Origin of the sequence: Saccharothrix espanaensis DSM 44229 (genome assembly GCF_000328705.1) — a bacterium.
Taxonomy (GTDB): Bacteria; Actinomycetota; Actinomycetes; order Mycobacteriales; family Pseudonocardiaceae; genus Actinosynnema; species Actinosynnema espanaense.
The window spans coordinates 6655897-6712585 of record NC_019673.1; the positions used below are offsets into that span (position 1 = coordinate 6655897).

The 56689-nt window shown below is 73.7% G+C and carries 53 protein-coding genes, 1 tRNA gene, 1 pseudogene and 2 riboswitches (1 of these 57 cut by a window edge); of the genes and pseudogenes, 24 read left to right on the plus strand and 31 right to left on the minus strand.

Going from position 1 to position 56689, the window contains the following annotated elements; genetic code table 11:
• Window positions 1-913, plus strand: partial view of a lysyl oxidase family protein gene (locus BN6_RS28665; RefSeq protein WP_015103324.1) — the 3' portion only. Its footprint begins 23 nt before the window's first position; the window shows 913 of its 936 coding nt (coding positions 24-936); the start codon falls outside the window, past its left edge; its stop codon occupies window positions 911-913.
• A gap of 406 nt (window positions 914-1319) precedes the next feature.
• Window positions 1320-1934, plus strand: a complete 615-nt coding sequence (locus BN6_RS28670; protein WP_063641843.1) for a DUF4232 domain-containing protein — start codon at window positions 1320-1322, stop codon at window positions 1932-1934.
• Window positions 1935-1942: 8 nt separating this feature from the next.
• On the opposite strand, the gene BN6_RS28675 is transcribed toward BN6_RS28670, so the two are convergent.
• Together BN6_RS28675 and BN6_RS28680 are read right to left on the minus strand one after the other, a co-directional pair.
• Entirely contained in the window at window positions 1943-2731 is a 789-nt protein-coding gene (locus BN6_RS28675) for a hypothetical protein (protein WP_015103326.1), read from the minus strand.
• A 155-nt stretch (window positions 2732-2886) separates the two neighbouring features.
• Complete coding sequence (locus BN6_RS28680) at window positions 2887-3150, minus strand: hypothetical protein (RefSeq protein WP_015103327.1); 264 nt, start codon at window positions 3148-3150, stop codon at window positions 2887-2889.
• A 302-nt stretch (window positions 3151-3452) separates the two neighbouring features.
• A riboswitch (ZMP/ZTP riboswitch) is annotated at window positions 3453-3534 on the plus strand.
• A gap of 28 nt (window positions 3535-3562) precedes the next feature.
• Between BN6_RS28680 and BN6_RS28685 the strand changes: the two genes are divergently transcribed.
• Window positions 3563-4402 carry a bifunctional 5,10-methylenetetrahydrofolate dehydrogenase/5,10-methenyltetrahydrofolate cyclohydrolase gene (locus tag BN6_RS28685; protein WP_015103328.1) on the plus strand — a complete coding sequence of 280 codons (840 nt, stop codon included), beginning with the start codon at window positions 3563-3565 and terminating at the stop codon, window positions 4400-4402.
• An 81-nt stretch (window positions 4403-4483) separates the two neighbouring features.
• Here BN6_RS28685 and BN6_RS28690 read toward each other — a convergent pair whose 3' ends face one another.
• A complete protein-coding gene (locus tag BN6_RS28690; protein WP_015103329.1) occupies window positions 4484-6163 on the minus strand; it encodes a TlrC/CarA/OleB/SrmB family ABC-F type ribosomal protection protein in 1680 nt (559 codons plus the stop codon).
• 155 nt (window positions 6164-6318) lie between these two features.
• Here BN6_RS28690 and BN6_RS47025 point away from each other — a divergent pair, with 155 nt between their 5' ends.
• Window positions 6319-6546, plus strand: coding sequence for a hypothetical protein (locus tag BN6_RS47025; RefSeq protein ID WP_158509455.1), 228 nt, complete (start codon window positions 6319-6321; stop codon window positions 6544-6546).
• A 667-nt stretch (window positions 6547-7213) separates the two neighbouring features.
• Window positions 7214-7579, plus strand: a pseudogene (locus BN6_RS44355) (transglycosylase SLT domain-containing protein); the annotation flags it as partial.
• A 214-nt stretch (window positions 7580-7793) separates the two neighbouring features.
• Here the strand turns inward: BN6_RS44355 and BN6_RS45080 are convergent.
• From BN6_RS45080 to BN6_RS28710, 3 genes are all read right to left on the minus strand, one after another.
• Window positions 7794-8024 (minus strand): hypothetical protein, encoded by a 231-nt coding sequence (locus tag BN6_RS45080; RefSeq protein ID WP_015103332.1) that lies wholly within the window; start codon window positions 8022-8024, stop codon window positions 7794-7796.
• A 356-nt stretch (window positions 8025-8380) separates the two neighbouring features.
• Entirely contained in the window at window positions 8381-11299 is a 2919-nt protein-coding gene (locus BN6_RS28705) for an AfsR/SARP family transcriptional regulator (protein ID WP_015103333.1), read from the minus strand.
• A 980-nt stretch (window positions 11300-12279) separates the two neighbouring features.
• Window positions 12280-12849, minus strand: a complete 570-nt coding sequence (locus tag BN6_RS28710; RefSeq protein WP_015103335.1) for a hypothetical protein — start codon at window positions 12847-12849, stop codon at window positions 12280-12282.
• Between the two features lie 126 nt (window positions 12850-12975).
• Between BN6_RS28710 and BN6_RS28715 the strand changes: the two genes are divergently transcribed.
• From BN6_RS28715 to BN6_RS28725, 3 genes are all read left to right on the plus strand, one after another.
• A complete protein-coding gene (locus tag BN6_RS28715; protein ID WP_015103336.1) occupies window positions 12976-14112 on the plus strand; it encodes a sensor histidine kinase in 1137 nt (378 codons plus the stop codon).
• Window positions 14109-14765 carry a response regulator gene (locus BN6_RS28720; protein ID WP_041314399.1) on the plus strand — a complete coding sequence of 219 codons (657 nt, stop codon included), beginning with the start codon at window positions 14109-14111 and terminating at the stop codon, window positions 14763-14765. Before BN6_RS28715 ends, BN6_RS28720 begins: the two co-directional genes overlap by 4 nt.
• Window positions 14766-14858: 93 nt before the next feature.
• Window positions 14859-16235 (plus strand): alpha/beta hydrolase family protein, encoded by a 1377-nt coding sequence (locus tag BN6_RS28725; protein WP_015103338.1) that lies wholly within the window; start codon window positions 14859-14861, stop codon window positions 16233-16235.
• A gap of 130 nt (window positions 16236-16365) precedes the next feature.
• On the opposite strand, the gene BN6_RS28730 is transcribed toward BN6_RS28725, so the two are convergent.
• Together BN6_RS28730 and BN6_RS28735 are read right to left on the minus strand one after the other, a co-directional pair.
• Entirely contained in the window at window positions 16366-17040 is a 675-nt protein-coding gene (locus BN6_RS28730) for a response regulator (protein ID WP_015103339.1), read from the minus strand.
• Window positions 17037-19598 carry a sensor histidine kinase gene (locus tag BN6_RS28735; protein ID WP_041318467.1) on the minus strand — a complete coding sequence of 854 codons (2562 nt, stop codon included), beginning with the start codon at window positions 19596-19598 and terminating at the stop codon, window positions 17037-17039. Before BN6_RS28735 ends, BN6_RS28730 begins: the two co-directional genes overlap by 4 nt.
• 213 nt (window positions 19599-19811) lie before the next feature.
• Between BN6_RS28735 and BN6_RS28740 the strand changes: the two genes are divergently transcribed.
• Window positions 19812-20798, plus strand: a complete 987-nt coding sequence (locus BN6_RS28740) for a hypothetical protein (RefSeq protein WP_148303063.1) — start codon at window positions 19812-19814, stop codon at window positions 20796-20798.
• On the opposite strand, the gene BN6_RS28745 is transcribed toward BN6_RS28740, so the two are convergent.
• The 6 genes from BN6_RS28745 to BN6_RS47510 all read right to left on the minus strand — a co-directional run bounded on the left by BN6_RS28745 (window position 20791) and on the right by BN6_RS47510 (window position 25006).
• Entirely contained in the window at window positions 20791-21480 is a 690-nt protein-coding gene (locus tag BN6_RS28745; RefSeq protein WP_015103342.1) for a GNAT family N-acetyltransferase, read from the minus strand. The two genes, BN6_RS28740 and BN6_RS28745, sit on opposite strands and share 8 nt — an antisense overlap.
• Window positions 21481-21587: 107 nt before the next feature.
• On the minus strand, window positions 21588-22319 hold the full coding sequence (locus BN6_RS28750; protein WP_015103343.1) for a GAF and ANTAR domain-containing protein: 732 nt from the start codon (window positions 22317-22319) through the stop codon (window positions 21588-21590).
• On the minus strand, window positions 22316-23146 hold the full coding sequence (locus tag BN6_RS28755) for a GAF and ANTAR domain-containing protein (protein ID WP_051075780.1): 831 nt from the start codon (window positions 23144-23146) through the stop codon (window positions 22316-22318). Before BN6_RS28755 ends, BN6_RS28750 begins: the two co-directional genes overlap by 4 nt.
• A 151-nt stretch (window positions 23147-23297) precedes the next feature.
• Window positions 23298-24284: a hypothetical protein gene (locus BN6_RS28760; RefSeq protein ID WP_051075781.1), complete on the minus strand. Its 987-nt coding sequence runs from the start codon at window positions 24282-24284 to the stop codon at window positions 23298-23300.
• 215 nt (window positions 24285-24499) lie between these two features.
• Window positions 24500-24670: a hypothetical protein gene (locus BN6_RS47030; protein WP_158509456.1), complete on the minus strand. Its 171-nt coding sequence runs from the start codon at window positions 24668-24670 to the stop codon at window positions 24500-24502.
• A gap of 171 nt (window positions 24671-24841) precedes the next feature.
• A complete protein-coding gene (locus BN6_RS47510) occupies window positions 24842-25006 on the minus strand; it encodes an RGCVC family protein (protein WP_085983534.1) in 165 nt (54 codons plus the stop codon).
• Window positions 25007-25219: 213 nt separating this feature from the next.
• On the opposite strand from BN6_RS47510, the gene BN6_RS42570 reads away from it, so the two are divergent.
• Together BN6_RS42570 and BN6_RS28770 are read left to right on the plus strand one after the other, a co-directional pair.
• On the plus strand, window positions 25220-25732 hold the full coding sequence (locus BN6_RS42570; protein WP_051075782.1) for a DUF5994 family protein: 513 nt from the start codon (window positions 25220-25222) through the stop codon (window positions 25730-25732).
• Between the two features lie 506 nt (window positions 25733-26238).
• The gene (locus tag BN6_RS28770) at window positions 26239-27105 is read left to right on the plus strand and encodes a maleylpyruvate isomerase family mycothiol-dependent enzyme (RefSeq protein ID WP_041314405.1); all 867 of its coding nucleotides are present in this window, start codon (window positions 26239-26241) and stop codon (window positions 27103-27105) included.
• Between the two features lie 29 nt (window positions 27106-27134).
• On the opposite strand, the gene BN6_RS28775 is transcribed toward BN6_RS28770, so the two are convergent.
• Window positions 27135-27208 (minus strand) — tRNA-Arg (locus BN6_RS28775).
• Between the two features lie 558 nt (window positions 27209-27766).
• Between BN6_RS28775 and BN6_RS28780 the strand changes: the two genes are divergently transcribed.
• Entirely contained in the window at window positions 27767-29476 is a 1710-nt protein-coding gene (locus BN6_RS28780) for a PHP domain-containing protein (RefSeq protein WP_015103348.1), read from the plus strand.
• A gap of 63 nt (window positions 29477-29539) precedes the next feature.
• Here BN6_RS28780 and BN6_RS28785 read toward each other — a convergent pair whose 3' ends face one another.
• From BN6_RS28785 to BN6_RS28795, 3 genes are all read right to left on the minus strand, one after another.
• A complete protein-coding gene (locus BN6_RS28785) occupies window positions 29540-31132 on the minus strand; it encodes a pentapeptide repeat-containing protein (RefSeq protein WP_015103349.1) in 1593 nt (530 codons plus the stop codon).
• Between the two features lie 551 nt (window positions 31133-31683).
• A complete protein-coding gene (locus BN6_RS28790; RefSeq protein ID WP_015103350.1) occupies window positions 31684-33237 on the minus strand; it encodes an MDR family MFS transporter in 1554 nt (517 codons plus the stop codon).
• A complete protein-coding gene (locus BN6_RS28795) occupies window positions 33234-33698 on the minus strand; it encodes a MarR family winged helix-turn-helix transcriptional regulator (protein ID WP_041314408.1) in 465 nt (154 codons plus the stop codon). Before BN6_RS28795 ends, BN6_RS28790 begins: the two co-directional genes overlap by 4 nt.
• A gap of 99 nt (window positions 33699-33797) precedes the next feature.
• Here BN6_RS28795 and BN6_RS28800 point away from each other — a divergent pair, with 99 nt between their 5' ends.
• A complete protein-coding gene (locus tag BN6_RS28800) occupies window positions 33798-34349 on the plus strand; it encodes a TetR/AcrR family transcriptional regulator (RefSeq protein WP_041314411.1) in 552 nt (183 codons plus the stop codon).
• Between the two features lie 94 nt (window positions 34350-34443).
• Window positions 34444-35718 (plus strand): cytochrome P450, encoded by a 1275-nt coding sequence (locus BN6_RS28805; protein WP_015103353.1) that lies wholly within the window; start codon window positions 34444-34446, stop codon window positions 35716-35718.
• A 13-nt stretch (window positions 35719-35731) separates the two neighbouring features.
• Here BN6_RS28805 and BN6_RS28810 read toward each other — a convergent pair whose 3' ends face one another.
• From BN6_RS28810 to BN6_RS28825, 4 genes are all read right to left on the minus strand, one after another.
• Window positions 35732-36340 carry a TetR/AcrR family transcriptional regulator gene (locus BN6_RS28810; protein WP_041314414.1) on the minus strand — a complete coding sequence of 203 codons (609 nt, stop codon included), beginning with the start codon at window positions 36338-36340 and terminating at the stop codon, window positions 35732-35734.
• Window positions 36341-36401: 61 nt separating this feature from the next.
• Window positions 36402-36986: a suppressor of fused domain protein gene (locus tag BN6_RS28815; protein ID WP_015103355.1), complete on the minus strand. Its 585-nt coding sequence runs from the start codon at window positions 36984-36986 to the stop codon at window positions 36402-36404.
• A gap of 69 nt (window positions 36987-37055) precedes the next feature.
• Window positions 37056-38615 (minus strand): MDR family MFS transporter, encoded by a 1560-nt coding sequence (locus tag BN6_RS28820; RefSeq protein WP_015103356.1) that lies wholly within the window; start codon window positions 38613-38615, stop codon window positions 37056-37058.
• Between the two features lie 29 nt (window positions 38616-38644).
• The gene (locus BN6_RS28825) at window positions 38645-39205 is read right to left on the minus strand and encodes a TetR/AcrR family transcriptional regulator (protein WP_231904774.1); all 561 of its coding nucleotides are present in this window, start codon (window positions 39203-39205) and stop codon (window positions 38645-38647) included.
• Between the two features lie 175 nt (window positions 39206-39380).
• On the opposite strand from BN6_RS28825, the gene BN6_RS28830 reads away from it, so the two are divergent.
• Entirely contained in the window at window positions 39381-40184 is an 804-nt protein-coding gene (locus BN6_RS28830; protein WP_015103358.1) for a class I SAM-dependent methyltransferase, read from the plus strand.
• A gap of 18 nt (window positions 40185-40202) precedes the next feature.
• On the opposite strand, the gene BN6_RS28835 is transcribed toward BN6_RS28830, so the two are convergent.
• The 3 genes from BN6_RS28835 to BN6_RS28845 form a co-directional block, all read right to left on the minus strand.
• Window positions 40203-41399: a hypothetical protein gene (locus BN6_RS28835; RefSeq protein WP_015103359.1), complete on the minus strand. Its 1197-nt coding sequence runs from the start codon at window positions 41397-41399 to the stop codon at window positions 40203-40205.
• 42 nt (window positions 41400-41441) lie between these two features.
• A complete protein-coding gene (locus tag BN6_RS28840; protein ID WP_015103360.1) occupies window positions 41442-42578 on the minus strand; it encodes a hypothetical protein in 1137 nt (378 codons plus the stop codon).
• A gap of 215 nt (window positions 42579-42793) precedes the next feature.
• Entirely contained in the window at window positions 42794-43237 is a 444-nt protein-coding gene (locus tag BN6_RS28845) for a MarR family winged helix-turn-helix transcriptional regulator (RefSeq protein ID WP_015103361.1), read from the minus strand.
• A 126-nt stretch (window positions 43238-43363) separates the two neighbouring features.
• Here BN6_RS28845 and BN6_RS28850 point away from each other — a divergent pair, with 126 nt between their 5' ends.
• Window positions 43364-44755: an MFS transporter gene (locus tag BN6_RS28850; protein WP_015103362.1), complete on the plus strand. Its 1392-nt coding sequence runs from the start codon at window positions 43364-43366 to the stop codon at window positions 44753-44755.
• Here BN6_RS28850 and BN6_RS28855 read toward each other — a convergent pair.
• Window positions 44752-45654 carry an ankyrin repeat domain-containing protein gene (locus tag BN6_RS28855; RefSeq protein WP_015103363.1) on the minus strand — a complete coding sequence of 301 codons (903 nt, stop codon included), beginning with the start codon at window positions 45652-45654 and terminating at the stop codon, window positions 44752-44754. The two genes, BN6_RS28850 and BN6_RS28855, sit on opposite strands and share 4 nt — an antisense overlap.
• A 119-nt stretch (window positions 45655-45773) precedes the next feature.
• Between BN6_RS28855 and BN6_RS28860 the strand changes: the two genes are divergently transcribed.
• A complete protein-coding gene (locus tag BN6_RS28860; protein WP_015103364.1) occupies window positions 45774-46052 on the plus strand; it encodes a hypothetical protein in 279 nt (92 codons plus the stop codon).
• A gap of 24 nt (window positions 46053-46076) precedes the next feature.
• Here the strand turns inward: BN6_RS28860 and BN6_RS28865 are convergent, their stop codons facing one another.
• Window positions 46077-47459, minus strand: a complete 1383-nt coding sequence (locus BN6_RS28865) for a carotenoid oxygenase family protein (protein ID WP_015103365.1) — start codon at window positions 47457-47459, stop codon at window positions 46077-46079.
• A gap of 81 nt (window positions 47460-47540) precedes the next feature.
• Entirely contained in the window at window positions 47541-47816 is a 276-nt protein-coding gene (locus tag BN6_RS28870; protein ID WP_051076053.1) for a winged helix-turn-helix transcriptional regulator, read from the minus strand.
• 141 nt (window positions 47817-47957) lie between these two features.
• Here BN6_RS28870 and BN6_RS28875 point away from each other — a divergent pair, with 141 nt between their 5' ends.
• The 3 genes from BN6_RS28875 to BN6_RS28885 are packed head-to-tail and all read left to right on the plus strand — an operon-like array spanning window position 47958 to window position 50392.
• On the plus strand, window positions 47958-48569 hold the full coding sequence (locus BN6_RS28875) for an NADPH-dependent F420 reductase (RefSeq protein ID WP_015103367.1): 612 nt from the start codon (window positions 47958-47960) through the stop codon (window positions 48567-48569).
• A 31-nt stretch (window positions 48570-48600) separates the two neighbouring features.
• Entirely contained in the window at window positions 48601-49527 is a 927-nt protein-coding gene (gene pip, locus BN6_RS28880; RefSeq protein WP_015103368.1) for a prolyl aminopeptidase, read from the plus strand.
• A gap of 43 nt (window positions 49528-49570) precedes the next feature.
• Complete coding sequence (locus tag BN6_RS28885; RefSeq protein WP_015103369.1) at window positions 49571-50392, plus strand: toll/interleukin-1 receptor domain-containing protein; 822 nt, start codon at window positions 49571-49573, stop codon at window positions 50390-50392.
• A gap of 85 nt (window positions 50393-50477) precedes the next feature.
• Here BN6_RS28885 and BN6_RS28890 read toward each other — a convergent pair whose 3' ends face one another.
• Both BN6_RS28890 and BN6_RS28895 read right to left on the minus strand, forming a co-directional pair.
• Window positions 50478-51053, minus strand: coding sequence for a hypothetical protein (locus BN6_RS28890; RefSeq protein ID WP_041314425.1), 576 nt, complete (start codon window positions 51051-51053; stop codon window positions 50478-50480).
• Window positions 51054-51359: 306 nt separating this feature from the next.
• Window positions 51360-52616: a serine hydroxymethyltransferase gene (locus BN6_RS28895; protein ID WP_015103371.1), complete on the minus strand. Its 1257-nt coding sequence runs from the start codon at window positions 52614-52616 to the stop codon at window positions 51360-51362.
• 16 nt (window positions 52617-52632) lie between these two features.
• A riboswitch (ZMP/ZTP riboswitch) is annotated at window positions 52633-52719 on the minus strand.
• 126 nt (window positions 52720-52845) lie between these two features.
• Between BN6_RS28895 and BN6_RS28900 the strand changes: the two genes are divergently transcribed.
• The 4 genes from BN6_RS28900 (at window position 52846) to BN6_RS28915 (ending at window position 56121) form a co-directional block, all read left to right on the plus strand.
• Window positions 52846-53664 (plus strand): hypothetical protein, encoded by an 819-nt coding sequence (locus tag BN6_RS28900; RefSeq protein WP_041314428.1) that lies wholly within the window; start codon window positions 52846-52848, stop codon window positions 53662-53664.
• A 15-nt stretch (window positions 53665-53679) separates the two neighbouring features.
• Window positions 53680-54339 carry an extensin family protein gene (locus BN6_RS28905; protein ID WP_015103373.1) on the plus strand — a complete coding sequence of 220 codons (660 nt, stop codon included), beginning with the start codon at window positions 53680-53682 and terminating at the stop codon, window positions 54337-54339.
• A gap of 355 nt (window positions 54340-54694) precedes the next feature.
• Window positions 54695-55090 carry a hypothetical protein gene (locus tag BN6_RS28910; protein ID WP_015103374.1) on the plus strand — a complete coding sequence of 132 codons (396 nt, stop codon included), beginning with the start codon at window positions 54695-54697 and terminating at the stop codon, window positions 55088-55090.
• A 179-nt stretch (window positions 55091-55269) separates the two neighbouring features.
• Entirely contained in the window at window positions 55270-56121 is an 852-nt protein-coding gene (locus BN6_RS28915) for a hypothetical protein (protein ID WP_041314431.1), read from the plus strand.
• A gap of 60 nt (window positions 56122-56181) precedes the next feature.
• Here the strand turns inward: BN6_RS28915 and BN6_RS28920 are convergent, their stop codons facing one another.
• The gene (locus BN6_RS28920) at window positions 56182-56649 is read right to left on the minus strand and encodes a tetratricopeptide repeat protein (protein ID WP_015103376.1); all 468 of its coding nucleotides are present in this window, start codon (window positions 56647-56649) and stop codon (window positions 56182-56184) included.
• Window positions 56650-56689 lie beyond the last annotated feature (40 nt).

Here is a 56689-nt window from a genome sequence, read left to right on the forward strand (position 1 = left end):
GGCGGCCGCCGCGCTGACCGCGGTGGTGCTGGGCGCACCCGCATCAGAGGGGCCGCTGCTGCCGGATCTGAGACAGGCGCCGGTCGGCTGCCCCGGCGGGTTCTCCGGCAACCCGGACAAGTGCGAGGCGTGGGACGTCTGCGCGGTCGCCGAGCGGTACGCCGCGAACGGGACCTGCCTGGGGTCCGGGCGCGCCGCCGGGGTGCGGCTGAGGTTCACCACGTCGGTCGACAACGTCGGCGACGGGCCGCTGCTCATCTACGGCAAGCGCGACTCGACGGCGACCCAGACGATGAGCGCGCGGCAGGCGTTCCAGTCCGCGGGGGACAGGTCGATCCCGGGCTCCTACGACGAGGCCCGCAACCCGATCCCGGCCACGATGTACTACGAGCCGGCCCCCGCGCACACGCACTGGCACCTGATGGACTTCGAGCGCTTCCAGCTCCGCGCGCCGGACGGCACGACACTGGTGCTCGACCGCAAGAACGGCTTCTGCCTGGGCGACCGCTACACCGTGCGCGACGCGGCCGACCTGCCGAGCCGCCCGCGCGACCCGGACAGCCCGGAGGGCCTGCTCGCGGAGTTCCTGCGGGAGAACCGGTGCCGCCACCACGAGCCGCGCGCGCTGGACGTGGTGGAGGGCATCTCGGTCGGTGCGGGCGACGACTACAAGTACGACGTCGACTACCAGTGGCTGGACCTGACCGACGTGCCCTCGGGCGTGTACGACGTGGTGAACCTGGTCAACGTCGACCGCAGCTTCCTGGAGAAGGACTACGGCAACAACGCCTCGTCCATGGCGATCTCGATCCAGTGGCCGGGCGGGGGCGCGCGCCCGTCGGTGATCACGAAACCGCCGAAGGTCCAACTGCTGCGCAACTGCCCCGGCCAGGAGCGCTGCGCCCAGCCGTGAGCCGACCCCGCCCGTGACACTGCCCGTGACCCGACGTCAGGGCCCCGGCCTCCGCCAAGGCCGGGGCCCTCGGGTGCGGGCGGTCAGCGGGTCGGGGTCGGGTCGGGGCGGTCAGCGGGCTGGTTCGGGGCGGGCGGGGTCGGCCTTGCGGTAGGCCGCGACGGACCAGGCGGGACAGGGTCTGGAGGCCGGGTGCGTTCATACCTCGGGCCTTCATGTGGACGGTCTCAAGCCGGACCGTCCGGGAGTGGTCCACACCGTAGCCGCGCTCAGGTCCCGGATCCGCCGCAGGCGGGGTGGCGTCGCGCATCGCCGTGACGGCCGACGTGCCGGTCCGGGTGTCCGGCGAGGGCCGCCGGTGGTGCTGCCGCACGGCATCGGGCGCCGGTTGTGAAATAGTCACCGGGTGATCGGTCGAGTGGTTCCCGCCGTGCTCCTGCTCGCCGTTTCGGCGTGCGGCGCCGAACCCGCGCCACCCGCTCCCGGCACCGGCCTGCCCGACCGGAACTCGGCCGCGTCGACCTGCCCGGAGGGCGGCGCGGAGATCTCCGCGCTCAACGGCGAGGCGGCGATGGGCCTGCGGGTGCTGACGCTGGAGATGCGCAACTGCGGCACCGAGACCCTGCGCATCGACGGCTACCCGGACGTGCGACTGCTGGACGAGGACGGGCAGCCACTGGAGGTCCGGGTCGAGCACGGGTCGGCGGCCATCTCCCGGATCGACTCGTTCGAGGTGCCGCCGGCCGGGTTCGCCCTGGGCCCCGGCGACCGGGCGACCGCCGGCGTCGTGTGGCGCAACACCTACGACGACACCACCCACCCGCCGCAGGTCGGCGCGAAGATCGACATCGCGCCGCTGGCCGGGCTCCCGCGCCAGGTGTTCACGCCCCGGCTGGGCCCGGACGGCGGAACTCCGTCACCGGACTCCCCCGCCACCACGATCGACCTCGGCAGCACCGGGCGGATCGGGCTGAGCCCGTGGCGCGCGCCCGAGGGGCAGGGCGACCGCCCCCGCCCGTAGCCCGGGTGTCAGGCCGGGGTGACCGACCAGTCGCCCTCACCCTGCACCTGGACCAGCGCGGGGCCCTCCAGCGCTATCCCCCCGGCGTAGTCGCCGATGTCGTTGACCCGCAGGTCCGGTGCCTGGTAGTCGCGGTCCAGCTCCATCACCCACACCGCGAAGTTCCCGCGCCCCTGGAACGAAACCCGCGCGGTCCGGGTCGGCCGGGCCACCAGGAACACGCCGTCGTCCGCGCCGGTGGCCGCCGCGTCGACGGTCGGCACCAGGTCCATCCCGCCGACGGTCATCGTCCACGACCCGGTGACCTCGACGGTCAGCTTGGTGGCGGGCCGGCCCATCGCGGTGAGCCGGCGCGTGCCGACGTAGGGCCCGATCCGGTTGACCACCAGCGTGTCGAACCCTTCGGACCGGACCAGGGTGTGCCCGGCGCACTCCGGGCACTCGAACCGGACGGCGGCGAACCCCCGTGGCCGGTCGAGGGTGATCACGGCGTTGCCGGTGCCGGTGTAGACCGACGGCGGCACGGTCGGCAGCGCCGGCACGGTCGTGCGCGGCGCGCGGGAGGCCGTGGTCGGTGGCGCGTACGGCGGCAGCGGGTCGACGGTGGGCCGTGCCTGCACGGGCCGCCGCACGCCGAACAGGTCGAGGTACGTGGCCGGGTTGCTCTGCACCACCGCCACGCCGACCGCCAGCAGCACCCAGGCCAGGCCGATCACCGGCAACAGCCAACCGGGTGCCGTGCGGCTGCGGAGCGGGACCGGCGGTTCGCGGTCCGGTGGGATGGGTTGCTGCGTCACGATCGTCCCCCCGGCCGCACGCCGGGAACCCTACGATCGGCCGCGCCGATCCACCCAACCGATTACCGCCACCCGGACCAGCGACCCGGGACATTTCCGCTGGTAGTAGATGTGCACGGGGTCCGACGGCGTGACGTGCGCGACCCCGGCGGCGGTCAGTAGCGCCCGCGCGACTCGTAGTCGTCCTCGTCGTCGTAGTACTCGGGGCGGCTGGTCTTCGGCGGCCGGTTGAACCACGAGTCGATCAGGATCAGCAGTGCCGCGCAGACGATGATGATCACCCCGACCAGCACCAGGTTGCCCCAGAACATCAAGCCCGCCAGCAGCAGCATGGGCACGACGGCGAACAGGCAGAACGGGTCGACCCGCCCGAAAGCCGGCCGGCGCTGCCCCGTGGATCGACCGTACTGCCCCGCCATCAGCCCGCCTGTCCGTCGTCACTGGTGTCCGAATCGCCGGGATCTCGGGACCCGGTGCCCCGAACAGCATAATTCCCGCCTGCCCACGGGCACGGCCGGTCACGGCGACGCCCCCGGTCGGACGCGCGGACTGCGGCGTTCCGGCGGTCCGCCCCACGTGGCCGGGAGTGGTGCCCGGCCCTCCCGAGCGGCCCGCACGAGGGTCGGCGGCCGGTGCCCGGCCAGGTCGGCGGGCAACCCCGGGCCCGCTGTGATCTTGCTCTCGACGGCTCCGGTCGGAGCGCGCCCGGACCTGGCTAGACTCGGCGGCGCACGACTGGCGTCGGGTGGGCCAACCACCGGGGAGTGCGCAGCGAGTCGGCATCGCACGCCTGGGTGCCCTCATTCGATCCACCGGATGAGGAGTACCGCCATGTCGGCCACCGTTCTCGACGGCACCGCCGTGTCCCACTCTCTGCTCGACGCCACCGCCGCCCGCGCCGCCGCGTTCGCCGCGAGTTCGGGCCGCACCCCCACCCTGGCCACCGTGCTGGTCGGCGACGACCCCGCGTCGCGGACCTACGTGAAGATGAAGCGCTCCCGGTGCGCGAAGGTCGGCATCGGGTCGCGGGCCGTGGAACTGCCCGCCTCGACCACCACGGAGCAGCTGGTCGCCGCGATCTCCGCGCTGTCCGCCGACCCGACCGTGGACGGCATCCTGCTCCAGCACCCGGTGCCCGCGCACGTCGACGAGCGGGCCGCGTTCGAGGCGATCGCGCCGGGCAAGGACGTGGACGGCGTGACCATGCACAGCTTCGCCGCGATGGCGTTCGGCGAGCCCGGCTTCCACTCGTGCACCCCGGGCGGCATCCTGCGGCTGCTGGACGCCTACGACCTCCCGCTGACCGGGCGGCGCGCGGTCGTCATCGGCCGCAGCCCGATCCTGGGCAAGCCGGTCGGGATGCTCCTGCTGGCCCGCGACGCGACCGTGACCTACTGCCACTCGCGCACGGCCGACCTCGCCGAGGCGGTGCGCGAGGCGGACGTCGTGGTGGCCGCCGTGGGCCGGCCGGAGCTGGTGCGCGGCGAGTGGGTCAAGCCGGGCGCGGTGGTCGTGGACGCCGGGTACAACCCCGGCAACGTCGGGGACGTCGAGCACGCGGCGGCGGCCGAGCGCGCCGGGCACATCACGCCGGTGCCCGGCGGCGTCGGCCCGATGACCATCGCCGTGCTGCTGGAGCAGACCGTGCGGGCCGCCGAAGCCGGCCGCTGACCGAGGCGAACCGGAGGCGGGTCCCGCTCCGAACACCCGACAGCGGGCGGGGCCGGAGCGGAACCGGCCCCGCCCGCCCCGTCACGCCGCGACCGCCCCCGCCGCCAGCCGCAGCCGGGTCCCGGCGAACCGGGCCCGGGTGCGGCGGTCGTGGGTGACCACCACCAGCGCGCCGGGGTAGGACTCCAGGGCGTGCTCCAGGTCCTCCACCAGGGCTGGTGACAGGTGGTTGGTCGGCTCGTCGAGCAGCAGCAGGTCGACCGGCTCGGTGACCAGCCGGGCCAGCTCCACCCGGCGGCGCTGCCCGTAGGACAGCTCGCCGAGCCGCAGCCCGAGGTCGCGCGGCGCGAACAGGCCCAGCGCGAGCAGCTGGTCCACCTGGTCCTGCGGGTGGCCGCGGCCGTGCGCGAACGCCTCCGCCACGGTCAGGTCCGGCAGGCCGGCCACGTCCTCCTGCCGCAGGTGGCCGACCCGGGCCGGCGTGCTGACCAGGCCCTGGTCCGGGTCGAGCTCACCCGCCAGCACCCGCACGAGGGTGGTCTTGCCCGCCCCGTTCGGCCCGGTGACCAGCAGCCGCTCGCCGGGCCGGATGGTCAGCTCGGACACGTGCAGCCGGTCGGCCACCCGCACGTCGTGCAACTCGGCCACCCACTCCGGCCGCCCTCCGGCGGGGCCCGCGGCCGCCTCCGTCGCCGTCACCGCACCGGCGTTCGTCATCGCGGTGGACTCGGCGGTGATCCGGGCGGTGATGCGCGCGGTGAACCGGAGCGGGTCCGGCGGCGGGGCGACGGGGTGCTCGGTCAGTCTGGCCACCCTCTCCTTCGCGTTGCGGATGCGGCTCATCGCGCCGTGGCCGCGTCCGCGCGCCCGGAACGGACCGGCGGCGAACACCGCCAGCGGCAGCTTGCGCGGGATCGCGGCGAGGTTGGCCACCGCGGACTCGGCGAGCCTGCGGTGCCGGGCCAGGTCGGCCTTCCACTCCTCGTGCTCGCGCAGCCGGCGGGCCCGGTCGGCGGCCTTGGCGGCCAGGTAGCCGGCGAAGCCGTCGCCGTGGCGGGTGACCCGGCCCTCGTCCACCTCCAGCACCGTGGCGGTGACGCGTTCCAGGAACACCCGGTCGTGGGTGATCGCGACGACCGTGCCCCGGTGCCGCGCCAGGTGCTGCTCCAGCCACGCCACGGCCTCGTCGTCCAGGTCGTTGGTCGGCTCGTCGAGCAGCAGCAGCTCCGGCGCGGACGCCAGGGTGGCGGCCAGCGCCAGCCGGGACCGCTCGCCGCCGGAGAGCGTGCCCAGCGGGCGGTCGCGGGCCAGGCCCGGCAGGCCGAGGCCGTGCAGGGCGATGTCCACCCGCGTGTCGGCCGCGTACCCGCCGCGCGCCTCGAACCGCTCGACCAGGTCGGCGTAGCGGTTTGGGTCGGGCAGGCCGGCGGCCTCCTCCCGGCGCAGCCGTGCCTCCAGGCCGCGCAGGTCGGCCAGGGCGAGGTCGACGGCGTCCGCCACGGTCGCGTGCGGCGGCAGGTCGAGGGTCTGCGGCAGGTGGCCGACGCCGCCGGGCGCGGTGACGGTCAGCTCGCCGTGGTCGGGGGTCAGCCGGCCCGCGATCAGCGCGAGCAGGGTCGACTTGCCCGAACCGTTGTCGCCGATGACGCCGACCTTCTCCCCCGGCTTCACGGTGAGCGTGACGCGGTCGAGCACGACGTGGTCGTCGTAGCGCTTGGTGACGTCGTGCAGGGTCAGCTGTGACGGTTGCGCGGTGCGCAAGGCAGGCTCCTGTTCTCGGCCGACAACGGGCCGAGTCGATCGGGGTTTCGGGACGGGAGAAGCCGCGCCGCGGAGCAGTGCTCTACGCGAACGCGCGTCCGATCACAGGAAGTACAAGTTACCCATATCGCCGCACACTGTAATCCGATCGGGCGGTGATCGACAAGGGTGACCGCCGCCATGGTCTTCGGGCGATGCACGGCGTTCGCACTCTGGCCGACGAGCGGGGCAAATCGTGGCTGCGGCCACTCGCGGGCTGCGCCGACGTGCGCCGGGAGGCCGCCGAGCAATGGCCGGCGTTCTTCGCCGGGCGGCGCGGGCGGGCCGGCCGCAGTGGCGGTACCGGAAGGCGTCCGATCGGCCTACCCGGCATTGCGCCCTGACGTGTGACAGTGCGTAGCCCTGATGTCAACAAACGTGACTAAGGTCACCACTAATGGGCCATCGCTTGCCCCTGCAAGTCACCAGCGGTTACGTTCCCGGCCGCAGATAACGGTTCGATCACCGGATAGACACGGGCCCGTTTTCCCCCGGACGCGGCCCGGCCTGGATCCCCCGCCAGGTTGACGGTGGTCGGGCTCCCCGACGCAGGAGGCCCCACCCTTGGCTCGCCACAGGAAGCCCAGCGGGCAGCAGCCGATCGTCTACACGGTCAGCGCCCAGGCTCCCGGCTACGTCGGCTCGCACCGAGCCGAGCCGGATCGGACACTGCCCAAGAGGCTCTCCGCGTTCGCCGTCGCCTTCGGCGTGGTGACCGGAGCCGGCGCAGCGGCGCACGCGGTCACCAGCGGCACGTTCAGCCCCCTCGCGGGCGGTGCCGAGTTCGGCGGCGTGCCGGACCAGAACATCCGCACCGGCAAGGTCGACACGATCCACTCGATCGACCTCGGCTCGGAGACCGCCCGGATGATCCGCCACGAGCAGCTCACCGCGCTCCAGGCGTTCAACCAGGCCAGCGGTGTCGCCCAGGACGGCTACGCGGTGCGCCAGAAGGCCGCCGACGAGAAGGCCGCCAAGGACGCGAAGGACGCCGAAGAGGCGCGCAAGCCGCCCAAGCAGCGCGAGGTCGAGGGCTGGATCCGCGAGGCCATCGCCATCCTGGCCGCCAACGGCACCCCGATCGACGAGAACAGCGTGGACGAGATCTGGACGATCATCCAGAAGGAGTCCAACGGCAACCCCAACGCGATCAACACCTGGGACAGCAACGCCGCGCGCGGCACCCCGTCCAAGGGCCTGATGCAGTGCATCGACCCCACGTTCCAGGTGTACAAGCTCCCCGGCCACAACGACATCTACAACCCGGTCGACAACATCATCGCCGGCGTCCGCTACACCTACGCCCGCTACGGCGGCTTCGGCAACCACCCCGGCCTGGTGGGCATCAACAACGGCACCGGCTACCGCGGCTACTGAGCCCCTCCTCGGGGCCCCTCCTCGGGGCCCTCCTCCGGGCCTCCTTCGGGTCCGGCGCGCGCTTTGCCGCCGCACAACCGCCCATCTGCGGGCGGACCTCGTGATGGAGTGCAACCGCGCACGTGTCGCCGCGCGGTTGGCCCAGGGCGGCCGGGTTTCCCGGCGCTCGCAGCACCCCCGTGCCGTCGGCGAGCGCCGGGTGGTGCCGGCCCGGTCAAGCGACGGCGGAGCTGACCGGACCGGCGGACAGGTGGCGGGCGCAGTTCGGGCAGATGGGCCACTCGCCCCACAGGTGGTGCCCGCGTTCGGGCACCGGGAGGCAGAGCGCCCGGCACACCGCCCGGTAGCGGTCGCCCAGGTGGGCGGAGTGGTGTGCCGGCTCGCTGGCCGACACCAAGTGACGCTGCTCGGCGAAGACGCCCGGCAGCAGACGACCCGTTGTCACGAATCCTCCCGGTGGTCGTCGGGGAGGCTGATGGGACGCGCGGGACGAGTGCCCCGCGCGGTCAACTGGAGTTGTGTGGGGAGGCGGCCCTCCCCCCTAGCCCCCCTGGCTTGGCAGACCGCCTCGGTCCACAGTGTGTCCGAGCGGTCGTGCAAACGGCTTGCACTCCGCTGCAATCCGCAGGTCAGGTGGGGGTTTCGCCGAGCTCCGGGGCACTGGGTCGGGCGGGATCACGACACCGGGCGACCGGCCCGACTCGCCATTGTGCCCCCTTTCGGCCGCGTTGTCCCGGGCATTGCCGCAATCGCGCCGGCGGACCTCGCGGACCAGGGCAGGACGGGTCAGTTCAGGGCGGGTCAGTTCAGGGCGGCCAGGGCGGCGCGGAGTTCGTCGGCGCCGGGCACGTCCATCGTCTCGTGCAGGGCCAGCGCGCGCTCCCAGTTGTCCCGGGCGGAGGTCGGCTCGGCCCGGCCCAGGCCCGCCAGCGCCTGCACCTCCTGGCAGCGGTCGCCGGTCTCGCGGGCCACGGCCAGCGCGCGGCGGTAGCTGTCGGCGGCCTCCTCCGGCAGGCCCAGGCGCAGGTGCGTCTCGCCCAGGGCCAGCAGCGCCTCGCCCTCGCCGGTGCGGAAGCCGTCGCGGCGGGCCGCCGCCAGGCCCCGGCTCAGGTGGTCCAGCGCCTCCGGGCACTCGCCCAGGCGCAGGTGGACCACGCCGATCCTGGTCAGCGAGTGGCCCTCGTCCAACCGGTGGCCGTTGCGGCGGGCCATGGCCAGCGCCCGGCGGTGGTCGTCGAGCGCCTCCTCGTGCCGGCCCATCCCGGTCTGCGTCGCGCCCAGCTCGCACAGCGCGACGCCCTCGCCGACCCGGTGGCCGACCGACCGGGCCAGCGCCAGCGCCTCGCCCAGGTGCTCCAGCGCCCGGTCGTACTCGCCCAGCCGCCGGTAGGCCGAGCCGATGTTGGTCAGCGCGTCCACCTCGCCCACCCGGTTGCCCAGCTCGCGGACGATCGCCAGCGCCTCCCGGTTCGCCTCGACGGCCGCCGCGGGCCGGCCGGACAGCCCGTGCAGCACGCCCAGCTCGCGCAGGGTCTCGGCCACCCGGTCCCGGTCGCCCAGCTCGGTGAAGATCGACTTCGCCCGCTCCTGGCAGTCCCGCGCCTGTTCGTGGTGGCCCAGCCGGTGGTGGTCCGCGCCCAGGCGCTGCCACGCCGCGCCCTCCTCGGCCGGGTCGTGCACGGCGGCCAGCGCCCAGGTGTCCACGGTCAGCGCCTCGGCCACCAGGCTGCGCAGGTGCAGGTACCGGTGCAGCACCGGCGCGATCGCCCGCGGCTGGGTGGCGACCAGCAGGTTGGCCCGCTCGGTGTCCAGCCACGCCAGCGCGCGGTCGTAGTCGGCGTGGTCGTGATCGGCGTGGTCGTAGTCGGCGGGGTCCTGCTCGCGCGGCGCGAGGCTGTGCATCGCGTCCTCGGCGGCCCGGGTGTAGTGCTCGGCCAGCCGGCGCGCCGCGGCCCGCCGGTCGGTCTCGGCCTCGTTGCGGTGGGCCGCGTCCCGGGCGAACTCGCGGACCAGGTCGTGGAACCGGTAGCGGCCCGCCCGGTGCTGGCCGATCAGGTGCACGTCGACCAGGTTCTCCAGCAGGCGCTCGGCGGTGTCCTCGTCCCGGTCGGCCAGCGCGGCGGCGGCGGGCACGTCGAAGTCCGGGCCGGGGTGCAGGCCGACCAGCCGGAACAGCCGGCGCTGCTCGACGGTGAGGTTCTCGTAGGACAGGGTGAACGCGGCGGTCACCGCGTCCAGCCGGTCCCGGCGCAGCCGCCCGGTCAGGTGCGCCACGGTCCACGCGGGCCGGGTGCCCAAGCGGGCGGCGGCCAGCCGGATCGCCAGCGGCAGCCGGCCGCACAGGGCCACCGCCTCGGTCACCGAGTCCGGCTCGTCGGCGGGCCGCCCGTCGTCCACGATCCGGGCGAACAGCCGCACCGCGTGCTCCTCGGGCAGCACGTCCAGCGACAGCGTCCGGGACGCCGCCAGGTCCACCAGCCGGGGTCTGCTGGTGACCAGGGTCAGCGAGCGGCCGGTGCCCGGCAGCAGCGGCCGGACCTGCTCGGCGTCCACCGCGTCGTCCAGCACGACCAGCACGGCCCGGTCGGCGAGCTCGGCCCGCCAGAGGCCGGCGCGGGCGTCCAACTCCGCCGGGATCCGCTCGCCGGGCACGCCCAGCGCGCGCAGCAGGGTGTCCAGCGCGGCGGCCGGCTCGACCGGCCGGTGGCCCGCGACGTGCCCGCGCAGGTCGACGTAGAGCTGCGCGTCGGGGTAGCGGCCGACCAGCCGGTAGGCGGCGTGCACGGCCAGCGCCGACTTGCCGACGCCGGGCGGCCCGTCGATCGCCCACACCACCGACGCGGTCGGGTTCGCGGCCCGCCGGTCGACGGTCAGCAGCCGGTCCAGCTCCGGTTCGCGGCCGGTGAAGTCGGCGACGTCGCGGGGCAGCGTGTTGGGGGTGCGCGGGCGGGCGGCCGGGGCGGCCAGACCGGCGTCGCCGCGCAGGATCCGCTCGTGCAGCGCCTGGATCTCGTCGCCGGGGTCGACCCCGAGCTCGTCGGCCAGCCGGCGGCGGGTGCTCTGGAAGACCTCCAGCGCGGCGGCCCGACCGCCCGCCCGGTACAGGGCGAGCATGAGCAGCGCGCTGAGCCGTTCCTCCAGCGGGTTCGCGGCGACCAGCCGGGTCAGGTCGGCGACGCTCTCCGCCGTGCGGCCGAGGTCGAGGCTGATCCGGGCGTGCAGCTCCAGCGCGCTGAGGTGCCGTTCGCGCAGCCGGCGGCGCTCGGCGTCGAGCAGCGGGCCGCCCAGTCCGCTGAACGGCTCGCCGCGCCACAGCGCGAGGGCCGCGTCGACGTGCTCCGCGCCGGCCCGCACGTCGTTGTCCCGGTAGCGGGCGTGCGCGGTGTCCAGGTGCTGGTCGAACACCATCACGTCGAGGTCGGACGGGTCGCCCTGGAGCAGGTAGCCGCCCTCGGTGAACACCAGTGGTCCCGGGGTCTGCGGCACCCGCAGCACGCGGCGCAGCCGGCTGATGTAGGTCTGCACGGCGTTGCGCGCGTCGCGCGGGCCGCGCTCGCCCCACACGCCGTCGATGATCCGGCTCAGCGGCACCGGCCGGTTGAGTTCGAGCAGCATCACGCCGAGCACGGCCTGCTGCTTCGCCCAGCCGAGCTCGATCTTCCGGTCGGCCCGCCAGGCCGTCAACGGGCCCAGTGCGGCGTAGCGGATGCCTGACAACAAGCGGAGCCTCCCCGCGCCGAGCCGCCCGGTCCAAGCCGAACAGCGTAGTCGCCCCTACTCCGGCAGGTCCAGTACCCCATAGGCCCTGACCAGGCGCTAAAGCGTGGTGACAGTGCCACGCAGGCCCGCTCCCGCACAATTTCGGTGTTCGCCGACGTGCTGCGCGCGACCTCGGACCGGACTCGACTGGACGCCCACAGGGGGGAGCCGTCCAGCCGGGACCCGGACCGCGACCGCCGTCGCCTCGACGGTCGTGTCGACCGCGTCGTCGCCGGCGGACCCGGAGACGGTCGCCGTGGCTGTGCCGGCGCTGGCCACGGCCGACCCCTCCGGTCATTCTGACGATCCCGTCACGGGCGTGTCACCCGGACCCGACGAACGGGTCATCCGGCCGGCATCAACCGCGACGCGGCCGGCTCGCCGAGCGCCCTGGGCGGCCACACTGGTCGCGCGCGTGAACCACGTGCTGAGCCCGAGCACCTGGCTGCGGGCGGACCAGGGGCCGGGGGCTGTTGTCCCCCGACCCCCGGCGGTCCGCGGACGGCGTTGCCCTGCCAGGCGCCGTCGGATTCGGCGCCGCCCCCAGACCGGAGCCGCCCGGCTCCGAACTCCATTACGCCGGCAACCGCCGCTGCGGTTCAGCAGATCCACATCGTGGGACGGCTCGCCCGGCGCGCGGGAGCCGGCCAAGCCCGCCAGGCGGTCCCGCGCCGCTCGTCCTCCAGGACCGCCTCCACGCGCTGGGCGAACTCCGCCCCAGATCCCGGTTCCGTCCACCGGACGGGTGAACACCGGGAGATCGGGGAACCGAACGGGCCTTCCACCCGACCACCACTGCGATCGGGCGCGTTCCCTTGACGCCGCCCGAATGCCCACGCCGGGCCGGTCCGCCACTCCGACATGGCCTACCGGCCCGGCGTCACCCCTCCGGAGGTCCGGGCCGACCACACCCCCAGTGGAGGTCGCCCCGGACGCCGGGCTCAGGCCCGCACGGCTCCGGCGCGAGCCCCGTCCGCCCGGCCGGCGAGCACCAGCGCCGCCACGATCAGCGCCAACCCCAGCACCTCGCCCGGCCGCAGCCCGGTGATCCGCGCCGCCCCCATCACCAGCGCGCCCGCCACCAGCAGGCCGCCCGCCCACCGCCACGACCGGTTCACCAGGCCGACCGCCGCCAGCGCGAGCCCGATGAACAGCAGCGCCGGCCCGGCCTGGTAGAAGACCAGCGCGAACACCGGGGATTCCTGGAGCACGTCGAACATCTTCCCCGCCGCGGCCCGGTCCCCCGCCGCCAGCCGCACCACCGTGAAGTCGATGACGAACTGCCCGGCCAGCGCCAGCGCCCCCACCACGGTCAGCACCAGGGCCGGCACCCGCACCCACGGCGGGCTCGCGTCGCGCAGCAGCACGTCCAACCGGGACGCCACCGGCAGCATCAGCACCGTGCCGAGCAGGAACACCAGGTGGGACAACGTCCACAGGTCGGTCATCATGAGCAGCACGCCCACCAGCAGCAGCACCGGCCCGGCGACCAGCGTGATCACGGTTCTCATGGGACCCAGCCTCGCCCCGCCGCCCGCCCGGCACATCGCCGGCGGGAGGGAGCGCCGGTCTCGTTCGCACGGGTGAGGACACCGCTCGCGCGGCGGGGTTAGAGTCCCGGCGTCGAGGGGGATCCCATGTCGTTGCCACGCCTGCGCGCGCTGTCACCCGCAGCGGTCGACGTCATGTTGACCGTGCTGGTGGTCGCGGGCCAGTCCGCCCCGTTCCTGTTCACCACCGGCCGCTCGGGCCAGCCATGGACGGTGCTGCAGTTCCTGCCGGTTGTGCTGGCCTCGCTGCCGGTGCTGTGGCGCAGGCGCTGGCCCGTCTTGTCGCTGTGCGCCACGGCGTTGGGTGTCGCCACGTACTCCGTCGTCGGTGGTCACGGCCCGGAGCAGCCGGTCTGGTTCGGCGCGCTGCTGGCGTTCTACACCGTCGCGGACCTGTCGCCGCGCGCCATCCGGCTGGTCACGCTCGCCGCGTCGGCGGTCGGGATCGTGGTCGTCGGCGGACTGCTCGGGTCGGCGGACACCGCGATCCGCGAGGCGTTCCTGTGGGGCGCGGCCTACGCGCTGGGACGCGGCGCGCACGTCCGCCGCGCCTACGCCCGCGTGCTGGAGGAGCGCGCGGCGATCCTGGAACGCGAGCGCGCGGCCGAGGGCGAGCGCGCCACCGCGCGGGAACGGGCCCGGATCGCCCGCGACACCCACGACATCCTCGCCCACGCGGTCAGCGTGATGGTGGTGCAGGCCGAGGCCGGGCCGGTGGTGGTGCGCGCCGCACCGGACCGGGCGGTCGCCGCGTTCGACGCCATCGCCGCCGCCGGGCGCGAGGCCATGGCGCAGTTGCGCCGCACGCTCGGCCTGCTCACCGACGACACCGCCAACACCGCCGACCGCGCGCCGCTGCCGGCGGTGGACCGGGTGCCCGAACTGGTGGCGGGCGTCGGGCCGCACGTCACCCTCACCACGAGCGGCACCCGCCGCGAGCCGTCCGCCCGGGTGGACGCGGCGGCGTACCGGATCGTGCAGGAGGCGCTGACCAACGTGGTCAAGCACAGCACCGGCGACGCGGCGGCCGTCGCCCTGGAGTGGACCGCGGCGGAGCTGGTGATCACCGTGCGGGACAACGGTTCCCCGCCCGCCGGGACCACTCCCGGCCACGGCCTGATCGGCATCCGGGAACGCGCGGCGGCGTGCGGCGGCTCGGCGTCGTTCACCGCCGCCGGCGACGGGTTCCGGGTGTCGGCCCGGTTGCCGCTGGACCTCCGGTGACCGTCCGGGTGGTCGTCGCGGACGACCAGGAGCTGGTGCGCGCCGGGTTCGCGATGATCCTCGACGCGCAGCCGGACATCGAGGTGGTGGCCGAGGCGGCGGACGGCCTGGAGGCGGTCGCCGCGGTGCTGGAGCACCGGCCGGACGTGCTGCTGCTCGACATCCGGATGCCGCGCATGGACGGCATCGAGGCGGTCCGGATCGTGTGCGCGCAGAGCGCCGCGCGGGTGGTCATGCTGACCACGTTCGACCAGGACGACTACGTGTACGAGGCGCTCTCCGCCGGGGCCAGCGGGTTCCTGCTCAAGGACGTGCGCCGGGACGACCTGGCGCACGCGGTGCGGGTCGCGGCGGCGGGCGAGGCGCTGCTCGCGCCGTCCGTGACGCGCCGGCTGATCGACGACGTGGTGCGCCGCAGGCCCCTCGCGCCGGTCGCCGCCGACCTGGCCGTGCTGACCGCGCGGGAGAAGGAGGCGCTGGTGCTGCTCGGGCGGGGCCTGTCCAACGCCGAGATCTCCGCCGCGATGGCGGTCAGCGCGCACACGGTGAAGACCTACGTGAGCAGCGTGCTGTCCAAACTGCACCTGCGGGACCGGGCGCAGGCCGCGATCACCGCCTACGAGAGCGGCCTGATCGTGCCCGGCTCCCCCTGACGGGCGAGCCGGGCGACCGGTCGCGCGGGCGATGTGCCGCCGGCCGCGGCCGGCGAGGATTCACGGTGTCGGACGAAACCCCTGGGGGACACCGTGATCGTCAACCTCGCCCTGACCGCCGTGCTGGCCGTCGCACCCGTGGCACCCGCCGCGCCGGTCCGACCACCCACCCCGCCGGACCTCGTCTCGTCCGAAGTGGACTTCCGGACGGCGGACGGGCTCACCCTCGGCGGCACGGTGTACGCGCCGCGCGGCGCGACCGGGACGCTGCCGGCGCTGCTGCTCGTGCACGGCTCCGGCACCGGCGGCCCCGGCTACCGCGAGCACCTGCGCGGCGAGGCGGAGGCGTTCGCGCGGCAGGGGATGGTGGTGCTCGCGCCGGACAAGCGGCAGAAGGACTACACGGCGTTCCACCGGGACTTCGACCAACTCGCCGACGACGCGCTGGCCGCGTTCGCGGTGCTGCGCGACCGGCCCGAGGTGGACCGGGCGAAGGCCGGGATCTGGGGGTTGAGCGAAGGCGGCTGGGTGGTGCCGATCGCGGCGGCGAAGTCGGCGGAGGTGAGGTTCGTGGTGCTGGCCGCCGGACCGACCCTGCCACCGCTGCGCCAGCAGGTGTGGAACGTGACCAACAAGTTCGAGCGGACCGGCGTCGGCGGGTCGATCGCCGACGCGTTCCCGACCACGTGGCACCGGATGATCGGCGACGCGGGCATGTTCGGCGGGGCCCACCACGACCCGGTCCCGCCGCTGAGCCGGGTGCGGCAGCCCGTGCTCGCGCTGTGGGGCGAGCACGACACCGCCGTGCCGCCCGCGGAGAGCGCCGAGATCCTGCGCGACACCCTGTCCCGCGCCGGAAACCCTTTCTACACCATCAAGTTCGTCCCGGACGCGGGGCACGCGATGCACCTGGCCGACGCACGCGGCAAGCGCCTGCCCGACCTGGTGCCCGGCTACGCGGACGCGGTCGGCGACTGGGTGGCCGCCGTCGCCGCGGGCGACCCGCCGCGCGAGTCGGTGGCACCGCCGCCCGCGCAGGGCCGGCGGTCGGTCGAGGTCGCGCCGTCGTCGTGGTGGGAGTCCGCGCCCGTCCAGTTCGGCTTCCTCGGCCTGTTCGTGCTCCTGTTCGGCGCGTACCCGGTGCTGTGGCTGTTCCGCCGGCGTCCGGGCACGTGGCCGGCGCGGGTGCTGGTGGTCACCGGGCTGGTCGGGCCGCTGGGCGCGGTGGGCTACCTGTCGACGCTGATGTTCAGCCTCACGGAGAACACCGTCGAGGCCGGCCCGCTGCTGGGCGACCGGCCGCTGATCTGGCTGGCGTGCCAGGCGGCGGCGGTGGCCGCGGTGGTGTCGACCGTGCTGGTGGCCCGGCGGTGGCGCTCGTCCGCGGACCGGCTGCGCCAGGGCTTGGTGCTCGCCGGTGGCGCGCTGCTCGTGCCGTGGTCGCTGTACTGGGGCCTGCTGCTGCCATAACACCATCCACTTAGGACAGATACGCCGGCCCCGGCGACGACTCCGTGCGACGTGGCCCACACCGTCGACGCCGTGCGGCGGTAGGCGGCCGGTGTCGGGAAGCCAGGGCGAGGACGGCGGTGAGGGCGGGTTACGGGCGGAACAGGTAGCCGAGGCCGGGTGCGGTGAGCAGGTGGCGCGGGTGCGACGGTTCGGGTTCCAGTTTGCGGCGCAGCTGGGCCAGGTAGACGCGCAGGTAGTGGGTCTGGCTGTAGTAGCCCGCGCCCCACACCCGGTCCAGCAGGTCGCGCACGCTCACCGGCTCGCCGCCCGCCCGCACCAGGACCTCCAGCAACGCCCACTCGGTGCGGGTCAGGTGGACCTCGGCACCGTCGCGGCGGACCCGCTTCGCGTTCAGGTCGACGGTGAACGACGCCGCCAGCACGGGCGGTTCGCCCTCGCGCCGGGGGCCGGTGCGCCGCACGGCCGCCCGCAGCCGGGCCAGCAGCTCGTCCACCCCGAACGGCTTGGTCACGTAGTCGTCGGCGCCCGCGTCCAGGGCCGCGATCTTGTCGTGGGCGTCGGCACGGGCGGAGAGCACCACGATCGGCGTGGTGACCCGTTCGCGCAACGCCGCGATCACCGCCACGCCGTCCATGTCCGGCAGTCCGAGGTCGAGCAGGATGACGTCCGGCCGGCCGTCGACCTCCGCCAGCGCCGACGCGCCGTCGTGCGCGGTCAGCACGTGGTAGCCGTGTGCTTTCAACGTGATGCGCAAGGCGCGGACGATCTGCGGGTCGTCGTCCACGACTAAGACCGAGGTCATGCGACCGCCACCTCCGCGACCGGCAGCGAGATGACGATCGTCAAGCCGCCGCCGGGCGTGTCCTCGGCGACGATCGTGCCGCCCATGGCGTCCACGAAACCCTTGGCCACGCTCAACCCCAACCCGACGCCGGGGGTGCTGTCGCGGTCGCCGAGCCGCTGGAACGGCGCGAACACGGCGTCCGCGGTGTTCTTGGGCAGTCCCCGCCCGTGGTCGACCACCCGCAGCTCGACCCGGTCGCCGTAAGCGCTGGCGCGGACCGCGACCTCGGGTTCGTCGGCGGTGATCGCGCCGTCCCCGTCGACGTCGACCAGCCGGCGCGGCGAGAGCCGGCCGTGCCGCAGCGCGTTGTCGATCACGTTGGCCACCACCCGTTCCAGCAGCCCGACGTCGGCGCGCACCTGGGGCAGCTGCTCCCCCACGTCGACCGACACCAGCCGGCGGTCGTCGATGCCCGCCAGCGCCCGCGCGACGACCTCGTCGAAGGTGACCGCGCGCAGCACCGGCCGGACCGCGCCGGTGGCCAGCCGGGACGAGTCGAGCAGGTTGTCGATCAGCCCGGCCAGCCGGTCGGCCGACACCTCGACGGTCTCCAGCAGCTCCTCGGTGTCCTCGGGCGAGAGCGGCAGGGTGTCGTCGCGCAGGCTGCCGATGGCGGCCTTGATCGACGTCAACGGCGTGCGCAGGTCGTGCCCGACGGCCGAGAGCAGCGCGGTGCGCAGCTCGGTGGTCTCGGCGCGGCGCTGCGCGTCGGCCGTCTCGGCGGCCATCCGCTGCTGCCGCAACGCCATCAGCGCCTGCCCGGCGGCGGCTTCCAGCGCCCGCTGGTCGCCCGCCGGCAGCGTCCGGCCGCGCAGCGCCAGGTGCACGTCCGAGGTGACCGGCACGTCCGCGTCGGCCTCGTCCGGCTCGTCGCACGGCCGGGGCCCGACGCACGCCACCCGCTCCCACTCGCCGCCGCGCCGCTCCAGCAGCGCGACCGACTCCAGCCCGAAGTTCTCCCGCACCTTCTCCAGCAGCCGGGCCAGCGGGTACGGGCTGGTCAGCACGGTGCGGGCGTAGGAGGCGAGCAGCGCGGCCTCGGTGCGGGCCCGCGCGCCCTGCTCGGCCAGCCGCGCCGCCCGGTCCACGACCAGCGCGACCAGCACCGCGACGGTGAGCATGGCCAGCAGGGTGATCAGGTTCTCCGGGGTGGCCACGGCCAGGCTGTAGTAGGGCGGGGTGAAGAAGAAGTTCAGCAGGCCCGCGCCGAACAACGCCGCGCCGACCGCCGGGCCGAGCCCGCCGACCAGCGCCACCACCACCGTGACCAGGAAGAACCCGATCAGGTCGGTGGAGAAGGTCAGGTCGTCGCGGGAGAGCACGCCGAGCCCGGTCACCGCGAGCGGCAGCAGCACCGCGAGCGCCCAGCCCAGCAGCACCCGGCCCCGGGTGAGCGGGTTGCGGCCGACCGTCCAGCGGGGGCCGCGCCGGGACTCGGCGTGGGTGACCATGTGCACGTCGATCGGCCCGGACGACTGGATCACCGCCGCCCCGATCCCCTCGTCGAACACCCGCGCCAGCCGCGACCGCCGCGACGTGCCCAGCACCAGCTGGGTCGCGTTCACGCCGCGCGCGAAGTCCAGCAGCGCCGTGGGCACGTCGTCGCCCACCACCGTGTGGAAGGTCGCGCCCACGTCCTCGGTGATCTTCCGCAACTTGCCGACGACCTGCGGCGACGCGCCGGTCAACCCGTCGCCGCGCATGATGTGCACGACCATCAGGTCCGCGCCCGCCCGCACGGCGATCCGCCGCGCCCGCCGGATCAACGTCTCGCTCTCGTTGCCGCCGGTGATCGCCGCGACGACCCGTTCCCGGGTCTCCCACGTGTCGGTGATGTGCTGCTCGGTCCGGTACCGCTGCAACGCCACGTCGACCTGGTCGGCCACCCACAGCAGCGCCAGCTCGCGCAGCGCCGTCAGGTTGCCCAGCCGGAAGTAGTTGCCCAGCGCCGCGTCGATCTTGTGCGCCGCGTAGACGTTGCCGTGCGCGAGCCTCCGCCGCAGCGCCTCCGGTGTGATGTCGACCAGCTCGACCTGTTCGGCGCGCCGCACCACCTCGTCCGGCACGGTCTCCCGCTGCGCCACGCCGGTGATCCGCTGCACCACGTCGTTGAGCGATTCCAGGTGCTGCACGTTGACCGTGGACAGCACGTCGATGCCGGCGTCGAGCAGCTCCTCGACGTCCTCCCACCGCTTCACGTTGCGCGAGCCCGGCACGTTCGTGTGCGCCAACTCGTCCACCACGGCGACCTCGGGCGCACGGGCCAACAACGCGTCGATGTCCATCTCGCCGAACTCGACGCCACGATGTCCGAACGCGGTGCGCGGCAGTTGCTCCAAGCCGTCGAGCAGCCGCGCGGTCTTCTCCCGGCCGTGCGTCTCGACCAGCCCCACCACCACGTCCGTGCCGCGCTCCCGCCGGCGGTGCGCCTCCCCGAGCATGGCGAACGTCTTGCCCACACCAGGTGCCGAGCCGAGGTAGATCCGCAGCTCGCCGCGTTTGCGCTTACCGTCCACCCGGACAGTGTGCTCGCCGTGCCGCCGCACCTCAGCGTGACCATCGAGACGCGCTAGGAACGCGTAAACGACCGCATCCGGTGCTTGCCCGCCACCCCGTGCGCCGGGTTCGACCGACCGCGCCAACGGCACTGCGGAACCGGCTGGTCACGGATGGTGGCGATTCGCCGGAACGGACATCGCCGACCGCCGCCCCGCCATACGATCGGGCCGATGAGGGATCTTTCACGGGGAGTTGGCGTCGCGGCCGCGGCCGCCGTCCTGGCGGCGCTCGCCGGGTGCGGGACCACGTCCGGGACGCCGGTCGGCGGCACGACGGTCGTGGAGCAGCCGAACGCCACCGGCCTGCTCGGCGCGCTGCGCAAGGTCCGGGCCACCGAGCAGTCGGCCCTCCTGGTCGAGTACGGCAACGTCGACGCCGTGCGCGAGCTCAAGGAGTCCGACCCGCAGCGCTTCCGGTCGTTGGAGGGCTACGGCTACTCCGACCTCGCCGGCAAGGCCCCCGTGCTGCGCGACGCGGCCGGGTTCGACCCGCGCGGCGCCGCCGAGGCGATCCGGGTCGGCAAGCCGCCGGCGTGGGCCGGGGTGGTGTGGCTGCAGGTGGACGTCGGCCTGGTCAACAGCAAGTTCGAGCGGACCGGCGCCAAGCGCGCCGACGAGGCCGACGCCACCACCTGGATCACCGCGAACGACGACGAGGTGGACCTGAAGAGCCCGTTCGCCGAGCTGGGGATCGTCACCGGGTTCAACAAGGTGCGGGTCGCCGGCGACTCGATCGCGTTCGGGCCGTCGGCCAAGACCCTCGGGTGGGTGGTCGAGCCGGGCGGGGTGACGCTGGGCGGCGACAACCCGGTCAGCGAGCTCGCGGAGTGCCTGGGCGACGTCGTCGCGGCGATGATCGCCACCGGCCCCACGTCGGTCGCGGCCGGGATCCGGGTGGACGGCGACCAGGTCGACGAGGTGGTGTGCGCGCCGTCGGACCAGCCCGGCGAGGTGAGCCGCCGGGTGCAGGCCAAGCTGGACGACGTGTCACCGCAGGGCGGCCCGGTCTGGTCGACGGTGTTGCGCGACGCGCGGGCCGAGGCACCGGGCGACCGGCCCGGCATGGTGCGGGTCGTGGTGCCCGCCGGTCCCGGCACGGTCGCCGGCCGGGTGTTCCAGTCCTTCCTGCGCAACGACCTGCCGGCGCTGTTCAGCTGACGCCCGAGGGGACGACGTTGGTCGCGATCACCACCGACCAGCGCGTGGTCCAGCCCAACGAGGTGTAGAGCCGCTCGCCGTCCGGGCTGGCCAGCAGGATGCCGGTGCGCGCGCCACGCACCACGGCGGCCTCGGCCAGCGCGCCCATGACGACCGTGCCCAGGCCGCGCCGCCGGTGCCCGGGGTCGGTCTCGATCCGGTCCGGCACCGCGTCGGGCCCGATCACCCCGGCCAGCCCGCTCGCCGCCAGGTCGCCCGACTCGTGCCGCACCTCGGCCTTGAGCACCGCGCCGTCGACCGAGGTCGTGGTCCGGTACGGCCCGGCCGCGGGCCGGGTCGGGTGGCCCGCCAGGTCGCGGGTCATCAGCCACTCCCGCGACTGCTTGACCACCAGGCCGGCGGCGCGCAGTTCACGCTCGACGGCGTCGGGCCGCGCGGTGGGCACGGTCAGCCAGGCCGCCTCGGCGTGCCCGGCGACCTCGGCGGCCAGCACGCCGACCGTGCCCGGCTCGTCGTCGGCGCGCAGCGCGACCACCTCGTGGTGGCGGCCCGGCCGGCGCAGCAGGAAGTGCAGCCCGCCGCCCGCCTCGCGCGGCGGCTCCCAGCCCCGGCACGCGCTCCAGCCGCGCTGCCACCGCCGGACGAGGTCGGCGGTGTCCACATCGGTCGCGTGACCGGTCATCAGACGTCCCCCAGGTCGACTTCCCCGAGTATAAGTCGGTTCCCGGCGAGCCGAACCCGCTCCGGGCCGACTCGGGAGTCCACAGTCGACGGACCGCGGCGGCGGGTTCAGTCGCGTCCGGTGGGCCGCGCGGCGTTGGGCAGCGAGTCGTGGATGACGGCGGCCGCGACCTCCAGCAGCTTGCTGTTCGTGGCACGGGCCTGGGTGCGCAGCGTCGCGAACGCCTCGTCGATCGGGATCTGGAGGCGCTCGGAGAGCACGCCCTTGGCCTGCTCGATGACGATCCGGCTGTTGAGCGCCGTCTGGAGCTGCTCGGTGACCACCTCGTGCCGCCGGACGATGCGCTCGTGCAGGATGCCGATGGTCGCCATGTCCGCCAGACCCCGGGCGAGTTCGAGCGCCGACGGGTCGAGCGTCCTGGGCGTCGCGGTGAACAGGTTCATCGTGCCGATGACCTGCTCCCGCAGCCGCAGCGGCAGGGCGTGCACGCCGCGGAAGCCGCCGTCCAGCGCGGCGGCGGTGAACCGGGGCCACCGCTCGTGCGCCTCGGCGAGGTCGGCGCAGCTCACGGCGGCACCGGTGTGGTAGCAGTCCAGGCAGGGGCCCTCGGAGTTCTGGAGCTGGAACAGCTCCAGCAGCCGGGCCTGCTCGGTGGAGGCGGCCACGGTGGTCAGCGTGTCGTGGTGGTCGACCAGGAGCAGACCGCACGCGTCGACGTCGAGCAGTTCGGCGCAGCGATGCGCGAGCACGTCGAGGAAGTCGATCACGTCGAACTGGGCCACCAAGGTGTCGGCGAGCATGATGAAGGTGTCCCGGATCCGCTGGTCTTGGGTTTTCATCGGTCGTTGCCCTCCTCGGCGTCCTTCTCGTCGTCGGCGTCGCCGCCCTCGGGAAGGGGAAGTCCACGGTCGTTGTCGGTCAGGCGCAGCCGCCGGGCGAGCACGGCGTCGGCGATCTCGGCTATCGGTCGTTCGTCGGCCACGGCGTGGGCGCGCAACCGCGCCAAGGCGTCGGTGAGGTTCACCCCGAGTTGGATCGCGACCATGCCCGCGGCCTGGTGCACCCGGGCGCGGTGCGTGGTGAAGCTCCCGTCGAGCAGGTCGTCCAGTGACGGGCTGACCCCGCCGCGCTCGTCCAGCGCCAGCACCAGCACGGCGTCCACGCAGGCCAGCGCGCTGGTCAGGGCCCGGGTGCCGGGCAGCCCCGGCTCGTCGCGGTAGCAGGACAGCACGCCCAGCCGGACCGCGCCCGCCCGGACCGGCAGGGCGATCACCGCCCGCACGCCCAGCTCCGCGGCCCGCACCGCGAACAGCGGCCACCGGGCCGCGGACCGGGCGGTGCCCAGGTCGTCGACCAGCACCGGCGAACCCCAGGACGCCGAGTCGAGGCCGGGCCCCTCGCCGAGGGTGGTCTGCGACTCCTCCACCTCGTGACTGCGCTCGTCCGTGGCGTAGACCGGTTCGGGCAGACCGCCGTCGCGGGACATCGACAAGCACGCACCCGCGGCGTCCAGCACCTCGACGCACACCAGCACAGCGTGCCGCACGGAGACCGGTTCGCCGTCCCGCCGCGCCAGTTCCCGCAGCCGGGTCCACACGCCGGCGGCGGACGAGCCGGCCGGGCGACGCCCCGCGACACCGCCGTCGGACGGGCGGTCCAGGTTCACTCCGGTCAAGCCGCCTCTCGCTGCCGTCCGTCGCGGTGGCCCGAACGGGTGGGTCGCGCGGCGAACGGCTGTGCCGCCGACCACCGGGCCCGATCCGGCACCAACGTACCGCCCACGCCCGTTCCCGCCACGCGCGGACCGGGCGGCCCGATCACCGGCCACCCGCGACAGCCGGGCGAAAGGCGCGGATGCGGTGCGCCAGCTCCTGCGCGCCGGGGTGCGACCGCCGCCGCTCGGCCTCGTTGCGCAGCGGCACCAGCCGTTCGACCGGGCGGGCCGACGCCAACTCCCCGCACAGCGCGAGCGCGCGCCGCCCCACCACCACGCCCGGCGCGATCTGGTCGTCGACGAAGTGGCAGACCGCCAGCGAGATGAGCGTGAACGCCCGGCTGCGCGTCATCTCCAGCTCGTAGCCGTCGAGGGCGGAGTCGAGCACCGGCACGGCGGTCCCCGCGTACCGGGGGTCGACCCGCTGCGCCAGCTCGGTGTAGACCACCCCGGTCAACGCCGCGAGGTCGGCGGAGGTGAAGAACGCCAGCCAGTCGGGCACCGGTTCGCCCCCGCCGGCGTGGTCCTCGCGCACGGTGGACATCACCAGCGCGATGTCGTCGTCCACGCCCAGCCGCGCCCGCGCCCACGCCTGGTTGGCCCGGACCAGGGCCACCGCCGTGCGCGATCCGCTCGCCCGTGCCGCCAGCTCGCCCAGCCGGAACTCGGCCAGCGCCCGGACGGGTTCGTTGTGGTGCAGCCACAGCCGGCCGATCCGGTAGTAGACGTTGGCGGTCAGCGCGGCGTTGCCGGCCGTCGCGGCCAGGTGCAGCGCCGTCTCGAAGTGCTGGAGGGCCGACGCGACCAGGCCCACGTCGAACGACGCCCACCCGGCCAGGTTGTGCAGGTCGGCCACGGCGGTGTGCAGCGGGCCGTCGAGCCGCTCGGCGACCGGCAGGGACAGCAACCGCAGGGCTGCGGGTAACCGCGCCACCGCCGCGTCCCGGGTGCGCCCGCCGCCGTGCCGGTGGTCCAGGACGCGCAGATCGGCGGTGAACGCCGTCAGCTCCGCGATCTGCGCGGTGCCGACCCGCCTCGGCGGGTCGCGGGTACCGTCGTCCGGTTCCACGACCTGCTCGGATTCCGACACAGCCCACCTCCGGACAGACACCAGTTCGACTGGCTGCCCGCCGGGGTCCGGGGCGAACGCGCGCCGCCCCAGACTCTCACGCCGCATCCGGGCACGCTCACGCATACACCCGTCCGGCAGAGTCGACCCGGGCACGGCACCCCGGTCGTGCGGAGACGTGTTCGGTGCTGATCACCGAGGTGTGCGGATCACCGGATCGTGCGGGGTCGTGCCGGTCACTCGGTCGTGCGCGGTCCCTGCTCGGACGGCTCGTCGCCGGACGGGGAGCGGTGCGGTTCGCGGAACAGCGGGTCGGCCGGGCCGTCGCCGTCGGGCGGCGCGGCCTGCACCGCGGGCCGGTGGACGTCGGGGTGGCTGAACACCGCGTCGGTGGGGCGCTGGGTCATCGGACGGGCTCCGACCGGCGGCGGACGTGCAGGGGTGACATGGTTTCCGACTTTCTCCGCGGCTCGCGGGCGCGCACACGCTACCCGGTGCGGACACCTTGCGCGGATGGTCCGGAGGACTCGGGCCGAGCCCCGGCGACGACGCCGACGCTACACCCCGGGGCGTCCCCGCTACCGGCAGATGCAGGCCCGGTCCAGCGCGGAGGAGACGGTCGCGGCGCAGAACCGCGCGGAGAGCGGGTCGTGGGTGCTCGACGGGTGCGGGCAGGCGGCGCAGCGGTCGTCACCACCGGCCCGGATGTCGATCGTCACGTCGTTCGGGAGGGCAGTGGTCATGCGGTGCTCCGATGAGCGGTGCGGAAGACAGGACGCCGGAGGTCCCGGCGGTTCCCACGGGCCGGCGATGGCGAAGTGGACGCCCACGGCGGTGACCCGCTCCCGTCGGTGTTGACGGTACTCCGGTCCCGGTGGCCCCACGGCGGCCCCCCAGGGCGTAGACTGGGGGGCACCGAGGGCATGTCGAGCGTCGGCGGTCGAGCCGATGCCGCCTTGGGCTCACACGGAAGTCCGGCCGGCCCCGAGCCGACCGGAGGCGGGAGCGCCAAGATCATCCCGGATCTGATCGACACCACTACCGGCGACACGCTGTCGCACGAGCTGCGACTGGCGGTGAAACCCGAGTCCGGACGCGGCGGCAAGGTCGACGGCGCCTGGTGGCCGTGGTCCACCGACCCCGCGGCCGAGTTCCCCCCGCTGATCGCGGCACTGGGCGTGCACGACCCGGTCCGCCGCGTCGCCTACCACCTGCGCACCTGGCAGCGGACCGCCACCAGGATGGCCGTCGACGGCGTCGCGGTGCGCCTGGAGGGCTTCCCCTTCACCCACCCGGACACGGTGAACCTGATCAGGGCGGACCGCACGCGGATCCGGCTGGTCGTGGTCCCGCCGGGCACGCCGGGCGGGGTCGCCCTGGCCGTGCTGCACGACGCGTCGACGTCGGACAGCGCCACGACCGTCGAGGAGATCCTGGCCGGCAACGGCCTGTCCTCCGGCCGGCGCTAGCCGGGCCCACCCCGGCACCAGTCGGACCCGCGCCGGCACCGGGCGGGCCCGCGAACGCTCCACGAGGAGGACCGGTGGGAAACCGCGAGTGGCGCGACAGGCCGTCGCCCGTGTCCGGCACGGCCTGACACCCCTTCGAACAGGACGGCCGCGGCGGCACCCCGCCGCCGCGGCGCGTTCCCGAGGTAGACGAGCGGCCCCACCGCGTCCTGCCCCACCGCGTCCTGCCCCACCGCGTCCCGCCCCACCGCGTCCCGCCCCACCGCGTCCCGCCCCACCGCGTCCCGCCCCACCGCGTCCCGCCCGGGTGGCAATTTCGGCACGCCACCACCAGGACGCGCGGACGCCCCCTTCCCGGCCGAGCACCGCCGCGGCAGCCAGGTCCGTGCGCCGCGGCCTTCGGGTGCGGGCAGTTCGGCGAAGGTGCGCTCCTGCGTTCGCGGGAAAGATCCGGGCGGCCGGCGCTGTTATGTTCGGGTGATCGCCGGGACGGCCGGGAGGTGCCGATGAGCGACGTGTCCGGGCAGGAAGCGGTTGTGCGGGAAGTCTTGCCGGTGGTGGCCGCGAGGTTCGCCGACCTCGTCGCCCGCGCCCCGGCACCGGGCGCGATGGCCACCCGGGACTGGACCGTCGCCGACACCGCCGCCCACGTCACGGCCATCGCCGTCCGCTACACCGAGGTGCTCGCGCCGGGCGGTGCGGTGCCGGCGGGCGAGTTCGCCGACCACCTGCCCGACACCACGGTGGACACCATCACCGAGCTGAACAACGTGACGCTGCGGCACTTCACCGAGCGTGACCCCGCCGTCCTCGCCACCGTCCTCCGGTCCGCGACGGACACCGTCGTCGCGCTCACCGCCGACACCGACCCGAAGCGGATCGTGCCGTGGCTGGGCGGTTCCCGGGTGCCCGTCGGCGGGGTGCTGGCGCACCTGGTCAACGAGCTGCTCGTGCACGGCTGGGACGTCGCCCGCGCGACCGGAGCACCATGGCCGATCCCGCCGCGCGAAGCCGCGCCGCTGTTCGACCTGTTCATCGTCGGCATGATCCGCAACGACGTCGGCCACCTGCTCGACGGCCCGCCGCCCGACGACCGGCGCATCGCCGTCGCCTTCCGGTCCGACCACACCGCGCCGGTCACCCTCGTCCTGCACCGGGGCCGGGTCGGCGTCCAGGAACCGGGCGAACCGGCCGACGTCCGGGTCTCCTTCGACCCGGCCACCCTGAACCTGGTGCTGTTCGGCCGGGTCGGGCGCGCCCGCGCCGCGCTGACCGGGAAGCTCCGCGTGACCGGCCGCCGGCCGTGGCTGCTGCCGACGTTCCTGCGCACCGTCCGCCTGCCCACCAACGCGGCCCCGCTGCCGGCCGGGTGACCCCGGGCGCGGCGGGTGTCGTGCACCAGTGCCCCCGCCAGGACTCGAACCTGGGACCTCGACGTTCGTAGCGTCGCGCTCTGTCCACCTGAGCTACCGGGGCGTGGCGGTCCGGCCACGGGTGTGGCCGGACCACCGGCTTCGCCCTGGTCACCGGGATCGGCGGCGGGGGCGGGGGAGAAAGGTCTTCGTCGTCGTCCGCGCTGTACCCGGACGAGCCTTGGGAGGCCGGGAAAAGCAGGAGCCGCCCGGCTCGGTTCCCCGATGGGCGGCTCCCGGTGCCTGACAGTCTCACGTCACGGCGAGGAGCCCGCGCGCACCAGGATCTCCGGGCGCTGCCAAGGGAGAAGTCGGCCGCGCACAGCGGGTACCGCACCTCGGCACCACTCCCACCTGCCCGCCACGACTTCCTCCTCCGCTCGTTCGACGCGCCAAGAATCACCGACGACGACTCTGACCGTCAACCGGATTTCCGGCCACGCCCCAACCGGCCGGCCGCCTCGACCCCGGAATCCGCCCGGCGCACCACGACGGGCAGCGTCACGTGGAATACCGCCGAGATCTGGCGAAAAAGTTCACTTGGTGTTCGCGCTTCCCTTCCGCCACAAGGACATCCGACTCACGATACTTCGGCGCGGGCGTCGGCGGAGCGGAGTTTTCCATGTCGCATCAGCATAACCACGACCACGACCACGGTCACGGTCACGACCACCACCACGAGCACGTCGAGGCCGAGGGCAGTTGGCGCGACGCCGAGGACGACCGGCCGCTCTCGGTGGCCCGGCGCAGGTTCCTCGCGGGCCTCGGGATCGCCGCGGCGGGCTCGGCGGCGTTCGCGGACCCGGCCGCCGCGCACGAGCCGGAGCGCCCGAGTCGACCGGTGAACCCGTGGAACGGCCACGACCGCTGGTACGCGGGCGACCACCACATCCACACCCAGTACTCGCCGGGCGCGCAGTACGAGGTGGCCACGCAGGTCGCGAAGGCGCGCGAGCACGGCCTGGACTGGCTGGTGATCACCGACCACGGCGGCGTGGCACACCAGAAGTTCTCCGTCGACCTGGTCGCGCCGGACATCGAGAAGGCCCGGCGCAGGTACCGGGACACGTTGGTGTACCAGGGCCTGGAGTGGAACATCCCGGGCGCGGAGCACGCCACGGTGTTCCTGCCGCCGGGCCGGTCCACAGTGGACATACTGCGGGCGTTCGAGGCCGCCTACGACGGCGGCGTGCTGTCCACGCCCGTCTCCCAGGGCGGCAAGGGCCTCATCGCGCGCGCCACCAGCTCCGACGGCGAGCCGTACGCGCTGGCCGCGCTGCGCTACCTGGAGGCCCAGGTGCTGGCCGGCCGCACCGAGGTCGCGCTGATGTTCGCCAACCACCCGGCCCGCCGAGGTCTGGACAGCCCGCACGAGCTGCGCGGCTGGCGGGACGCCGCACCGGGGGTCGCGGTCGGCATGGAAGGCGCGCCGGGCCACCAGGCGGCGGGCATCCCCGCCGCGAACGGCGGACGCGGCGGCGCGCGCGGCTTCTACGAGGGCGCGCCCAACGCGGACAGCTTCCCCGGCTACCAGCCGTCCGCGCTGGAGAACCCCTACCGCACCTACGGCGGGTTCGACTGGATGACCGCGAAGGTCGGCGGCCTGTGGGACTCGCTGCTGGCCGAGGGCCGCCCGTGGTGGGTGACCTCGACGTCGGACAGCCACCAGGTGCACCGCGACACGTTCGTCCCCGGCACGCAGGACCACAACACCACCGGCAGCCGCGGCGCGCCCGTGGACACCGGCAAACCGCAGGTCTACGGCGACTACTGGCCCGGTTCCTACAGCTCGACGCTGGTCGGCGCGCGGTCGAAGTCCTATGTGGACGTCATGCGCGGCTTGCAGGGCGGCAAGGTCGTCGCGGTGCACGGCGGCCTGGTCGACGGCCTCGACCTGCGGGTCCGCTCCGGGCTCGACGGGCGTGGCGTCACCATCGGCGGGCGGACGTTCGTGGAGCGCGGCGGCGACGTGGAAGTCGTGGTGGAGGTGCGGCTCGCGCGCCGGCCGAACTTCGGCGGCGTCGTCCCGCGCTTGGCCAAGCTGGACCTGATCGGCGGACCGGTGACCGGTCCGGCGGCGGACCGGGACGCGCTGTCCGCGCCGGGCACGGAGGTGCTCAAGACGTTCGAGGTGGCCCGCACCGCGCGCGGAACGGTGCGGTTCACGCACACGTTCCGCGCCGTCGAGACGTCGTTCTACCTGCGGCTGCGCGGTGGCGACGGCAACCGGCTCACCGCGGCCGGCGGCCCGGTCGTGGACGTGATCGGCGACGCCGACCCGTGGTCGGACCTGTGGTGCTACGCCAACCCGGTGTTCATCGACGTGGTGTGACCGCCGGCGCTGTGCTGTGCCCGTCCCATCAGCCGGGCACAGCGCGGGGCAGGTCCGCGGGGGTCACCAGTGCCACACCATCGCGGCCGAGAGCGCCAGCAGGAGCAGCAGCGCGATCCCCCGCCACATCCGGTAGCCGTAGCCGGTGAGCGAGCGCATCAGCAGGCTCCACGCCGTGACCGCCGGCCCGGCCCAGCCGACCGCGCGGGCCCGTTCCGCGTACCGCAGGCGCTGCTTCTCCACCAGCACGGTCGCCGCGTCCACCTCCTGCCCGTCCGACCGCAGCACCGCCGCCAGCCGGTCGTAGGCGTCGGGGGTGAACCGCCGGCTCGCGCGGCGCAACTGCGCCAGCCGGCGGCGCACCGCCGGACCGTCCTCCAACCGGGGCTCCAGCCGCAGGTAGTCGAACCCGGCCAGTTCGACGCCGCCGCCCGCGCCCCACAGGAACCGGTTGTCGTTGAGCAGGGCGCACCGCGCGTACCGCAGGTCGACCCGGCCCTGCGGCGCGTCCTCCACCGCCAACCCCAACTCCCCGGTGACCAGCCTGCACGCGTCGAGCGCGACGGCCCGTGCGGCCAGGTGCGCGCCGCGCAGGTCGACCCGGCCTCGGACGGCCGCGCCGGAGAGCACGACGGTCCCTTCCGCGGCCATGTCCGCCAGCCGCAGGCCGTCGCCGATCCGGGTGTCGCGCAGGTCCAGCGCGAGGCCCCCGGAATCGTGCAGGGACGCGCCGGACAGGTCGACCCGGCCGCCGACGTCCATGCCGGACAGCCGCAGGCCGTCGTCGCTGCGGGTGCGCACCAGGTCGACGTCCCCGCCGACGTGCGCACGAGCCCCGGACACCCCGCGCAGCTCCGCGTGCGAGGCCCGCAGGTCGCCGCCGATCCGCGCGTCCACCAGCCGCACCCCGGTGTGCACCAGCGCGAACGCCAGGTGCACGTCCCCGGCCACCCGCGCCCGGTCGAGTGACAGCGGTTCCTCGTCCACCTGCACCGCGCCCAGCACCAACGACCCGCCGACCGCCGCACCGACCAGCGACAACGACCGCAGCCGCGCCTCGGTCAGGTCGACGTCGCCGGTCAGCCGCGCCCGGTCGGCGACCAGGTCGGCCAGCCGCGCCTGGCGCAGCGTCACCGCGCCGCCCACCCGCGCGTCGGCCAGCAGCACGGCGCCCGTCGCGGTGACGCCGATGCGCACGTCGTCCTCGCCCAGCACCCCGCCGCCGACCCGCGACCCGCGCCCGTCGAACGCCACGCCGTCCGCGCCGTCCAGCACCGCCCCGGCCAGCACCAGGTCGCCGCCGACCGCCAGCCGGCGGGCCCGCACGGCGGCGATCCGGCTGTCCCGCAACGACAGCTCGCCGCCGACGGTCGCGTCGCCCAGCTCCACCGGGCCGTGCACGGACGTGCCGGACAGCAGCAGGTCGCCCCGGCAGCGCAGGCGGCGCGCGTCCAGGCCGGGCAGCACGCAGTCGTCGAACTCCAAGCGGCGCACGAAGGACTCGCTCAACACCGGCGGCGCGTCGAACCGGCAGCGCGTGAACCGCAGCGAGCGCAGCGGCGCGTCGAGCGGTTCGAGCACGCCGGTCACGTGGGCGTCGAAGAGGTCGACGTCACCGTCCCCGAGTTCCGCGGCCGGGATCTCCCCGGTCGTCATCACATCCCCCTTCGCCCGGTGCCGGCGGCACCGGGGTGTGGGCGATGTTAACGGTGCATAGTCACCTTTCTGTCCGCGCCGATGCGGAACCTCCTCCCCCGACGGCGGCCCTACCAGCCGGCTCGTGCCGGGACGGGCGCGCGGCAGCGGTTGATCTTGGGATCGGGTTGCCGTAGTGCCCGGCGGCGTTCCGCCACACGGGTTCCACCCAACCGTCATGCCCCGCCCGCGCCCTTCGGCCCGTGGCCGTTCCGGTACGGCGCGAGTCCACGCCCGGTCGTACCTGACCGTCGAGTTCGTGGCTGTGTTCTCGGGTGTGGTGAGCCCGTGCACGCTGTTGTGGCGCGGCACAAGCCCCAAACCGCTGCTCCCGGTGTTCGGCCCGGCAGCGGCGAGCGCGCTCGCGTTCGGTTCCGTGCACATCGCGTTCGGCAATTGGGTGGCCGTGAGCACTGTCGACCGCCGGCGGCTGGATCTCCGCCTCCCGGTACCGGACCAGTCATCGCGAAGCCCCTGCCCGGGTCGGAAGACTCAGGCAGGGGCGGGAGCGGTCAGACCTTGGCTTCGACCTTGGCTTCGGGCAGGTCGAGGCTGGATCGGAGGGTGACCGGCTTGAGGAGCAGTGCGGCGACCACGCCGACCACGGCGATGCAGGCCGAGATCAGGAAGATGTGGCCGGTCGAGTCGCCGTACGCGGCTCGGACGATGTGCTGCACCCCTTCGGGCAGGGCGTCGAGGTTGAGGCTGCCGCCGCCCGCGCCGGTCGCCGGGATGCCGGCGGCGGTGAGGCCGCTGGTGATCCGTTCCTGGACGTCGCGGGCCAGCACCGCGCCGAGCACCGAGACGCCGATCGTGCCGCCGAGCGAGCGGAAGAACGCGATGGTCGCGCTGGCCGAGCCGATGTCGCGCAGCGGCACGGTGTTCTGGACCGCCAGCACCAGGTTCTGCATGCTCATGCCGACCCCGATGCCGACCAGCAGCATCGCGCCGCCGACGAGCACCAGGGACGTATCGTGGTCGATCGTGCCCAGTGCCGCGAAGCCGGCCACCAGGGTGATCGCGCCCGCCACGATGTAGGGCTTGACCTGTCCGGTGCGGGTGATCAGCCGGCCGCTGATCACCGACGCGCCGAGCACGCCGGCCATCATCGGGATGGTCAGCAGGCCGGCTTCGGTGGGCGTGTAGCCGCGGCCGATCTGGAAGTACTGGCCGAGGAAGACCGCGCCGCCGAACATCGCCATGCCGACCGCGACGCTGGCCAGGATCGCCAGCGCGGTGGTGCGCCGCTTCACGATCTCCAGCGGCACCACGGGTTCGGCCGCCCGCGACTCGACGAACACCGCCAGGGCCAGCAGGACCACCGTGCCGCCGACCATCGCGCCGCTCTGCCACGACACCCAGGCGAACGAGTCGTCCACGAACGAGATCCAGATCAGCAGCACCGACACGCCGGCGGCGATCAGGGTCGCGCCCAGGTAGTCGATCTTCACGCCGGTCCGCCGCACGGACGGCACGCGCAGTGTCGCCTGGAGCACGAACAGCGCCAGCAGGGCGACCGGCACGCCGATGAAGAAGCACCAGCGCCAGCCCAGCCACGAGGTGTCCACGATCAGGCCGCCGAGCAGCGGGCCGCCGACGGTGGCCACGGCCATCACGGCGCCGAGGTAGCCGTTGTAGCGGCCGCGTTCGCGGGGCGGGATCATCGCCGCGATCACGACCTGCACCAAGGCTTGCAGACCGCCGACGCCGATGCCCTGGAAGGCGCGGGCGGCGATGAGCTGTTCGGCGTTCTGGGCGAAGCCGCTGATGACGGAGCCGGCCGCGAAGATCATGATGGCGACCTGGACCATGGTCTTCTTGTCGAACAGGTCGGCCAGCTTGCCCCAGATCGGGGTGGTGGCGGTGGCGGTGAGCAGGGTCGCGGTGACGACCCAGGTGTACTGGGTCTGGGACCCGTCGAGCGCACCGATGATCTGCGGCAGCGCGGTGGACACGACCGTGCTGCTGAGCATGGCCACGAACAGCACCAGCAGGAGTCCGCTGAGCGCTTCGAGGATCTGCCGGTGGCTCATCGGTGCGGTGCCTTCGGCAGGCGTGGCACTCATCGAGCTGCCTCCAAGGTGGAGCCCAGGGCTCCTTCGACGTCGGTGGTGAGCCGGCCGAGGGCCGAGGTGAGCGCCTCGACCTCGGCCGGTGACCAGTCCGCGAGCGCCCGGGTCATCAGGTCGTCGTACCAGCCCCGGGCCTCCGCGAGGGCGGCGTGCCCGGCGTCGGTGACGACCAGCACGCTGGCCCTCCCGTCGGCCGGGTCGGCGCGCCGTTCGACGAGGCCGTGCGCGACGAGCGCGGCCACCGCGCGGCTGACCGTGGACGGGTCGAGCCCGGTGCGCGACGCCAGCTCCTTGGCGTGGCACCCGCTGGACCGGTGGATCAGGGTCAGCGTGCCCACCAGGCCGGTCGGCACCGGCGGGTAGTGGTCGGTGCGCTGGTGGCGCACCATCCGGACGATCTTCATCAGGTCGCGCAGCCGCTCTACGAGTTCGCCGTGGTGCGGGCCGGTGTCCACGTTGACCCCTTTCCCGGAATGCTTGCTTACTACAAGCATCTATCAAACTTGCTCGCTGCGCAAGTTTGCCCAGTGGGCAAACCTGTAACCTGGATCTCGATGGACCCCGGACTGCGCGAGCGCAAGAAGTCGGCCACCCGCCAGGCCCTGCACGAGGCCGCGGTGCGGCTGGCGCTGGAGCACGGCCCCGACCGGGTCACCGTCGAGTCCATCGCCGACGCCGCCGACGTCTCCCGCCGCACGTTCTCGAACTACTTCGCGGGCAAGGAGGAGGCGATCTTCCACGGCGACCTGCTGCGGCTGCGCCGATTGCTCGCCCTGGTCCGCGACCGCCCGGCCGACGAGCCGCCGCGCGCCGCCCTGACCGAGGCCGCGCGGCTGCTGCTGGCCGGGAGCGACCGGCCGGACCCGCTGTGGGTGGCCCAGCGCCGCCTGCTGCGCGGGCACCCGAGCCTGGTCGCCCACCAGGTGGCCGCGTACGCGGTGGTGGAGCGCGAACTGGCCGCGGAGGTGGGCGCGCGGGGGCTGGACGACCTGCGGGCCCGGGTGCTCGCCGCGACGTTCCTGGCCGCCCTGCGCGCGGCGACCCAGCACTGGCTGGAGCACCCCGACCGGAGCCTCGCGGAGTGGGTCTCCGAAGCGTTGGCGTAAAAAAGATGCACGACGTGCACATTTTGGTACCGTGAGTTACCACCACCCTGAGCAGCGGCCCGGTTACCCACCGGGTCGGGAACAGGACTCGCGGATGACCAGCCCCACCGTTTCCCCGGACCGCAGGCCCAGCCAGGACCGGCTGGCCCTGCGGCTGCCGCCCGAGTACACCGAGCGCGCGCCGGACCGGCCGTTCCACCCGGCGGCGCACCAGAGCGAGCTCGGCCGGGAGGGGCCGGTGCACGAGGTCGCCCTGAGCGACGGCGACCGGGCGTGGCTGGTCACCGGCCACGAGGAGGCCCGCGCCCTGCTCGCCGACCCGAGGCTGAGCTCCGACCGGTTCCGCAGCACCCGGATGGTCGAGAAGATCCCGCCGGAGCTGCGCAAGCGCCTGCTCGACCCGGCCACCCGCGCGGGCAACTTCATCACCATGGACGCGCCCGACCACACCCGCTACCGCCGGCTGCTGACCGGCCAGTTCACCGTGCGCCGGATGCGGCTGCTCGAACCGCGCGTCCACGAGATCGTGACCAGCCACCTCGACGCGATGATCGAGGCCGGGACGTCGGCCGACCTGGTCCCCGCGTTCGCGCTGCCGGTGCCGTCACTGGTGATCTGCGAGCTGCTCGGCGTCCGCTACGAGGACCGCGACGAGTTCCAGGAGCGCACGTCCACGCTGCTGCGGCTCGACGCGCACGTGGACGACGTGGTGCGGGCGGCCGACGAGCAGCGCGCGTTCATGCGCGCCCTGGTCCGCCGCAAGCGCGTCGAGCCCGCCGACGACCTGCTGTCCGGCCTGATCGAGGCCGAGGCGGCGCTGACCGACGACGAGCTGGTCAGCATCTCCAACCTGCTGCTCATCGCGGGCCACGAGACGACCGCCAACATGATCGGGCTCGGCACGTTCGCGCTGCTGGAGCACCCGGCGGAGCTGGCCAGGCTGCGGGCCGACCCGTCCCTGACCCCCGGCGCGGTGGAGGAACTGCTGCGCTACCTGTCGATCGTGCACCTGGGCCCGATCCGGCTCACGCTGGAGGACGTGGAGATCGGCGGCGTCACCGTCCCGGCCGACTCGACGGTGATCGTCTCGGTGCCGGTGGTCAACCGCGACCCGCGCACCTACCGGGACCCGGACACGCTGGACGTGGCCCGGCCGCGGGTGTCGCACCTGGCGTTCGGGCACGGCATCCACCAGTGCCTGGGCCAGCAGCTGGCGCGGGTGGAGATGGCGGTGGCGTTCACCGAGATGCTCCGCCGACTGCCCGGCCTGCGCCTGGACCTCCCCGCCGGCGAGGTGCCGCTGCGCAGCGACATGCTCGTCTACGGCGTGCACAGCCTGCCCGTGTCCTGGGACGAGACCGCGTCCTAGCCGGCCCGCCGGGCTAGGCCCGGCCGGACGGGCCGGGGGCGAAACCGGCGTCGAGGCGGTCGACCATGGTCGCGATCAGGTCGGCCGCCGGGCGGTGGTCCCCGGTGTCGAGCCACCAGGTGACCACGACGCGGAGGGTCGCCATCACGGTGGCCGCGAACATCGCCGGGTAGAGGTCCGCCGCGGGGTCCGTGCCGACCTTGGCCGCGACCGCGTCGGCCAGGGCCTTCTCCTGCGCGTGGAAGGCCGACATCAGGTGCGGCAGCAGGGCCGGGGTGCGGCGCAGGACCCGCATCTGCTCCAGCTTCGCCCGGTCGAAGCGCGCCGGCACGATCTCCACCAGCGCCTGGCGCAACGCCTCCAGCACCGGTTCGGTGGACGGGCGGCGGGTGAACGCCTGGACGAACGCCTCGGCCGTGGCCACGTCCCCCGCGACGACCGCCTCCTCCTTCGAGGAGAAGTAGTTGAAGAACGTCCGCAGCGACACCCCGGCATCGCGCGCGACCTGTTCGACCGTCACCTCGTCGACGCCGCGTTCGGCGCACAGGCGCAACGCGGCGTCGGCCAACGCCACGCGGGTGGCCAGCTTCTTGCGCTCCCGCAGTCCGGCAGGTCGAGTCACAGGGGACAACTTAGACAACCCCACGCCTCCCGGCGCGCCACCCGTCCGGGGCGGGTTGTCCTCAGCCGCGCCACGACAGGTCCGTGACCAGCAGCGGAGCGCGGTCGGTGAGCACCGCGTCGACCCCCGTCCGGACGATCAGCGCGAGTTCGGCGGGCGTCACGCCGACCAGCTGGAGGAACTCGACCTTGCCGTTGACGGTGTCGATCCGGCCCAGCTCCGGGTCCACGACCAGCGCGAACCCGGTCAGCGCGGTGCCTTCGGCCAGCGGCGCGCGCAGGTCGACGTGGTCGCCGGCCGCCAACAGCTTGCGCTCCCCCGACACGTACCGGGCCAGCCACTGGAGCAGGTCGAACGGCCAGCCCGGCGCGGTCTCCTCGGTGCCCCGGGCGAGCCGGAACGTCAGCTCGAAGCCCCACCCGGACCACTCCGGGTCGTCCTCGGGGCCGGCTTCGGCGAGTTCGGACAGGCCGTGGGTGACGTAGTGCCAGTGCCCGGCCGCAGGGAACGCCGAGCACCCCTGCAAGCCTGGGACCTGGTCGAACGCCGGTGGCGGGAGGAAGGCGACGTGGCGCGGCTCGATGCCGGGGTAGCGCGCGGCCAGGGCGGCGTCGAGGGCGGCCCACCCGGGTGGAATGTCGTTCACCGCGCAATCATCACCCGAACGTGCGACAAGGCCGCCGGTTTTCCGGCGGCCTTGTCAGCAGGTGGGATCTCAGTGCCCGGCGGCGGACTCCGCGGCCAGCCGCTCGTCACCGCTGAGCGTCTTGAGCGGCTTCTCCTTGATGAACAGCACCGCGAGCAGCGCCAGCACCGCGATCGGCGCGCCGATCAGGAACAGCTCGGCGGTGGCGTCGGCGTAGATGCCCTTGACGACCGCCTGCACCTGCACCGGCAGTTCGGACAGGTTCGGCACCGAGCCCGACTCGCCGGCCGGCAGCGGGCCGAACGCCTCGGTGGTCTTCGCGGTCACCCGGTTGGCCAGGATCGCGCCCAGCACGCTGACGCCGATCGCGCCGCCGAGCGAGCGGAAGAACGTCAGGGTCGACGTCGTCGCGCCCAGGTCCTTGGCCGGCACGTCGTTCTGCGCGACCAGCACCAGGTTCTGCATCAGCATGCCGACGCCGACACCCAGCACGGCCATGTGCACCGAGACCATGAACACGCTGGTCTCCGCGCTGATCGTGGCCAGCAGGCCCATGCCGCCGACCATCACCACGCCGCCCGCGACCAGGAACACCTTCCAGCGGCCCCACTTGGTGATCAGCTGGCCCGCGACGGTGGAGGACACCAGCAGGCCGAAGATCAGCGGCAGGCTCATCAGCCCGGCCTGGGTGGGCGTCTTGCCCAACCCGATCTGGAAGTACTGCGACAGGAACACCGTGCCGCCGAACATCGCCACGCCGACCAGCGCGCTGGCCAGGGTGGTGAGCGCGACGGTCCGGTTGGCGAAGATCGACAGCGGCACGATCGGGTCCGCCGCCCGCGACTCGACGAAGACCGCCAGCCCCAGCAGCACCAGGCCGCCGACCACCATCAGCGCGCTCCAGCCGGACATCCACTCGAACTGGTTGCCCGCCAGGGTCGTCCACACCAGCAGCGTCGACACGCCGGACACGATCAGCACCGCGCCCAGGTAGTCGATCTTGACCTCCTTGCGCACCACCGGCAGCTTCAGCGTGCGCTGCAACAGCGCGATCGCGGCCAGCGTGAACGGCACGCCGATGAAGAAGCACCAGCGCCAGCCCAGCCACGACGTGTCCACGATGACGCCGCCGATCAGCGGCCCGGCCACCGTGCCGACGCCGAACACCGCGCCGAACAGGCCCGCGTACTTGCCCATGTCGCGCGGCGGGATCATGGCCGCCATCACGATGGTCGCCAGCGCCGTCATGCCGCCCGCGCCCAGGCCCTGCACGATCCGGCTGGCGATGAGCACCTCGACGTTCGGCGAGAACCCGGCGATCAGCGAGCCGACCACGAACATGCCCAACGAGAGCTGGATGAGCAGCTTGCGGCTGTAGATGTCGGCGAGCTTGCCCCACAGCGGCACGGTCGCGGTCATCGCCAGCAGCTCGGTGGTGACCACCCAGGTGTAGACCGACTGCGACCCGTCCAGGTCGGCGATGATGCGCGGCAGCGCGTTCGAGACGATCGTGGACGCCAGGATCGCCATGAACATGCCCAGCATCAGGCCCGACATGGCCTGCACGACATCTTTGTGCGTGTTCTCCGCGCTCGGCGCGGACTTGTCGTCGGTCGTTCCGACGGACATCGTTCCCCCCTTCGACAACACTTGCGAGCTCAAGGTCCGGTCGGCGTGGCCAGTCCCGCGAACAGCAGCTCCAGGGCTTCGCCGAGCAGCAGTTCCAGCGGGCGCCCGTCGTCCGGGTCGATCCACCGGGCGAACGCGACCCGGCACGCCGCGCCCGCGGCGGCGACCAGCACCATCGGGTAGAGGTCCGTCGCGGCTTGGCCGGCCCGTTCGGCGACGGCGGCGGCGAGGTTGCGCTCGGCCACCTCGCCACTGGCGAAGACCTTGGCGAGCAGCACCGGGTGCTGCTGCACGACGCGCATCCGGAGCACCCACATGTCGCCCTCGTCGGCGAGCCCCTCGGCGATCTCGGCCAGCAGGGCCGCCTTGAGCGCCGCGCCGGGCCCCAGTGCCGCGGGCTGCTCCAGCACGCGCCGGCGCAGCCGGTCCCCGGCCTCGGGATCCGGCGCCACGACGGCGTCCTCCTTGCCCGCGAAGTAGTTGAAGAACGTGCGGGGGGAGACGCCGGCGGCGGCGCTGATGTCCTCGACGGTGACGTGGTCGTAGCCGCGTTCGTGGGCGAGCGTGACAGCCGCGCGGCTCAACGCCACCCGCGTCTGTCGTTTCTTACGGTCACGAAGACCGGGCTCGCCGTTCACTCGATCAGCGTACGAGCGAAGATGCAGTGACTGCAACTTTGCAGAGGCTGCACGTTTTGTGATCCGCCTCTCCCCATCGGGGGAATTGAGGTGCGCCACCGACGGGTGATCACTAGCGTCGGACCGCGTGACCGATCCGGACTGGCTGCGGCTCAACCGCGAGAACTGGGACGACCGCGTCGCCGTGCACGTCGGCAGCGAGTTCTACGACCTGCCGGGGTTCCGCGCGGGCCGGTCCGCGCTGCGCCCGTTCGAACCGGACGAGGTCGGCGACGTGACCGGCAAGCGGCTGCTGCACCTGCAGTGCCACCTGGGGCTGGACACGTTGTCGTGGGCCCGGCTGGGCGCGGCGGTCACCGGTCTGGACTTCTCCCCCGCCGCCGTCGACGCCGCGCGCACCCTGGCCGGCGAGGTCGGGCTGGACGCCGCACGGTTCGTCGTCGCGGACGTCCACGACGCCCGCGAGGCGCTCGGCGAGGACCTGTTCGACGTGGTCTACACGGGGTTCGGCGCGCTGGTGTGGCTGCCGGACGTCTACCGGTGGGCACGGGTCGTGGCGTCCCTGCTGGCCGAGGGCGGGTTCCTCTACCTGGCGGAGTTCCACCCGGTTTCCCAGGTCCTGGGCGAGGACGGCCGATCACTGGCCTACGACTACTTCCAGTCCGCCGGCGAGACGTGGGACGAGCCGCACACCTACACCGACGGGCCGGCGCTGACCAGGACCAAGTCCGTGCAGTGGCAGCACTCGCTGGGCGACATCGTCACCGCGATCACGCGAGCCGGGCTGCGGCTGGAGTTCCTGCGCGAACGCGGGACGACCCTGTTCCAGGCCAACGAGGCCCTGGTCCGGGTGGGGCCGGACGACTACCGCTTCCCGCCCGGCCACCCCAGCCTGCCGATGATGTTCTCCTTGCGGGCGAGCAAGTCCTGACCACGACCGCCGAGGACGTCAGGGCAGGCGCACGGTCCAGCGGAACGCGCGCGCGGGCGGCCACAGCCCCCGGTCGGTGTTGCCGACCACCACACCGGAGTTGTTGAGGCCCGTCGGCAGCGCCCCGACGTCGTCGGGAGTCGGCAGGTCGGTGAGCGTGCCCGCGCGCCAGTAGAACGTGCGGAACCCGCCGTTGACCGTGTGCCACCCGACCACGTCACCCCGGTCGTTGACGGCCACCGCCTCGCTTGCGCCGCTGGTGCCGAGGTCGACCGCCCGGCCGCCGCGCCAGAGCGCCGCTTTGCGCACGCCGTCGACAACCCGCCAGCCGACGACGTCACCGCTTTCGTTGATGGCGCTCGTATTGTCGGCAACGCCCGATTCGTCACCGGGCAGCACGGTCACCTGGTTGCCCGTCCAGACCAGCGCACGGGTGGGTGCCCCGTAGGCCGCTTGGTACGTTCCCGCGACCACGTCGGACTCGTTGAGCGCCAGGGCTTTGTGGTAGCCGGTCGGGGCGATGCCCGGCAGTCGGGTGCAGCGCGTGGCCGAACAGCGGAACGCGTAGTCGGCGCTCTTGTCGAGCAGGGTCAGCGAACCCGCTGTCGTGCCACGGTTGTTGACGAGCTTGTGCTCCACGTTGATCGCCTTGGGCAGCGGGAGGTCGGCGAACTTCCCGTTGCGCCACGCCCCCGCGCGGGTGCGGGTGTACGAGTCCTGAACGGGGTCGTCGAGGTGGTGGTAGCCCACCGGGACCACGCCGGAATCGTTGATGTCACGGGACGACAGGGTCGCCGTCGTGGGGCGCTGCGGCGTCCGCTCGACCTCCGTCCCGTTCTCCCAGGCGCTGATCGAGTAGATCAGGGCACCGGCGGACTTGAGGACCGAGAAGTTCAGCACGTCGCCGCGCCCGTTGATGCCGGTCGGGAGCACCCGACCGACCGACGTCGGCCAGGTGCCCGCGCCGTCCCAGCGCACGGAGATGGGCCGCGAGGTCGGGGAGTGCAGCGCGCCCGCCGCCTGCCCCGCCTCGTTGACCGCCCACACTGCGGCGGAGGGAAAGCCCCACCGGTGCAGTTCCTCGAACTCGACCGACACACCGGGCCCGCCGGACACCTCGGGCCCGCCTGGCACTCCGGGCTCGCCCGACGCCTCGGTGACCGGTGCGCCGACGGCCAGCACCGTGATCACGATCGGTAAGGACAACCAGCGCATGGGGGTGCTCCTCGTCCGGTTGGCGCGGCGACGCATGAGCCGTCAGGGCAGGCGTACGGTCCAGCGGAACGCGCGCGGGGGCGGCCACAGCCGCTGATCGTTGTTGCCGACCACCACGCCGGCGTTGTTCAGGCCCACCGGCTTCGCCGCGACGTCCGACGGCGTCCGCAGGTCGGTGAGCGTGCCCGCACGCCAGAGGAACACGCGAGGCGCTCCCTCCACCGTGTGCCAACCGGCGACGTCACCCCGGTCGTTGACGGCTACCGCTTCGCCCGCGCCGCTCGTGCCGAGGTCGACCGCCTGACCGCCGCGCCAGAGCACCGCTTCGCGCACGCCGTCGACAACCCGCCAGCCGACGACGTCACCGCTTTCGTTGATGGCACGCGGGTTGTCCGCGACGCCCGCATCGTCACCGGGCAGCACGGTCACCCGGTCGCCCGTCCAGAGCAGCGCACGGGTGGGGCTGTTGTGGTCCGCACGCCACGTGCCGGCCAGGGCGTCGGACTCGTTGAGCGCCAAGGCGCTGTGGACACCCGTCGAAGCGAGGCCGGGCAGTCGGGTGCAGCGGGTCGCCGAACAGCGGAACGCGTAGTCGGCGGTGCCGTCGAGCAGGGTCAGCGAACCCGCAGTGGTGCCGCGGTTGTTGACGACCTGGTGCTCCACGCCGATCGCCTGGGGCAGCGGCAGGTCGGCGAACTTCCCGTCGCGCCAGACGCCCGCGCGAGTCGTGCCGCGTCCGGTGTCCGCGAAGTGCTTGTACCCCACCGGGACGACCCCGGAGTCGTTGATGTCGCGCGAGGAGTGGGCGAACGTCGTGGGGTGCGCCGGTGTCCGTTCGACCTCCGCGCCGTTCTCCCAGGACTTGACCGAGTAGAGCAGCATGCCGCCGACCTTGCGGGTCGAGCTGTTCAGCACGTCGCCGCGGTTGTTGACGCCGGTCGGGTACGCCCGGCCGGTCGGCGTCGGCGGGGTGCCGGCACCGTCCCACCGCACGGAGGTGGCGTGCGCGTACCGGGAGTGCGCGGAGCCGACCGCCTGGCCCGACTCGTTGACCGCCGACACGATGGTGGAGGGGAAGTCCGGCAGCGTCGGCAGTTCCTCGAACCCGGCCGACGCCTCGGCGACCGGCGCACCGAAAACCAGCAACGCGCTCACGGTCGGGATGGACAACCAGCGCATCGGTGCTCCTCGTCCGGTCGGCGCGCGAGCCCTCGGGAGAACCGTAGCGACGACGCCGAGACCGCCGGTCCCACCGAGTGGTTCAACACCGCCGATCCGTTCGGCGCCGTGACCGGCCGACGACCGGCCCGACCCAGCACCATCCACAGTGGACTGTGCAGCACCTCGCGGCTGCCCACTGTGACGGGGAATTCGCGCGGTCAGCGGGCCGGCGCTCAGCGCACGCCGAGCACGCCGACCAGTGGTGCGAGTTCGGGTTCGTCGCGTGCCTGTCTCAACGCGTCGGCGAGCACCGCCTCGTGCGTGGGCAGCGCGCGTTCCAGCGCGGCGCGCCCCACGTCGGTGAGTTCGGTGTAGATCCCGCGCCGGTCGTCGGGGCACAGGTAGCGCTGGAGCAGCCCGCGCTGTTCGAGCCGGGTCACCAGCCGGGTGGTGGCCGACTGGCTGAGCACGACGGCCCGGGAGAGCTGGTTCATCCGCAGGTACCGGCCGTCGGGTTGGCGGGACAGCGCGTCGAGGACGGTGTACTCGCTGACCGACAGGTCGTGCTCGCGTTGCAGCGCGCGCTCCAAGGCGTCTTCGATGCGCGCGTGCAGCGCGGCCAAGGTGCGCCAGCCCCGCGCGCGAGCCTCGGCGGCGTCGTCGGAGATGACGGACACAGCACCACCCTCCTTGCGCACGCTTCGATGCGTGCGGCAGTATCAGGCGTGTGCAATAACCCGCGTCTGCAACTATCGCGGACGCCGGTTGAACGCGCCTGAGACCAGTCTACCGAGGGGGACGGGATGCAGATCCGGCACGAGGGGGCGGACGCGCCGCCGCGCTGGTCCGCGCGGCTGTGGGTGGCGCTGATGATCAGCAGTGGGGTGATCCTGCTCGACGGGCTGGACATCTCGATGATCACCGTGGCGATCCCGGAGATCCAGCGCGAACTGGGCATGACCGCCGCCGCCGCGCAGTGGCTGGTGGGCGGCTACGTGCTGGCCTTCGGCGGGTTCCTGCTGCTCGGCGGCCGCTGCGCCGACCTGTTCGGGCGGCGCCGGGTGCTGGTGACCGCCATGGCGGTGTTCGCGCTGGTGTCACTGCTGGGCGCGCTCGCCGACGACCCGGCGCTGCTGGTCGGGTCGCGGTTCGTGAAGGGGGTGGCGGCCGCGTTCACCGCGCCGGCCGCCATGTCGCTGCTGACCACGACGTTCCCCGAAGGCCCGCAGCGCAACCGGGCGTTCGGCATCTTCAACGTGTTCGAGGCGTCGGGCTACTCCAGCGGGCTGCTGGTCGGCGGGCTGCTCGCGGCGCTGGACTGGCGGGCCACGTTCGTGCTGCCCATCCCGATCGCCGTGCTGCTGCTGGTCGCGGCCCTGCGCTACCTGCCGCCGGACCCGCCGCGCGCGGTGCGCCCGCGCGTCGACGTCGGCGGCGCGGCGACGTTGCTCGGCGGGATGCTGCTGCTGGTGTTCACCGTGTCGTCGGCCGCCGACGTCGGGTGGGCGTCCGCGCGGACGTGGGGCGGCCTGGCCGGGGCGGCGCTGCTGCTGGCCGTGTTCGTGCGGATCGAGCGGACGGCGCGCGAACCCCTGATCCGGCTGGGCCTGCTGCGCGACCGGGGCCTGGTGGCCGCCAACCTCAGCGCGGCCCTGCTCTACGGCGGCGCGATGGGTTTCCAGTTCCTGCTGGCGCTGTACCTGCAGAACCTCAACGGGTGGCGGCCGTGGCAGATGGCCCTGGTGCTGCTGCCGGCGGGCCTGGTGGTGGTCGGGCTCGGCCCGCGCCTGGGCGCGTTGATGACCCGGTTCGGCGTGCACCGGGTGCTGCTGGTGGGGCTGCTGGCGTTCGTGCCGAGCTACCTGCTGGTGCTGGGCCTGGGCCCGGCACCGGACCTGTGGCTGCTGCTGCCCGCGTCGGTGCTGTGGGGGGTGGGGTTCGCGTTGAGCATCTCGGCCTTGATGGTCGCGGGGACCAGCGGCGTGGCGGACGCGGAACAGGGCGTGGCGGCCGGGCTGCTCAACAGCTCGTTGCAGGTCGGCGGCGCGTTCGGGCTGGCGGTCGTGACGGCGGCGATCGTGCCGGGCACGGAACTGGCGATGCTGCGCCCCGGGGTCGTGGTCATCCTGGTGTTCGCGGCCCTGACCCTGGCCGCCCAACTGCTCCGGCGGCGCGGCGGCTCCCGGGCCACCTAACCGGCGGCTCGGCCGAGCAGCGCGTCGATCTCCGGGTCGCCGGTCGGCGGGCTGTGCCGGGTGGGCGCGCCGGCGGCGAGCAGCAGCGCGACCGTGCCGGGGTAGTCGCCGTCGTCGGTGCGGTTCGCCGACGAACCCCGGATCGCGCAGTCCAACGGGGTGGGGCCGGAGGTGTCGAAGGCGCGGTCGGCGAGGTCCGCGCCGCGTGCCACGAGCAGGCGGGTCACGTCCAGCCGACCGTTCGCGGCCGCCCGCTCCAGCGGGGTGAAGTTGCTCCAGCCCGGGGTGTCGACGGCCATCCCGCTGTCCAGCAGCGCCGCCACGACCTGCGTGCGCCCCAGTGCCGCGAACTGGCCGAGGATCCACCCGTAGTCGTCGCCCGGCGGCGTGCCGAGGACCGGCGACGCGGCACGGGGCAGGGTGGTCGACCCGCCTCGGGCGACGGCGAGGACCGCCTCGTCCACGGCGTCGAGGTCGGCCACCGCGCCGCGCGCGGCCGGCAGCTCGTAGGCGGCGAGGTGGCCGCACCTCGCGGCCGGCGCCAGGGGCCGGCGGCCGACGTCCCACCGGTCCCACGGGCGGTTCACGTCCGCGCCCGCGTCGAGCAGGACGGTCAGCAGCCGCACGCCCCGGCCGCGCCCGATGGCGTGGTGCAGGCAGTGGTGGGCGTCGACGTCGACGCCGCGCTCTAGGAACCAGCGCAGGCCGGCGACGTCCTCGAAGTCGAGCTTGTGGTTGACCATTCGTTCGAAGCCCGGCCGGTACAGCGCGTCGAGGAACTCCGGGTCGCCCTGCTCGCACGCGTGGTAGAACACGTCCTCGTCCGGTTCGGCCCCCGCCGCCAACAACCGGCGCACTTCCGCCAGGTCACCGCCCTCCACCGCCGCGAGCAACGACACGGTGCACCTCCCCGCACCCGACTCACGTCACCCGGACGCGCGACCGTCCACTTGGAACACCCGAGTCCCGGCCCGCTCTAGGGTGGCGAGGCGGAAAGCTCGACGCGCGAGGGAGACCGATGGTCCGCTGCACCCACCTGTTCGGCGCGAAGCGCCGGGTGACCTTCTCACTGCCGCTGGACGGCCCGCGCGGCCCGGTGAGCGTCGTCGGGTCGTTCAACGACTGGACACCGGGCGTGCACGAGCTGCTCCCCCGCCGGGACGGCACCCGCACCGTCACGGTGATCCTCCCACCCGGCACCCACCACTTCCGCTACCTGGCCGCCGACGGCCACTGGTTCGACGAGACCGACGCGCAGCACGTGGAGGGGGACAGCGCCATCACCATCGACGGCTGACCGGCCCCGCCGTCGACGGGCCGGTCACCGCGCGGCGAACTGGCCGTGGAAGCCGAACGGGATCGCGTGCGGCACCTCGGCCCGCGCCAGTTCGGTGAACGTGGCCGCGTCCAGCACCAGCAGGCACGACCGCCCGGCCGCCGAGTCCAGCACGACCGAGAGCAGCACGCCGCCGTCCTCGTCCCGGGCGTCCGGCACGGCCACGAACACCGGCTCGCCGGGGTAGCGGCCGGGCTCGTGCCAGGTCCACGTCCGTCCACTCCGGACGTCGACCTTCACCAGCTGGTTGAGGAAGTCGTCCCGGCCGCCGCCGTGCGCGCCGACCCCGTACGCGTACCGGTAGTCGCGCCCGTTGTGCGGCCGGTAGGAGATCCGGGGCAGTTCCAGCGCCTCGTCCGCCAGCCGCCGGCTGCGCACGGCCCCGTCGGCGAGGTCGACGGTGTAGCGGGTCGGGTGGGCCAGCGGCAGGTCCGCGTTGCCGCGCACCCGGTCCAGGTAGAGCGCGTCGACCACGGACGAGTCGGGGTAGGCGCAGAGGTCGACGACGACGCGGCCGTCCTCGTCGTAGGCGTTGATGTGGTGGAAGGCGAAGAACGCGTCGGTGCGGCCGTCCGCGACGACCGAGCCGTCCTGCTGGGAGAACACCACGAACCGGGTGCCCAGCTCCGGCCGCCACCGGTAGTTCTCGATGAACGGCCTGCCGCGCAGCAGGAACGACAGCGGGTTGACCACCAGCGGGAAGATCGCCAGCACCACGTGCCGCTCGGTGATCGCGAAGCTGTGCAGGTAGCCGGGCCGGTCGGTGGCCAGGGTGGCCAGCGGTTCGCGGGTCGCGCCGCGCTGCCGGTAGAGCTGGTAGAGGCTGCGCCGGCCGAACTTGAGCACGTAGTTGACCAGGTCGCCGGTGAGCGGGGCGACGTGCGGGTGGGCGGTGGTGACCTGGCCCGCGATGGTGTCGTCGGGGTCGGTCAGGCCGACCGTGGCGAGGGTCTCGGGGTCGAACCGGACGGCGATGGGCGTCTCGGTGAGCGCCCAGTCGCGGTCGTCGCCGAGCACGACGTTGACGTTGGCGTTGACGTTGACCTCGGAGCGGGCGAACAGCCGGGCGAAGATCGATCGGCACGGGTCGGTGGCGAACTCGGCGAACGCGATCTTCCCGTTGTCCCGCAAGGACTTGAGGCTCGGCGTTTGCAGGAACCGGTTGCGGTAGGAGACCCGGCCGCCGCCGAACGCGAACCGGTGCAGCATCGCCTGGCCGTCGAACCAGTGCCGCAACGACCGGTCGCCGCTCTCGAACTTGGCCGGACCGTTGCGCACCAGCGTGCCCGACAGCCACGGCGGCAGCTCGCCGCGCACCGCCAGCTCCGCGACCACTTCGCGGTCCAGACTCGTGAACCCTGCGCGCATGACCCCTCCGGCATTGGATAACGATGTTATGAAACACCGTTATCCAATGCCCGTCAAGCCGGTGCCCCACCTCCGGGGCGCTCACCCCTCGTCGAGCGGCACCTGCCCGCCGTGCGCGAGCGCCCAGCGGCCCATGGCGTCGATCGGGCCCAGCATCGACTCGCCGAGCGCGGTCAGCGCGTACTCGACCTGCCCCGGCCGCGCGCGGCGCAGCACCAGGCCGGAGCGCTCCAGCCGGCGCACGGTCTCGGTGAGCACCTTGGGGCGGATGCCGCCGATGGTGCGACGCAGGTCGGCGGGCCGGCGGGGGCCGTCACGCAGCGCCCACACCACGACCGGGTTCCAGGTGTTGGCCATCAGGTCGAACGCCAGCCGGGCCTGGCAGTCGGCGAGAAACCGGGTCACGTCGCTCCCCCTCGGGTGGGCACCGTTCGGTGCCCGTCGCACTCCTTAGCGTCGAAACCGACCGGGATATGCCGGCGGACGGAGGGACACGGGATGCGGATCGGCGTGCTGGGCACCGGCGGGATGGCCGAGGCCCTGGGTGGCAAGTGGGCGGCGGCCGGGCACCAGGTGTTCATCGGGGGGCGGGCACCCGCGAAGGCGGTCGCGCTCGCCGAGCGGATCGGCGCGCGGGCGGGGTCCCTCGCCGAGGCGGTGGCGTTCGGGGACGTGCTGCTGGTCGCGGTGCCGGCGAGCGCGGCCGTGCGGGCGTTGGGCGACGCGGCCGGCAAGGTCGTGGTCGACTGCACCAACTCGATCGCGCCGGGGTTCCTGCTCGACGAGCCGGCGCAGGCGGCCCGGCTGGCGGCGGCCTCCGGCGGCGACGTGGTCAAGGCGTTCAACCTGTCCCCGGTCTCGGCGTGGCGCGAGCCGGAGCCGGTCTACGGGGGCACGCGGTTGGGCGTGCCGCTGTGCGGGGACTCGCCGGAGGCGCTGGCGGCCGTGCGCGAACTCGTGCGCGACGCGGGGTGCGTGCCGGTGGACGGTGGCGGGCTCGCGCGGGCGGCGTTGCTGGAGGCCGCGGCCGCGTTCGTGATCGGGGTGCTGAAGTCCGGCGGGCAGGACGTCCGGGCGATGTTCCCGACCTTGCCGGAGGCGCTAATCTGACAGCACTGTTACACCTACCGAGGGGGCGGGGATGTACCCGGAGATCGAGCCGTACGAGCGCGGGATGCTCGACGTCGGCGACGGGCACCAGGTGTACTGGGAGGTCTGCGGCAACCCGGACGGCAAGCCGGCCGTCGTGCTGCACGGCGGCCCCGGGTCGGGGTGCAGCCCCAACCAGCGCCGCTACTTCGACCCGGCGGCATACCGGATCGTGCTGTTCGACCAGCGCGGGTGCGGGCGCAGCACCCCGCACGCGAGCACGCCCGTCGTGGACCTGTCGACCAACACCACCGACCACCTGATCGCCGACCTGGAACTGCTGCGCACCACGCTCGGCATCGACCGGTGGCTGGTGTTCGCCGCGTCCTGGGGTTCGGTGCTGGGCCTGGTGTACGCCGTGCGGCACCCCGGCCGGGTCTCGGCGATGGTGCACGCCGGGGTCGCCACCGGGCAGCACGCCGAGACCGAGCTGCTGGTGAACGGGCTCGGGCCGATGTTCCCCGAGGCGCACGCCCGGTTCCGGGAAGCCGCCGGCAACCCGGCGGGCAGCCTGACCGCCGCGTACCGGGAGCTGCTCACGGACCCGGATCCGGCCGTGCACCAGGCGGCGGCGGACGCGTGGTGCGCGTGGGAGGACGCCCTGGTCCCCCTCTCACCGGACAACTCGCGCTTCGACCCGCCGTGGTATCGGCTGGCGTTCGCCCGACTGGTCGCCCACTACTGGTCCCAGGGCTCGTTCCTGCCCGACGACTACGTGTACGACAACGGCGACCGCCTGACCGGCATCCCGGGCGTGGTCGTGCAGGGCGAACTCGACCTGTCGAACCTCATCGGCACGCCGTGGCTGCTCGCCAAGGCGTGGCCGGAGGCGGAGCTGGTCATGATCCGGGACACGGCGCACGGCGGCAGTGCGAGCATGTCCGCAGCCAGGGTCGCCGCCACGGACCGGTTCCGGTGACGCGGCAGACCCCCTGGCTCCGGACTGGCGAGGGGGTTTGCCGATGTTCGAGAGGTTCACCGAGCGGGCGCAGTACGTGACCGTGTTGGCGAAGAAGGAGGCCGAACTCCTGCACCACGGCTACATCGGCACCGAGCACCTGCTCATCGGGCTGCTGCTGGAGCGCTCCGGCAGCGCCGCGCGGGTGCTGATGTCGCTGGGGCTGTCCCCGCAGCACTGCGTGCGGCACGTGGTGGACATCGTCGGCCGCGGCCGCGAGCAGGTCCGCGGCCACTTACCGTTCACGCCGCGCGCGAAACGGGCGATGGACCAGGCCGTGCGGCAGGCGACCGCGTTGGGGCACGGGCGGATCTCGACCGAGCACCTGCTGCTGGGCGTGCTGGACGAGGACGAGGGCGTGGCCGCCGAGGTGCTGGTGCGCTCGGCGGTCTCGCTGGACGACGCGCGCGAGCGGCTGCTGGCCGTGATGTCCGGCTACGAACTGCCCGCACCGCGGATCCCGGCGGCGGTCTACGTGAGCTACCTGCGGCCCGACGACCGGCACGTCGCGGGGCGGATCGCGGACTGGCTGCACCACTCGCTCGGCGGCGACCAGGTGGTGCTGGACGCGGAGGAGGCGGTGGAGGGCAGCGACGCGGTGGTGGTCGTGATCAGCCCGCAGTGGGCCCCGCACTGGCCGATGTCGCAGGAACTGGAGGTCGCGGCGGCGTGGGGGATCCGGATCGTGCCGGTGCTGGTCGACGGGGCGCGGATGCCGGCCGTGCTGCCGGAGGGCCTGGCCGCGCTGGTGGAGCCGCCCGCGATCGAGATCGGCCACGACACGTTCCGGCAGGACATGACGGCGCTGACCGAGCGGTTGCAGTGACGCGGGCGGAACACAGCGCCGGAATACGGGCCGGGATACTGGTTGGAATGCGCGGCGGGACACGGGTTGAAATGCGCGGCGGGATTCAGCGAGGACAGGTCTTCCCCGGTTCGGCCTGCCTGCGCACGGTCACCGAGTGGAGCACGCTCACCGACCTCGCCCCGAGAGCGGCCGACGTGTACTTCGCCTGGTCGTGCTGAGCGTTGGCGGCCTGGAACCCGGCGACCTGGCCGGTCGGGACCGAAAGGACGACCACCGCGAACCCGACGCAGAAATCACGGTTCTGCTCGCCGATCTTGATCGGCGATTCGGTCACCCAGGAACCGTCCGCGTTACCGATCGCCGAGCGCAGCACGTAGTAGTCCGTCCCGCTCAGGACCCCGACCACCAGGCTCCGGCCCGGCTCCGGATCCCCGGCTCCCCACACGTCGACCTCCCGCTGGACGTCCTGGCGGTCCACCGGCGAGGTGATCCGCACCGCCGGCCGCGGATCGGGGGCGGGAGTCGTGGTGATCGTCGCCGCGGTCGGGTCGGGGTCGTCGCTCGTCCTCGGGGTCGGCCCGACCACGACGACCGGGTTGGCGTCCGGCAGCAGCCCGACCTTGTCCAGCACGGTGAGCGCGGCAGCCGCCAAGCCCACCACCGACAGCACCGCGCCCACCGCCTTGCTCGATCGCGTCCACCGAGACCGCGTTCCGGCCGCACCGGACCCCGCCGAGCCCGCCTCCGACGACACCCCACCGGGTGCCGACAGTTCCGTTTCCACCTTCGTCGCCACTCGGCGAACCTATCGCCCGAAAGGCTGACCAGACAATGACACAACAGATCGAACAAACATTCTCGACGTTCTGGCGGAATTCAACGCCTCAAGGGTTTCGAGTCCGGCTGTCCACGCAGCACAGGTCCCCGCGATCGCCACCGCCGGGCGGAATTCCGCAATTCGACGGAAACCCGCCCGGCGGGGTGACTACGCCCAGCCCGGCATCGGGTGGCCGGCCATCAGCTCGGCCACCTCGGCGGCGATCCGGCCCAGCGCCGCGTCGTCGCCGGCCGCCGCGACCGCCGCCTCGATCCACGCCGCCACCTGCGGCATCTGGTCGGGGCCCAGGCCCCGGGTGGTGATCGCGGCGGTGCCCAGGCGCAGGCCCGACGGGTCGAACGGCTTGCGCGGGTCGTAGGGCACGGTGTTGTAGTTCGCCTCGATGCCGGCCCGGTCCAGCGCCTGCGCGGCCGGCTTGCCGCCGATCGCCTTGCCGGCCAGGTCGACCAGTACCAGGTGGTTGTCGGTGCCGCCGGAGACCAGGTCGAACCCGCGCTGCGCGAGCGCCGCCGCCAGCGCCTGGGCGTTGGCCACCACGTTGTGCGCGTAGGTCCGGAAGCCCGGCGCGGACGCCTCCCCCAGCGCCACCGCGATGGCCGCCGTGGTGTGGTTGTGCGGGCCGCCCTGCAACCCCGGGAACACCGCCTTGTCCACGGCCTTCGCGTGCGCGGCGTCGGAGAGGATCATCGCGCCGCGCGGTCCGCGCAACGTCTTGTGCGTCGTGGTGGTGATCACCTGCGCGTGGCCGACCGGCGACGGGTGCGCGCCGCCCGCGATCAGGCCGGCGATGTGGGCGATGTCGGCCACCAGCACGGCGTCGACCTCCGCAGCGATGGCCGCGAACGCCGGGAAGTCGATGGTGCGCGGGATCGCCGTGCCACCGCAGAAGATCACCTTCGGGCGTTCGCGCAGCGCGATCTCGCGCACCTCGTCCAGGTCCACCCGGCCGGTCTCCTTGCGCACGCCGTACTGCGCGCTGCGGAACCACTTGCCGGTCGCGGACACGGCCCAGCCGTGCGTCAGGTGGCCGCCCATGGGCAGCGCCATGCCCATCACGGTGTCGCCGGGGTTCAGGAAGGCCAGGTAGACGGCCAGGTTCGCGGGCGAGCCGGAGTACGGCTGCACGTTGGCGTGCTCGACGCCGAACAGGGCCTTGGCGCGGTCGACGGCCAGCGCCTCGACCGGGTCGACGAACTGCTGGCCCTCGTAGTACCGGCGGCCGGGGTAGCCCTCGGAGTACTTGTTGGTCAGCACCGTGCCGGTGGCCTCCAGCACCGCCCGGGACACGTAGTTCTCCGAGGCGATGAGCCGGATCTTGCCGAACTGGCGGTGCGCCTCGCCCTCGACCAGGCGGGCGATCTCCGGGTCCGCGGCGGTCAACGACGGCAGAGGGGGTTGGTGCACGACAGCCTCCAACGCGCCGTGGCACCCAGGCGCGCGGTGCAAGCCGGCTCGTCGCTCCCCGGTGGTCGATCCCACCCTCGTCACGCCAGTCGCGTACACCTTCACCCTAACCGGGCGATTCGAGACGCGGTGTTGCCGGGCCGGCCGACCACCTCCGATACTGCGTGGGAAAAGCACCAACCCCTCAGGCATCACGTCAGCCGTTTCCCCTGCCCCGAAAGGAGCTGACGTGCTCGACCGTCGAACCTTCGTCCTCGGCACCGCCCTGGCCGCCACAGCTACTGCGATCACCGGCACAGCAGCCCACGCGTCACCCCGCCTCGACAAGACCGCCGGCGCGGCCACGGCCGCCGGCAGCCCGGTCACCCTGGCCCGCCTGGACGGCCGCTGGGTGCTCGCCGACGAGACCGGCTCGGTGCGGATCACCACCGGCCTGGACAACGCCGACGTGGTGGACCTCGCCGACGACGGCACGGGCCTGATCGCGGCGGGCTCGCTCGCGGGCGACCCGGTGGCCGCGCTGTGGACCTCGCCGGACGGCGTGGCCTGGCGCGAGGTCCGCCGCCTGCACGGCACCCGCTCCGAGTTCACCGCCGCGGCCGGCGCGCTCGCGCTGGGCTCGGTGCTGCGCGGTGAACGCGCCTCGCTGGTCCGCGTCGCCGCCCGGCGCACCGCCACCGGCTGGACCACGGTCCCGGTGCGTGGCCTGGAGCTCACCGACGGCCTGTCCGCCTCGGCGCTGGCGGCCACGCCGGACGGCTGGGTGTGCGCGGCCGTCGGCACCTCCGGCACCCGGCTGCACGCCTCGCGCGACGGCGTGACGTGGACGGAACTGCCCGCGCTGCCAGGCGTCGCGGTGCGCGGCCTGACCGCCGACGCGCGGACGATCCGCTGGCACGGCAACGAGATCGCCGGTTCCACCCCGCTGACCGGCGTGCTCGGCGGCCCCGGCGGGCCGGCCGCGGTGCCCGCCGACGCGAAGGCCCTGGGCGCGACCGGGGGCCGGTTCGCCTGGCTGTCCGCCGGACGCCTGCTGACCACGAGCTGACCTCCCGGAGCGACGATGATCACCTTCAGCCAGATCGACGGCACACCGGTCTACTACTGGCGCTCCACGCGCGGCGACACCACGCCTCGCAACTGGCAGGCCACCCAGGCGTTCTACGACACCCTGGTGCTGTGGATCCGCGACCTGCGGTCCCTCAGCGCCGCGCACGGCTCGATCAGCTACCTGGTGTCGGCCGGGTTCTACGTCAACAAGCCCGGCCAGCACGGCGAGGGCACCGCGATGGACCTGGACCACGTCCGCTGGTCCGGCGGCGCGGTCTCCTCGCCGCTGGACCACGACCACGCGTCGGGCACCCTGGCGACCAGGCGGCGCTACCTGGCCGTCGACGCGGTGTGCCGCCGGCGGTTCCGGTACGTGCTGGACGGCTGGTACAACGCCGACCACGCCGACCACCTCCACTCCGACTTCGGCGGGCTCCCGGTGCGGTGCCTGAAGAGTTCGGAGGCCGACACGAAGTTCGTGCAGTCGCTGTGCAACGACTTCCTGAACTCCGGCCTGACCGTGGACGGCATCTGGGGCACGAACACGCAGAACGCGTTCACCACCGCCAAATCCCGCCTGGGCATCACCGGCGACCCGCACACCACCACCTCGGTGTGGCAGTCGTTCCTCTCGGCCGCGGCCCGGAAGGGCTTCGCGAACCAGGCGTTCTAGCCGGCACGGGCGGTCGCGCCGAACACGCGACCGCCCGACCGTTGCCGGCCGCAGGTGCCACCACTGCGGTCCCAGATCCGTTCCCCCGGCCCCGACCCGACGCCTCGGTGTTCGAACGCGCACTCCCGCGAGTCGGTCGTTGAGTACATGCCGGTGAAGGCCGGGTCTGTCGTAGTCGCCGCCGCCGCGCTGCGCCGGGACGCGGTCGACCACCTCGGTCGGTGGGTCACACGGCGGGCATCGGACGAGTGCCGCCCGAACGGATGAACCAGTGGGCCGGCGCGTATTCGCCGGTCCGCTCCGGTGACCTTTCGGTCGAGCGGGTCGACTCCGGTGAACGGGGGCTGGGAATCGGATGGATTTGCTGACCGCTATCACGTTGGGTGCGGCAGGCGGGGCCCTGGTCGAGGCGATCACGATCTTCGCCCAGGTCGAAGCGTGGCAGGAAGCCCGTCGGCGGAAGCGGTCCCGGGGCAGGGGGAAGCTGCCCACCTTCGCGACGTTCGTGGACCTGCCGGCCAGGCTGGCGGCGGGGATCACCAGGCTCGTCCTCGGCGGCGTGGCGGGAGCGGTCTTCCACGACCAGCTCGCCGGCATCGCCGCCGCCATCGCGGTCGGCGCGTCCGCGCCGGCCGTCCTGCACCAGCTCGCGGCGTTCCAGTCCGCGCGGCAGGCGGTCGAGCAGACCGCCGAACCCGGCGCGCGGACCCCGGTCGGCGAGCCGCTGGACCACCCGGAGGCGAGCCGGTGACCACTCGCCGCACGTTCGCGGCCCGTTACTGGGCCGCGCTCACCGACTCCCACCCACCGCACCAGGCACCGCACCAGGCACCGCAGCACTCAGCGCACAACCCACCGCACCACTCAGCGCACAACCCACCGCACCACTCAGCGCACCAACCACCGCGCCAGGCACCGGCCGGTGCCGGCGTGCTCGGGCGCTACCTGGCAGCCCTGGCCGGCCGGGTCGGCGGCGGCCCGGCGGCCGGGACCGCCGGGCCGGTCAGGAGGCGGTGCGCGGCGCTCGCACTGGCCGCCGCCACGGCGGTGGGCGCGCACACCTCGCCCGCCGTCCCGTTGGGCGCACCGCCCGCCCAGCACCACGACCAGCGGCCCGCGCGGGTCGTGGTGCTGGTGGACGCCTCGGACGGGGTGCCGCCGGCGGTGCTGGCGCGAGAACGGGGCGCGGCCCGGCTGATCTCCCGGCTCGGGCGGGCGACCGGCACCGCGCCGGACGTCCTGGCCTACGGGCGGTCGGCCGGGACCCGGGCCGACGGGCTGCTCCGCGCGACCGGCGTGCTGGACCGGCACGACGGGCCTCGGGTGATCTTCCTGTTCGCCGGCGTCCGGACCCGGCCGGGCACGGCGGACCTCAGCCGCGCGCTGGCCCGTGCGCGGGCCGCCGGGGTCGCCGTCTGGCCGGTCGGGTTCGGTGACGTGGACCGCGATGAGCTGGCGCGGTACGCCGAAAAGGGTCACCAGGGGCGGTGTCGTGCCGCGCCGAGCGCTTCGGTGGTGGCCGACGCGCGGGACGCGACCGTCGTAGACGTGTTCGCGCAAGCGGGGTGCCTGGGTCATGCGCGCGCACCGGTCGACGGCGGCCGGGCGTGGATCAGGGTGCCGCCGGGAGCGGAGGTCGTGGTCGTGGCGATCCCCGGCCGGGCCGGGGTCGAGCTGCACCGCGAACACCGTCCGCCGCCGGGGTACCGGGCCGTCCACCTGGGTCCGTCGGCGGACCCGGACCGATCGGAGATGACCGTCCTGTGGACGTTCCCAGGGTGAAGCGGTGTCCGGGCGTGGCGACGGTGGGCGTCCTGGGGGGCGTGGCCGGGTTCGGGGCGGTCAGTCCACCAGGGCTTTCGCGTAGTTGCCCAGCGAGCGCTGGTAGCGGGGCAGGGTCGGGGCCAGCGCCGTCAGGGCCACCGACACGGCCTCGCGCTCGCGGCCCACGTCCGCCAGCGCCAACGCCAGGAACGCGCGCACCGCGCCGTCGAGGTGGTCGGAGCCGGCGTCCTGCTCGGTGGCCAGCAGTTCCACGGCGATCTCCGGCTGTCCCAGGTTGCGCAGCGAACTGGCCATCTGGATCACCGCGCGCCGCCGGCGCTCTCCGGGCAGCCCCAGGTCCAACGCCTCCCGGTAGAGCGGGACGGCTCGGTCCGGGTGCCCCGTCGAGTCGAAGGCGGCCGCCCGCTCGAACGCGGCCACCGCTTCCGGCGCGTCGCGCACGGCGTCGTCCACCGCGACCCGGAAGTCCTCTTCGGACAGTTCGTCCTGCCGCTCCCACACCTCGGTGATCCGCTGCTCCCACATGGCCCCAGCAAAGCACAACGGCCCGAGGTCACGCCGGCGG

Excerpts from the sequence above, each read along its gene's own strand:
- BN6_RS28920 (WP_015103376.1), bottom strand. The coding sequence starts at position 56,649 with ATGTGGGAGCAGCGGATCACCGAGGTGTGGGAGCGGCAGGACGAACTG.
- BN6_RS47030 (WP_158509456.1), bottom strand. The coding sequence starts at position 24,670 with ATGACCCAGCGCCCCACCGACGCGGTGTTCAGCCACCCCGACGTCCAC.
- BN6_RS28740 (WP_148303063.1), top strand. The coding sequence starts at position 19,812 with ATGAGGGATCTTTCACGGGGAGTTGGCGTCGCGGCCGCGGCCGCCGTC.
- BN6_RS28715 (WP_015103336.1), top strand. The coding sequence starts at position 12,976 with ATGTCGTTGCCACGCCTGCGCGCGCTGTCACCCGCAGCGGTCGACGTC.
- BN6_RS28850 (WP_015103362.1), top strand. The coding sequence starts at position 43,364 with ATGCAGATCCGGCACGAGGGGGCGGACGCGCCGCCGCGCTGGTCCGCG.
- BN6_RS28860 (WP_015103364.1), top strand. The coding sequence starts at position 45,774 with ATGGTCCGCTGCACCCACCTGTTCGGCGCGAAGCGCCGGGTGACCTTC.
- BN6_RS28875 (WP_015103367.1), top strand. The coding sequence starts at position 47,958 with ATGCGGATCGGCGTGCTGGGCACCGGCGGGATGGCCGAGGCCCTGGGT.
- BN6_RS28770 (WP_041314405.1), top strand. The coding sequence starts at position 26,239 with ATGAGCGACGTGTCCGGGCAGGAAGCGGTTGTGCGGGAAGTCTTGCCG.
- BN6_RS28820 (WP_015103356.1), bottom strand. The coding sequence starts at position 38,615 with ATGTCCGTCGGAACGACCGACGACAAGTCCGCGCCGAGCGCGGAGAAC.
- BN6_RS28680 (WP_015103327.1), bottom strand. The coding sequence starts at position 3,150 with ATGGCGGGGCAGTACGGTCGATCCACGGGGCAGCGCCGGCCGGCTTTC.
- BN6_RS28835 (WP_015103359.1), bottom strand. The coding sequence starts at position 41,399 with ATGCGCTGGTTGTCCTTACCGATCGTGATCACGGTGCTGGCCGTCGGC.
- BN6_RS28800 (WP_041314411.1), top strand. The coding sequence starts at position 33,798 with ATGGACCCCGGACTGCGCGAGCGCAAGAAGTCGGCCACCCGCCAGGCC.
- BN6_RS28840 (WP_015103360.1), bottom strand. The coding sequence starts at position 42,578 with ATGCGCTGGTTGTCCATCCCGACCGTGAGCGCGTTGCTGGTTTTCGGT.
- BN6_RS28780 (WP_015103348.1), top strand. The coding sequence starts at position 27,767 with ATGTCGCATCAGCATAACCACGACCACGACCACGGTCACGGTCACGAC.
- BN6_RS28785 (WP_015103349.1), bottom strand. The coding sequence starts at position 31,132 with ATGACGACCGGGGAGATCCCGGCCGCGGAACTCGGGGACGGTGACGTC.
- BN6_RS28865 (WP_015103365.1), bottom strand. The coding sequence starts at position 47,459 with ATGCGCGCAGGGTTCACGAGTCTGGACCGCGAAGTGGTCGCGGAGCTG.
- BN6_RS28710 (WP_015103335.1), bottom strand. The coding sequence starts at position 12,849 with ATGAGAACCGTGATCACGCTGGTCGCCGGGCCGGTGCTGCTGCTGGTG.
- BN6_RS28910 (WP_015103374.1), top strand. The coding sequence starts at position 54,695 with ATGGATTTGCTGACCGCTATCACGTTGGGTGCGGCAGGCGGGGCCCTG.
- BN6_RS28870 (WP_051076053.1), bottom strand. The coding sequence starts at position 47,816 with ATGGCCAACACCTGGAACCCGGTCGTGGTGTGGGCGCTGCGTGACGGC.
- BN6_RS28790 (WP_015103350.1), bottom strand. The coding sequence starts at position 33,237 with ATGAGTGCCACGCCTGCCGAAGGCACCGCACCGATGAGCCACCGGCAG.
- BN6_RS47510 (WP_085983534.1), bottom strand. The coding sequence starts at position 25,006 with ATGACCACTGCCCTCCCGAACGACGTGACGATCGACATCCGGGCCGGT.
- BN6_RS28730 (WP_015103339.1), bottom strand. The coding sequence starts at position 17,040 with ATGACCTCGGTCTTAGTCGTGGACGACGACCCGCAGATCGTCCGCGCC.
- BN6_RS28745 (WP_015103342.1), bottom strand. The coding sequence starts at position 21,480 with ATGACCGGTCACGCGACCGATGTGGACACCGCCGACCTCGTCCGGCGG.
- BN6_RS28750 (WP_015103343.1), bottom strand. The coding sequence starts at position 22,319 with ATGAAAACCCAAGACCAGCGGATCCGGGACACCTTCATCATGCTCGCC.
- BN6_RS28905 (WP_015103373.1), top strand. The coding sequence starts at position 53,680 with ATGATCACCTTCAGCCAGATCGACGGCACACCGGTCTACTACTGGCGC.
- pip (WP_015103368.1), top strand. The coding sequence starts at position 48,601 with ATGTACCCGGAGATCGAGCCGTACGAGCGCGGGATGCTCGACGTCGGC.
- BN6_RS28885 (WP_015103369.1), top strand. The coding sequence starts at position 49,571 with ATGTTCGAGAGGTTCACCGAGCGGGCGCAGTACGTGACCGTGTTGGCG.
- BN6_RS28805 (WP_015103353.1), top strand. The coding sequence starts at position 34,444 with ATGACCAGCCCCACCGTTTCCCCGGACCGCAGGCCCAGCCAGGACCGG.
- BN6_RS28685 (WP_015103328.1), top strand. The coding sequence starts at position 3,563 with ATGTCGGCCACCGTTCTCGACGGCACCGCCGTGTCCCACTCTCTGCTC.